At 59.8% G+C, this 57,671-nt stretch carries 45 protein-coding genes, 3 tRNA genes and 1 rRNA gene (2 of these 49 cut by a window edge); 23 read left to right on the forward strand and 26 right to left on the reverse strand.

Going from position 1 to position 57,671, the window contains the following annotated elements:
- From SH664x_RS03645 to SH664x_RS03665, 5 genes are all read right to left on the reverse strand, one after another.
- A 23S ribosomal RNA gene (locus SH664x_RS03645) occupies positions 1–43 on the reverse strand (it extends 2,736 nt beyond the left edge of the window).
- A gap of 482 nt (positions 44–525) precedes the next feature.
- Positions 526–598, reverse strand: a tRNA-Ala gene (locus SH664x_RS03650).
- A gap of 79 nt (positions 599–677) precedes the next feature.
- Positions 678–751 (reverse strand) — tRNA-Ile (locus SH664x_RS03655).
- Positions 752–1,201: 450 nt separating this feature from the next.
- Positions 1,202–2,536, reverse strand: coding sequence for an acetylxylan esterase (locus tag SH664x_RS03660; RefSeq protein WP_437205137.1), 1,335 nt, complete (start codon positions 2,534–2,536; stop codon positions 1,202–1,204).
- A gap of 262 nt (positions 2,537–2,798) precedes the next feature.
- Entirely contained in the window at positions 2,799–3,302 is a 504-nt protein-coding gene (locus SH664x_RS03665) for a DinB family protein (protein ID WP_437205138.1), read from the reverse strand.
- 872 nt (positions 3,303–4,174) lie between these two features.
- On the opposite strand from SH664x_RS03665, the gene SH664x_RS03670 reads away from it, so the two are divergent.
- A complete protein-coding gene (locus SH664x_RS03670; RefSeq protein ID WP_437205140.1) occupies positions 4,175–6,409 on the forward strand; it encodes a serine/threonine protein kinase in 2,235 nt (744 codons plus the stop codon).
- Between the two features lie 143 nt (positions 6,410–6,552).
- Here the strand turns inward: SH664x_RS03670 and SH664x_RS03675 are convergent, their stop codons facing one another.
- Both SH664x_RS03675 and SH664x_RS03680 read right to left on the reverse strand, forming a co-directional pair.
- Positions 6,553–6,789 (reverse strand): putative signal transducing protein, encoded by a 237-nt coding sequence (locus SH664x_RS03675; protein WP_437205142.1) that lies wholly within the window; start codon positions 6,787–6,789, stop codon positions 6,553–6,555.
- Between the two features lie 17 nt (positions 6,790–6,806).
- Entirely contained in the window at positions 6,807–8,423 is a 1,617-nt protein-coding gene (locus SH664x_RS03680; RefSeq protein ID WP_437205144.1) for a hypothetical protein, read from the reverse strand.
- A gap of 303 nt (positions 8,424–8,726) precedes the next feature.
- On the opposite strand from SH664x_RS03680, the gene SH664x_RS03685 reads away from it, so the two are divergent.
- The 4 genes from SH664x_RS03685 to SH664x_RS03700 all read left to right on the forward strand — a co-directional run bounded on the left by SH664x_RS03685 (position 8,727) and on the right by SH664x_RS03700 (position 11,929).
- Entirely contained in the window at positions 8,727–9,725 is a 999-nt protein-coding gene (locus SH664x_RS03685; protein WP_437205146.1) for a phosphatidylserine decarboxylase, read from the forward strand.
- Positions 9,698–10,627 (forward strand): CDP-diacylglycerol--serine O-phosphatidyltransferase, encoded by a 930-nt coding sequence (gene pssA / locus SH664x_RS03690; protein ID WP_437205147.1) that lies wholly within the window; start codon positions 9,698–9,700, stop codon positions 10,625–10,627. The genes SH664x_RS03685 and pssA overlap by 28 nt, the downstream gene beginning before the upstream one ends.
- A gap of 48 nt (positions 10,628–10,675) precedes the next feature.
- Positions 10,676–11,326, forward strand: a complete 651-nt coding sequence (locus SH664x_RS03695) for an HAD-IA family hydrolase (protein ID WP_437205149.1) — start codon at positions 10,676–10,678, stop codon at positions 11,324–11,326.
- Between the two features lie 90 nt (positions 11,327–11,416).
- A complete protein-coding gene (locus tag SH664x_RS03700; protein WP_437205151.1) occupies positions 11,417–11,929 on the forward strand; it encodes a GNAT family N-acetyltransferase in 513 nt (170 codons plus the stop codon).
- A gap of 69 nt (positions 11,930–11,998) precedes the next feature.
- Here SH664x_RS03700 and SH664x_RS03705 read toward each other — a convergent pair whose 3' ends face one another.
- On the reverse strand, positions 11,999–12,928 hold the full coding sequence (locus SH664x_RS03705) for a dihydrodipicolinate synthase family protein (RefSeq protein ID WP_437205153.1): 930 nt from the start codon (positions 12,926–12,928) through the stop codon (positions 11,999–12,001).
- Between the two features lie 272 nt (positions 12,929–13,200).
- On the opposite strand from SH664x_RS03705, the gene SH664x_RS03710 reads away from it, so the two are divergent.
- The 3 genes from SH664x_RS03710 (at position 13,201) to SH664x_RS03720 (ending at position 17,978) form a co-directional block, all read left to right on the forward strand.
- Positions 13,201–16,023 (forward strand): 2-oxoglutarate dehydrogenase E1 component, encoded by a 2,823-nt coding sequence (locus tag SH664x_RS03710; RefSeq protein ID WP_437205154.1) that lies wholly within the window; start codon positions 13,201–13,203, stop codon positions 16,021–16,023.
- Between the two features lie 151 nt (positions 16,024–16,174).
- Positions 16,175–17,068, forward strand: a complete 894-nt coding sequence (locus tag SH664x_RS03715) for an ATP-grasp domain-containing protein (RefSeq protein ID WP_437205156.1) — start codon at positions 16,175–16,177, stop codon at positions 17,066–17,068.
- A complete protein-coding gene (locus SH664x_RS03720) occupies positions 17,049–17,978 on the forward strand; it encodes an inositol monophosphatase family protein (protein WP_437205158.1) in 930 nt (309 codons plus the stop codon). The genes SH664x_RS03715 and SH664x_RS03720 overlap by 20 nt, the downstream gene beginning before the upstream one ends.
- Positions 17,979–18,100: 122 nt before the next feature.
- Here the strand turns inward: SH664x_RS03720 and SH664x_RS03725 are convergent, their stop codons facing one another.
- Positions 18,101–19,639 carry a hypothetical protein gene (locus SH664x_RS03725; RefSeq protein WP_437205159.1) on the reverse strand — a complete coding sequence of 513 codons (1,539 nt, stop codon included), beginning with the start codon at positions 19,637–19,639 and terminating at the stop codon, positions 18,101–18,103.
- Positions 19,636–20,901 (reverse strand): hypothetical protein, encoded by a 1,266-nt coding sequence (locus SH664x_RS03730; RefSeq protein ID WP_437205161.1) that lies wholly within the window; start codon positions 20,899–20,901, stop codon positions 19,636–19,638. The genes SH664x_RS03725 and SH664x_RS03730 overlap by 4 nt, the downstream gene beginning before the upstream one ends.
- Before the next feature lie 281 nt (positions 20,902–21,182).
- On the opposite strand from SH664x_RS03730, the gene SH664x_RS03735 reads away from it, so the two are divergent.
- The 8 genes from SH664x_RS03735 (at position 21,183) to SH664x_RS03770 (ending at position 30,941) form a co-directional block, all read left to right on the forward strand.
- Positions 21,183–21,255: transfer RNA gene (locus SH664x_RS03735), tRNA-Phe, on the forward strand.
- A gap of 843 nt (positions 21,256–22,098) precedes the next feature.
- Complete coding sequence (locus SH664x_RS03740) at positions 22,099–22,620, forward strand: sigma-70 family RNA polymerase sigma factor (RefSeq protein ID WP_437205163.1); 522 nt, start codon at positions 22,099–22,101, stop codon at positions 22,618–22,620.
- Positions 22,617–24,155 (forward strand): FecR domain-containing protein, encoded by a 1,539-nt coding sequence (locus tag SH664x_RS03745; protein ID WP_437205164.1) that lies wholly within the window; start codon positions 22,617–22,619, stop codon positions 24,153–24,155. The genes SH664x_RS03740 and SH664x_RS03745 overlap by 4 nt, the downstream gene beginning before the upstream one ends.
- Positions 24,156–24,252: 97 nt before the next feature.
- Positions 24,253–25,257, forward strand: coding sequence for a DUF1559 family PulG-like putative transporter (locus SH664x_RS03750; protein ID WP_437205166.1), 1,005 nt, complete (start codon positions 24,253–24,255; stop codon positions 25,255–25,257).
- 162 nt (positions 25,258–25,419) lie between these two features.
- Positions 25,420–25,872: a carboxypeptidase-like regulatory domain-containing protein gene (locus SH664x_RS03755; RefSeq protein ID WP_437205167.1), complete on the forward strand. Its 453-nt coding sequence runs from the start codon at positions 25,420–25,422 to the stop codon at positions 25,870–25,872.
- Between the two features lie 65 nt (positions 25,873–25,937).
- A complete protein-coding gene (locus SH664x_RS03760; RefSeq protein WP_437205169.1) occupies positions 25,938–28,181 on the forward strand; it encodes a glucuronyl esterase domain-containing protein in 2,244 nt (747 codons plus the stop codon).
- Between the two features lie 282 nt (positions 28,182–28,463).
- The gene (mntR, locus tag SH664x_RS03765) at positions 28,464–28,898 is read left to right on the forward strand and encodes a manganese-binding transcriptional regulator MntR (protein ID WP_437205170.1); all 435 of its coding nucleotides are present in this window, start codon (positions 28,464–28,466) and stop codon (positions 28,896–28,898) included.
- Between the two features lie 174 nt (positions 28,899–29,072).
- Complete coding sequence (locus SH664x_RS03770) at positions 29,073–30,941, forward strand: ABC transporter ATP-binding protein (RefSeq protein ID WP_437205171.1); 1,869 nt, start codon at positions 29,073–29,075, stop codon at positions 30,939–30,941.
- Between the two features lie 28 nt (positions 30,942–30,969).
- Here the strand turns inward: SH664x_RS03770 and SH664x_RS03775 are convergent, their stop codons facing one another.
- From SH664x_RS03775 to dnaX, 5 genes are all read right to left on the reverse strand, one after another.
- Complete coding sequence (locus SH664x_RS03775) at positions 30,970–32,640, reverse strand: ABC1 kinase family protein (RefSeq protein ID WP_437205173.1); 1,671 nt, start codon at positions 32,638–32,640, stop codon at positions 30,970–30,972.
- A gap of 125 nt (positions 32,641–32,765) precedes the next feature.
- On the reverse strand, positions 32,766–34,238 hold the full coding sequence (rpoN, locus tag SH664x_RS03780) for an RNA polymerase factor sigma-54 (RefSeq protein WP_437205174.1): 1,473 nt from the start codon (positions 34,236–34,238) through the stop codon (positions 32,766–32,768).
- A gap of 82 nt (positions 34,239–34,320) precedes the next feature.
- Complete coding sequence (gene recR, locus SH664x_RS03785) at positions 34,321–34,947, reverse strand: recombination mediator RecR (RefSeq protein WP_437205175.1); 627 nt, start codon at positions 34,945–34,947, stop codon at positions 34,321–34,323.
- Between the two features lie 41 nt (positions 34,948–34,988).
- Positions 34,989–35,336 carry a YbaB/EbfC family nucleoid-associated protein gene (locus SH664x_RS03790; protein WP_437205177.1) on the reverse strand — a complete coding sequence of 116 codons (348 nt, stop codon included), beginning with the start codon at positions 35,334–35,336 and terminating at the stop codon, positions 34,989–34,991.
- Positions 35,337–35,342: 6 nt separating this feature from the next.
- Positions 35,343–37,094, reverse strand: a complete 1,752-nt coding sequence (gene dnaX / locus SH664x_RS03795) for a DNA polymerase III subunit gamma/tau (protein WP_437205178.1) — start codon at positions 37,092–37,094, stop codon at positions 35,343–35,345.
- Positions 37,095–37,245: 151 nt separating this feature from the next.
- On the opposite strand from dnaX, the gene SH664x_RS03800 reads away from it, so the two are divergent.
- Entirely contained in the window at positions 37,246–37,629 is a 384-nt protein-coding gene (locus tag SH664x_RS03800; RefSeq protein ID WP_437205180.1) for a DUF2237 family protein, read from the forward strand.
- Between the two features lie 203 nt (positions 37,630–37,832).
- Positions 37,833–38,369 (forward strand): GNAT family N-acetyltransferase, encoded by a 537-nt coding sequence (locus SH664x_RS03805; RefSeq protein ID WP_437205182.1) that lies wholly within the window; start codon positions 37,833–37,835, stop codon positions 38,367–38,369.
- Positions 38,370–38,411: 42 nt separating this feature from the next.
- Here the strand turns inward: SH664x_RS03805 and SH664x_RS03810 are convergent, their stop codons facing one another.
- Together SH664x_RS03810 and rfbB are read right to left on the reverse strand one after the other, a co-directional pair.
- A complete protein-coding gene (locus SH664x_RS03810; protein ID WP_437205183.1) occupies positions 38,412–39,698 on the reverse strand; it encodes a glycosyltransferase family 4 protein in 1,287 nt (428 codons plus the stop codon).
- A 75-nt stretch (positions 39,699–39,773) separates the two neighbouring features.
- Positions 39,774–40,811 carry a dTDP-glucose 4,6-dehydratase gene (gene rfbB, locus SH664x_RS03815; protein WP_437205185.1) on the reverse strand — a complete coding sequence of 346 codons (1,038 nt, stop codon included), beginning with the start codon at positions 40,809–40,811 and terminating at the stop codon, positions 39,774–39,776.
- A gap of 234 nt (positions 40,812–41,045) precedes the next feature.
- Here rfbB and SH664x_RS03820 point away from each other — a divergent pair, with 234 nt between their 5' ends.
- Positions 41,046–42,344 carry a glycosyltransferase family 4 protein gene (locus SH664x_RS03820; RefSeq protein WP_437205186.1) on the forward strand — a complete coding sequence of 433 codons (1,299 nt, stop codon included), beginning with the start codon at positions 41,046–41,048 and terminating at the stop codon, positions 42,342–42,344.
- A gap of 147 nt (positions 42,345–42,491) precedes the next feature.
- Here the strand turns inward: SH664x_RS03820 and SH664x_RS03825 are convergent, their stop codons facing one another.
- The 3 genes from SH664x_RS03825 to rfbC form a co-directional block, all read right to left on the reverse strand.
- Positions 42,492–43,706 (reverse strand): protein-L-isoaspartate(D-aspartate) O-methyltransferase, encoded by a 1,215-nt coding sequence (locus SH664x_RS03825; RefSeq protein ID WP_437205187.1) that lies wholly within the window; start codon positions 43,704–43,706, stop codon positions 42,492–42,494.
- 226 nt (positions 43,707–43,932) lie between these two features.
- The gene (gene pdxA, locus SH664x_RS03830) at positions 43,933–44,979 is read right to left on the reverse strand and encodes a 4-hydroxythreonine-4-phosphate dehydrogenase PdxA (protein WP_437205189.1); all 1,047 of its coding nucleotides are present in this window, start codon (positions 44,977–44,979) and stop codon (positions 43,933–43,935) included.
- Positions 44,976–45,521 (reverse strand): dTDP-4-dehydrorhamnose 3,5-epimerase, encoded by a 546-nt coding sequence (gene rfbC / locus SH664x_RS03835; protein WP_437205191.1) that lies wholly within the window; start codon positions 45,519–45,521, stop codon positions 44,976–44,978. The genes pdxA and rfbC overlap by 4 nt, the downstream gene beginning before the upstream one ends.
- 216 nt (positions 45,522–45,737) lie before the next feature.
- Here rfbC and hemE point away from each other — a divergent pair, with 216 nt between their 5' ends.
- Entirely contained in the window at positions 45,738–46,790 is a 1,053-nt protein-coding gene (gene hemE, locus SH664x_RS03840) for a uroporphyrinogen decarboxylase (protein WP_437205193.1), read from the forward strand.
- A 47-nt stretch (positions 46,791–46,837) separates the two neighbouring features.
- On the opposite strand, the gene SH664x_RS03845 is transcribed toward hemE, so the two are convergent.
- The 5 genes from SH664x_RS03845 to SH664x_RS03865 all read right to left on the reverse strand — a co-directional run bounded on the left by SH664x_RS03845 (position 46,838) and on the right by SH664x_RS03865 (position 53,679).
- On the reverse strand, positions 46,838–47,812 hold the full coding sequence (locus SH664x_RS03845; RefSeq protein ID WP_437205195.1) for a hypothetical protein: 975 nt from the start codon (positions 47,810–47,812) through the stop codon (positions 46,838–46,840).
- Between the two features lie 53 nt (positions 47,813–47,865).
- A complete protein-coding gene (locus SH664x_RS03850) occupies positions 47,866–48,342 on the reverse strand; it encodes a hypothetical protein (protein WP_437205197.1) in 477 nt (158 codons plus the stop codon).
- Between the two features lie 49 nt (positions 48,343–48,391).
- A complete protein-coding gene (locus SH664x_RS03855) occupies positions 48,392–49,444 on the reverse strand; it encodes a hypothetical protein (protein WP_437205199.1) in 1,053 nt (350 codons plus the stop codon).
- Positions 49,441–51,462, reverse strand: coding sequence for a hypothetical protein (locus SH664x_RS03860; RefSeq protein WP_437205200.1), 2,022 nt, complete (start codon positions 51,460–51,462; stop codon positions 49,441–49,443). Before SH664x_RS03860 ends, SH664x_RS03855 begins: the two co-directional genes overlap by 4 nt.
- Before the next feature lie 678 nt (positions 51,463–52,140).
- Positions 52,141–53,679, reverse strand: a complete 1,539-nt coding sequence (locus tag SH664x_RS03865) for a HEAT repeat domain-containing protein (protein ID WP_437205202.1) — start codon at positions 53,677–53,679, stop codon at positions 52,141–52,143.
- 612 nt (positions 53,680–54,291) lie between these two features.
- Between SH664x_RS03865 and SH664x_RS03870 the strand changes: the two genes are divergently transcribed.
- The gene (locus SH664x_RS03870) at positions 54,292–54,594 is read left to right on the forward strand and encodes a hypothetical protein (protein ID WP_437205204.1); all 303 of its coding nucleotides are present in this window, start codon (positions 54,292–54,294) and stop codon (positions 54,592–54,594) included.
- A gap of 227 nt (positions 54,595–54,821) precedes the next feature.
- Positions 54,822–56,093: an ATP-dependent Clp protease ATP-binding subunit ClpX gene (clpX, locus tag SH664x_RS03875; protein ID WP_437205205.1), complete on the forward strand. Its 1,272-nt coding sequence runs from the start codon at positions 54,822–54,824 to the stop codon at positions 56,091–56,093.
- Positions 56,094–56,424: 331 nt separating this feature from the next.
- Here the strand turns inward: clpX and SH664x_RS03880 are convergent, their stop codons facing one another.
- A complete protein-coding gene (locus SH664x_RS03880; RefSeq protein WP_437205206.1) occupies positions 56,425–57,297 on the reverse strand; it encodes a menaquinone biosynthetic enzyme MqnA/MqnD family protein in 873 nt (290 codons plus the stop codon).
- Positions 57,298–57,624: 327 nt separating this feature from the next.
- Here SH664x_RS03880 and SH664x_RS03885 point away from each other — a divergent pair, with 327 nt between their 5' ends.
- Positions 57,625–57,671, forward strand: partial view of a hypothetical protein gene (locus SH664x_RS03885; protein ID WP_437205208.1) — the beginning only. It continues 442 nt past the right edge of the window; the window shows 47 of its 489 coding nt (coding positions 1–47); its start codon is at positions 57,625–57,627; its stop codon lies beyond the right edge, outside the window.

Below are 57,671 nucleotides of genomic sequence, written 5' to 3' on the forward strand. Positions count from 1 at the left end.
ACCGACGCCAAGACATCCCCCATGTGCCCTTAATAGCTTGACCACTTTAGTTTCAACCACGCCAGTAAACTGGTGTGGACTTCTCTAGAGTGGAAAGCTATTCTGGAAATTTCATCCAGAATAACGATCATATTCAACTCGTTTTTTACAAGAGTTTTCACCCTTGCTTGAACGCGTCTTTCAGATATTGCAACTTTCGTCGCAACGCCGCACGCCAGGCGTGCATTTTTCCTCAAGAGCTCGGCCATTGCAAAATTGCAAAGCCAGATGCCACGCGTCTAATCCACCAGATTTTCAAAGATCATAGTGCACTTCTGTGGTGCACATCGCTCGGCGATTTTTGTCGCCTTAACTTCGCGAGAGTAAAGCACTTGTGAGTGTTTTGCTCTCGGGAAGTTTTGTCTCTCGCACTCGGGTCCGCCATGTTAGGCGACCCGAGGTCTCGGGTCAAGTCAGTGGGAAATCTTTTTTTGATTTTCACCGACTTTTAAAAACCACTCTTTGTCGTCGCGAATGGTCTTTAAATGGAGACGATCGGGCTCGAACCGACAACCCCCTGCTTGCAAAGCAGGTGCTCTCCCAATTGAGCTACGTCCCCTGAAAGAGGAGTCAGGAACCAGGAGAGAGGATGTAGGCTGGCTAGATCCTCTCTCCTGATTCCTGACCCTGCTTCGAGGTGGGGGTACCAAGATTCGAACTTGGGACCTCAGCTTTATCAGAGCTGCGCTCTAACCAACTGAGCTATACCCCCTTTGGGTCCGTTCGCGGTCATCAGGGCCACGAACGAGCGAGGAATGATAGTCGCCGCTGCAGGTGCTCGCAAGTGGTCGGGCTGATTTGCTGGGGATCTGGCTGGCTGGAGCGGATGCTAGTCGCTGCAACTGGCGTAATTGTCACGGGTTGACACCGGGAGGGCCTTGGAAAACGAAAAGAGGAGGCCGTTTGGCCCCCTCTGTGGTTGGACACCTGGAATCGGCTGCCCAGATTCGATGTTTTAGTGATCCCATCTGGTCATTGCGGTGAATTCTGTCGGTTACTGCTGCGAAATTCACCGCTGTCTGGCGGTATGTTGGCTTGGGAAGGAGTACGGGGGCCGTTGCTTGAGCAGGGTGCTCTTTCCCGTCTCCGTGTCGCAAGCGTTTCGTCTGGAGAATACGGATATCCGCTCGGCAAGGAGGGGGGCTTCCGAACTGGCTGCTCTCTAGTTGGCTGTCCCTTCCGCTTTCTTGCGCTGTACGTGGGCACGTGCGGCCGCTTCCATGAATTTCATTGCGGCCGGCGTATTGGTATGCCCTGCATCCACGTCAAAGTGAATCTGCTTGGGGATTTTTAGCGCGTTGTAAGCGGCGTAAACGCTGGTGGGAGGGCAGGTGCGATCGATGTAGCCGACGGTTACGGCGGCTTCCTCGCATTTAGCTTTGGCGGCGAAGTTGACGCAGTCAAAGTAGCGAGCCGTTTTGAGCTGGGCTTCGTCCGGTTTGCCGTTCTCACCGCGTGCCAGCAGCTTTGGCCAGCCGCTCACCCGGTTGACGAGGTTGCCGCTGTGGTCGCACCCTGCGGGAACGCCTGCGCAGATCATGGTGACGCGGGGATCAATTCCTGCCGCGGCGAATGCCTGGAATCCCCCTTGGCTGCTCCCGAAGACAATGAGTGTTTTGCCATCCCACTCGGGCTGGGCTGTCAGGAAATCGATCGCCCGCAGCATGCGGAGGAACATCCCTTTGAAGTAGAACTTCTCCGGATCGTTGGCCCCCTCGCGGCGGTAGTCCCTGAGTTCTCCGTCAGCGAGCTTCTGGTAATAGTCGGCCGGCTGGCCGTTGGGGATGCCGTGGGCGTTGATATCCAATGCCAGCATGCCCCCTTCTTCCGCAGCCCAGGCGGTTTTGGCAAGAATGCTGCTGCGGACGCCAGCTCCGTGGACAAACAAAATCGCGGGAAGCGATTTGGGTTTGGCATTCTGAGGGCGTCCGAAATATCCGGAAACGGGTGCTCCGAGGCAGCTGATCTGGACGTCAAACGCATCGATTTCTTTTTCGGGGGCCTTTTTCGGGGTCAGCTTCACTTCCATGGGAACTTTGGCCAATTCCTCCTGCTGTCTGGCCCAGAATCGTTCAAAGTCGTCTGGGACCGGGAGGCTGGGTTGAATCTGCAGCGGGTCGAACGCGGCGGTTGCAATCGCTGAGGCTTTGCCGATGTTGGCATTCACCGACAGAAATCCCGGTTCGTCGATCTTCCCGGAAAACGTCCCCCGCCCCTGGCGAATCTCAACCGTTTGCGGGGGCTGAGGTGCCCAGCTATCGTTCGATGCGACGCATTTCACCTGTCCGTTTTCCAGTGGTTTGCCATCCTGTGTCGCCACAATTGAAAATGTCGCGGTTTCGCCGATGTGATATTGCGCATGGGGGCGATCGGCAGTGATGGTCAGTTTCACGGTCGGTTCGGCCGCCGTTTTGACCTGTGCCTGCAGCAGACTGGGCGTGATCGCCAGCAGCAGGGCCATCTGGGTGAGAAGAGGAACCGTCCGGGGGATTGGCATACCAGGGGTCTCGCGTTGCGGAGGAGGGGGAAGGACACGCTGTCAGGGAGCGTGGACCAACGCCTCCACTTCCCGTGGAAGTGCGGATCCCCATTGCAGACAACGTCAATGCCCGGAGATGCCGCCGCCGAGCAGAGAAGGCGTCGGAATTCTCTGTATCTTAGAGGACACCGACACCTTGCCAATATCGGTGAGGTTTGATTTGTGGTGGGCGACTGAAAGTTGTGTTGTCCGCGCAGTCGACCACCCGCGGATTTTGCTCTCAGCCTTCATCGCCGGAAGGACCGTACATCCCGGGAACCGGAATCTCGTTGAGCCGCAGATAAACACAGAGATGTGCCCGGTGGTGAATTGTGTGATTCAGCACGAATTGTCGAATCACGTTGAGGCGGGGCATCGTGAAAATGGTTCGACCCTGATACAGGAGCGACCACGGAACCGGGAAAAGATCATCGGAAGCCCCAGTCAGGGCAGCGCGGGCTTCGGCGACGTTCTGGTCGAACATTTCCAGAATCTGCTGCCGGTTGAGGTCTGAAGAGGTGCGATACGGTTCTTCTCCCGGCGGGGAGACATCCCACTCCGTTTTCTGAAGGGTTCCCGCGACCCAGCCGGGGATCTCCGCCAGATGGCCACCGACCCAGCCGATCGTGTTCGACTTGGGGTGGGCTTTCCAGTCGAGCTTGTCGTCCGGAATGCGTTCCAGGCATTTCCGGGTGTTGGCCATTTCCTCGTCAAATTCGGGCAGGAGTGTGGCGGCGATTGTCATGACTGGCCTCGCGGGAGAGTGGCGTGTACGGATGTGCTATATTTCCCCGGGAAGGTCTCGACAATGCCCCACGGTGGTCGAAAAGCAAATTTCAATTCGCTCCCCTCACTCAGATTCCGGGAATTCGCCAGACCGGAGTGGACTGGCTGAGATCGCCGGGGATTTTCCGTCCGGAATCCTCCTCGCTTTCCGCTGAATAGGGTGGAGACCAACCGCATTTGCTTTCACCCGAGTGAGGAGAAGACCCATGCCAGACGGATCACGCAAACGACGTTTTTCTGACAATCCCGCCCGTCGCCAATGGTATGCCCAGCATCGTGCTGCCCGATTTGCCCGCCGGTTCTTTGGTTGATCGTCCCCGGTGGCCCGCCGGTTTCGCGGCAACGGTTTGGGCTCGCCTGATGCGAACAGGTTGACCCTGGGTTCGCCCGCGCTCGCCACACAAAGTTGGGCGGATGCGACAAAAAAGCATCGAAGCCCCCTTGGTTGAGCATCTCCCACTGATGGAATCCCGAGAAAACCGTCGCTGACGCGTCGTGCTCTGATCCCCGGAATGGACCGTGGCGCATTCGGGCGATTTCTGAGGGACTTCCCCCTACTCCGCAGTCCGAACGCCGGACCCAATTCGATTCGTTCTGAAATGAATCGCTGGTGATCTCTGCTGCGGTGGCGTGCTGCAATCGCTACGACTCCGATTGGCGGATCAGTCTGCCTGGAGTTTCCCGCTTCGCATCCGGGATTTGCTTCTCGGTGCTGGCCGCGGCCTAAGTTGGTACCAGTGGCCGTTCTGCGTTCTCTATTTCCGGGATTCTGTGTTCTCGCAGGGCGCTTGGCTGCAACGTTATTGGCTGAAAGCAGTTGAGTTCATTGGTATGGCGATCAATCTGCTCAAGATATTCCGCAACAGCGGTTCTTCCCGTAAATCGGGTGCCGCTGCGCACATGACCTGGGGGCATACCAGTCTGGGAAGAACGGTCTCCCGAACGGGAGTTTTCCTCAGAAAGCAGATCTGGATCTGGCCGATCATCGCCACCGTGATGCTGGCGGTACTGGCGGTATCGGTGCAGTACGCCATCGAATCGACCATGAAGTCGAATCTGCAATCGCAGGTGCAGACGCTGCTGAACGTTGAAACCGCGATGCTCGAGAACTGGTGCCGGACACAGGAGGCCAATGCTTCCTCCCTGGCCCACGATGCCGAAGTTCGGGAGGAGGCTTATGCGCTCGTCAAAATGCAGGAAGAGCCGTCTCCCAACGCCGCAGCGGAGCGAGTGGAAATCCTCAAGCGACTGCGACGACAAACTTCGCCGATGCTCTCCGCGAACAACTACATCGGTTATCTGATCACCGACAAATCCAAACGGATTCTGGCCGCCTCGAATCCGGATCTGGTGGGGAAGCAGAATGTCATCGATTACGGTGATTTTCTGGATCGAGCCCTGAAGGGAACGGCGAGCGTCAGTACTCCGATGGTCAGTACCATCCCGTTCGATCCCGAGGCGGGCCAGGAACAGATTGGTCAGCCGATCATGTTTGTCGCTGCACCGATCCGGAATACCAGTTTTGAAATCGTGGGGGCGTTAGCCTTGGGCATCCGGCCCGATGCCGAGTTCACACGTATCATGCAGTTGGGACGGTTCGGCGAAACCGGTGAGACCTATGCCATCGACAAAAAAGGGACGATGGTTTCCAACAGCCGCTTTGATGAGTCGTTGATTCTGCTCGGAATTCTTCCCGACCGCCGTGACAGCCGGTCCATTCTGAATGTGGAAATTCGCGATCCTCAGCACGATATGACGTTGGGTTTTCGTCCCAAGGTTCGTCGATCGGAACTTCCCCTCACGCTGGCGGCTGAAGAAATGGTCGCGGGGCGAAGTGGGGTCAATGTGGAAGGCTACAACGATTACCGGGGAGTGCCGGTCGTGGGAGCCTGGGCGTGGCTCCCCAAGGAAGAACTGGGGGTCGCCTCCGAAATTGATCTCGCAGAGGCGTTTCGTCCGCTCATGATTTTGAAACGGACGTTCTGGGCACTCTATACCCTGTTGGGGTTGAGCTCGCTGGCCATCTTTATCTTCACGATCATTGTGGCCCGGCTGAGACGGGAGGCGCAGAAAGCCGAGATCGAAGCCAAGCAGCTCGGCCAGTACAAGCTGGCAGAGAAACTCGGCTCCGGCGGGATGGGGGTGGTCTACAAGGGGCATCACGCAATGCTCCGTCGGCCCACAGCCATCAAGATGCTGGATCTCGACAAGGTCAACGACGCTTCCGTGCAGCGGTTCGAGAGAGAAGTGCAGATCACCTGCCAGCTGAACCATCCGAATACCATTGCCATCTATGACTACGGGCGGACTCCCGAAGGAGTCTTCTATTACGCGATGGAATACCTGGATGGCATCAGCCTGCAGTCGCTGGTCGAGAAGTTTGGGCCGCAACCCGAATCGCGTGTGATCCACATTCTGATGCAGGCTTGTGGCTCGTTGTACGAGGCCCACAGCCTGGGACTGGTGCACCGCGACATCAAGCCGGCCAACATGATGTTGAATCGTCGTGGGGGTGAGGCCGATGTTCTCAAGGTGCTGGACTTTGGACTGGTTAAAGCGCTCAACGAGGAAAAGCAGGCGGGACAGAGTGCGGCCAACACGCTGACCGGGACACCGTTATATATGGCCCCGGAGGCGATTCAGGCTCCCGCATCGGTCGATGGCCGGAGCGATCTTTATGCCCTGGGAGCCGTGGGTTACTTCCTGCTGACCGGAAAATCGGTATTCGAAGCCTCGAATATCGTGGAATTGTGCCGCCAGCATGTCGACGTGGTGCCGATTCCTCCCTCGCAGCGATCTGGGCGACCGGTCTCGGCCGAGCTGGAAGATGCGATCATGTCCTGTCTGGAAAAGTCGCGGGGCAAGCGCCCGAACTCGGCGCGGGATCTCTCCCTGATGTTGGGGCGGTCTCCCTTTGCCCACCAGTGGACCCTCGAAGAGGCGGACGCGTGGTGGGGCCGGTACGAGCGTGGACAGCACCCGCAGTCAGCCGGACCCAATGTCTCACGCGGAACTCCAACCACCGCCTTCCAGCGGACGATTGTCGGCGGAAAAGGTGACGACTAGAGCAGGTTGCTCTTTCCGGTACCCGCGCAGCAAGCGTTCCGATTGGTGAATTGCGGACATCCTCGTGGCGAGGACGGGGCCATCAAAAGTCGAATTGCTCGACTGCGGGGTAGCTGTGCGGATTGGAAGAAGGGTGAACTGCGTCAGTCCTCGACGTCGCTGCGGTGAATTCCGCTCTCCAGTTCGGCAATGTAAGCGGAGGCGACTTTTTCATCCGCAGCCCGGACCATGACGTGCACCTGCAGGACGCCGCTCAGGCCGGCCTGGCTTTCGTTGTCGACGAAGGCCGAGATCCCTTCGCCATCCAGCGAAGCACGAATCAGCTCCGCCCGCATCACGTCCGTCGTTTCGTACACTGCAACAAGTTCATCAGCGTCCATGACTCCGCTCCTGCTCTTCAGGTTGCCGTCTCTGCAGCCACGGGCTGAACCTGTTCAGCCTGCTCTGCCTCATCCAGATCGATGCATAAATCCCGGTTGACGTCGAGACGCTCAAAGATCTCGCGTGGTCCGGGAAATTCCCGCCAGGACAGTTCGCCGTCCTGATTGTCATCCATTTTTCGAAACCAGAGGGGGCCCCGCAGCGGTTCTCTGAGAATCGCCTGCCCCGAGTTGCTGTTCGCCATCATGCCCGGATCGGGCTGTGTTTCGAGAAGTTCCGGCTGGCTGAACGTGATTCGTAACTGGGTCGACAGTTCGGTCGGGGTGAGGGCTCCATCCCGGTTGCGGTCGGCTTCCAGAATCCGCTGCCGACTGGTGCGGATTTCCCGGGGAGTCAGACGCTGATCCTGATCGGCATCCAGAATCTCGAAGAGTGTCCGGGTGACGTCCGAGACGGTGATCAGCAGCTGGCACTGCTCGGCAAGAGCGTCGAGGGTGAAAAACTGTTCGACTTCGGCAACGGTCACCTCGCCATTTCCATCGAGGTCAACCGACGCAAACTGAACCTCCCCCGCCTGCAGACGCCCGAATTCCGATTCGTCGAGATAGCCGTTCTTGTCTACGTCAGCCTGGCGGAAGCGAATTTTCTGCAGCTGAATCGACGCCCGCGCCTGCCAGCTGTTGCTGCGGGCCAGGCATTCCACTGGAACGCCCCCCAGTTCCAGCAGCGGACGATTGCCCGGTTTCAGGCTTTCCATGCCGATGGCAGTCACTCCCGCGGGAGCCAGGGTCGCCGCCAGTCGAAGATCACGAGGGGACTTTTTCAGAAACAGCAGCAGTTCCGAACGGTTCCAGCTGCCGCTGCGATCCCGGTCGAACACCTGAAATCGTCGCGGTGCCAGGCCCGGCACACGTTCAGCGGGGATCTCTCCTTTTGTTCCATACAGATTCAGGCAACGATCCGCCGCGACATCAAAACTCTCATCATCCGTCAGCATCAGCAGCGGCAGGGGTTCCTCGCGGGCCTGCTCCTGACGAAGTGCCTGTCGGACCGATTGCGGGAACGGCTGCAGCTCGGCGACGCTGAGTGTTTCGTCATCGTCGAAGTCAAACGCGTACAGCCGGCGAAGCCCCTGTTCGACCTCATCCGCTTCCAGTCGGCCATCTCGATTCAGATCAAGTTCGACACTCAGACGAACCGTCTGCGCCAGGCGGGGAGGCTGTTTGCGGATCACGACCGTCGGTCCGATCACCCGGTCCAGATGGTCTTGCAGTTCGTTCAAGGAGATCGAATCGTCGGCCGGATTGACGTCGAGCGATTTCCACTCGTCTGCGAGCGTGGGGAGATTGGGACGGATGCGACTTCCCTGCGGGATCAGGGCAGCTTCTTCAGGAGAGAGTTTGCCATCCTGATCGGTATCCAGTCGCTGAAACAGCCCCTCAACGTATTTGCGGCGGTTCTCGGCCAGACTGAATGGGCCGGTTTCGATACTGACATCCAGAATGAGCGGGGCCGTCGTTCCCAGAAACAGCAATCGCCGCTGCTCTCCCTCCGCTCGGGCCCATGCGGGAAGCAGTATCAGCTGGGCGATGGCGATCTGGCAGAGCGATTTGCACAGGGAGCAGGATTTCATGCTTATCACACTTCAGCCACGGGAAACCACCAGGCACTGGCCCAGCTGCGTCATCTATGGAAGAGGATCGGGGCGATCGGGGGACAGCTTCGATACGTCATGCTCCCGCTTTCTGTTGGGGCAACTTCGACACTAACATGCCTGGTGCAGGTCGGCAACCTGCGAATCCGCTTCGCTCCGATTCCCGGACTTTGGCTGCCCGTGCCGATCAATAGCCACCCGCAGGGGATTGGCCTATGATTTTGCCCCCGGCGATCGCGTGAGGTCGCAAGCTGATTTTTCTCGGAAGTGCTTCGCTGACTTATGGCCGATCCCGCATCCCGTCGACTCCCGCTTGAGCCCATGGATCCCCAGCTGACAAGCATTCAGCCGGGGGGCGGGATCATCATTTCGCTGGAAAAAATGTGGGGGACGTGGCGCCGCTGGTGGCTGAAAACATTCCGCTCCGGATATGTCGCCCGGATGCGTGCCTGTCGACAGGGGGAAGTGAACGGGTGCCCGCATGAAGTGCTCGATCCGCGCGATCTGAAGTATTACCGCAATCAGCCGAACTACTGGTGGAAGCCGGAAGATGACCCGTTTGCGTGGCGCGATCGTCTGCCCTTTGCCCGGGTCGGTCTGGCCGAACTGATTGTGATGGTGACGCTGTTGTTCGGAGGGGCGATTGCTGTCGCGGTTTTGCTGAATCTCATGTCGCTGACCTTCTGGCCCAAGGTGATCGGCTGGATCGTCGTCCTGGCGCTGGTGCTCCTGGGAACCGAAATTCTCTGGTTCTTCCGCAATCCCTATCGGCCGGTTCCGATGGAACCGGGGCAGGTGATTTCCCCGGCGGACGGCAAAGTCGTCACGATCGAAGACCTGGAGCACGACGAATTTATCGGAGGTCCGGCGGTTCGGATCGGGATTTTCCTCTCAATCTTCAATGTGCACATCAACCGGAGCCCAGTGGCGGCACGGGTGATCGGCCTGAGTTATCAGCCCGGATTGTGTTTGAACGCCCTGCGGCCGGAATCGGCCCGGTTGAATGAGCGGCTGGTGGTGAAACTGGAAGAATCGGCCTATCCCCACCGCCGCATGACGGTTGCCCAGATTACCGGAGCGATCGCCCGCAGAATTGTCTGCTGGTTGAAACCGGGAGATGAGTTGGCTCGGGGCGAGCAGTTTGGCATGATAAAGCTCGGATCACGGACCGAACTGGTGCTGCCAGTCGAAGATGGTCTCGAAATTCTTTCACGTGTCGGTGACACGGTCCAGGCGGGGAGCTCGGTGCTGGCATGCTATCGCGGAACAAACTCAAGGTGATACCCGGTCAGCCTGCGGATGCACCCGCACCGATTCGCAAGGGTCTCGGAACGCGCAGCCGCGAACGGGCGTTCGCCGTGCTGCCGACCATGATGACGCTGGGGAATGCGTTCTGCGGTTTCGCAGCCATTACCTATGCCGCCAAAGTCGGCCCGGAAACCGCTGGTTCCACAGGAGGCCATCTCTTCTGGGCGGCCATCTACATCTTTCTGGCGATGTTTTTCGATATGCTCGATGGCCAGGTGGCCCGCTGGACCCACCAGACGAGTGACTTCGGGGCGCAGCTGGACAGTCTGTGCGATGCCGTCAGTTTCGGTGTCGCCCCGGCCTTTCTGATGCTGCAGTTCTCACACGAATATCATCCCCGCATTTTGTGGATCATCGGCGTGCTCTATGCCGTGTGTGCCATTTTGCGTCTAGCCCGCTTCAATGTGGAGTCCGAGGAAGATCAGTCGCACGATTACTTCAGCGGTCTGCCGACGCCGGCTGCGGCCGGTGTGGTCGCCTCCTTTCCGATTGCAGTCTGGGGACTGGATCGCCTTCATGATCCGGAAAATCCGGTGGTCTCCCGCATCGTGGAGTTTCTCGGCGACACGGTGAAGCTGGCAGGGCACCTCCTTCCGCCGATTGTGCTCGCGCTGGCCTGCCTGATGGTCTCCCGCGTCCGCTATCCCCACTTCTTCAACCAGCTGTTCAAGGGGCGACGCAGCCGGATTCAGCTGATCCGCATCGTGTTTGCGATCGCCGCCGTTTTGCTGATCCGCGAGTTGGCGCTGCTGCTCCTGTTCGCATTTTTCGCGTTCGGGGCTCCGCTGCGAGCGACGTTCATGAAGTGGATTTACCCGCACTTCAAAGCAACGCCGCCGGCCCCCCCGACGACTCCCGCCGGTGGAGAAGCGTGAACGACGACGATTCGCTCGACAAAATCCATTCCGCTCTACAATTCCGGTATGGAACTGACATGCGCGGCGATTCTGTTTGATCTGGATGGAGTTCTGGTCGACTCCAATACCATTGTGGAGCGGCATTGGCGGCTCTGGGCGGAACGTCGCGGGCTGCCGATTGATGAAATTCTTGCAGTCCATCATGGACGGCCGACCGTGGAGACCGTGCGACAGTTTGCCCCGGAGATCGATGCGGTCGCCGAGGCGCGGGCGAAGGAACGGGTCGAGGCAGACGACACCGACGGCCTCACCATTTATGCCGGAGCGTTTCGCCTGCTGACGAGCCTTCCTCGCGAATGCTGGGCGATTGCGACCAGTGGCACTCGCCGAACGGCGACGATTCGACTGCAGCACGTCGGTCTGCCGATCCCTGATATCTTTGTGACGGCCGATGACATCCAGCGGGGGAAGCCGGCTCCTGATCCCTACCTGCTCGCGGCCCGAGGGTTGGGGGTTCCGCCCGGGCAGTGTATTGTGATTGAAGACGCCCCAGCCGGGATCGAGTCCGGAAAAGCGGCCGGGGCCCGCGTGGTGGCTGTGGCCTCAACGAGTTCGCGGCAGGCGCTCGCGGGGGCCGACGCCGTCGTCGCCCGGCTGGACGACCTGCAACTGGCGGTCAAGGATGGGAAACTCGTCCTCACCTTCCCGGCGATTTAAATCGGTTCCTCAGCTCGCCAAGACAGTTTAAAACTGAAACCGATCCGGAGCGTGCAGGTCCGAGGGGGTCATCATGAAGGGAATTTGCCGATGCGCACATCGCTCCTTATTCGACCTGAAAGCGCCGGGGATGTGGCCGCCATTACGGCCGTCACTCGTCAGGCCTTCGAGAATCACCCTCACAGCCAGCAGACCGAGCATCTGATCATCGACGAGCTGCGACGGACCGGGGCGCTCAAAATTTCGCTTGTTGCGGAACTGGATGCGGTCTTGGTTGGTCAGATCACGTTTTCGCCGGTTCAGATTTCGGACGGTGCCGAAGGCTGGTATGCACTGGGGCCACTGGCGGTCGACCCGAAGGTGCAGCGGCAGGGGATCGGCACGGCGTTGATGGAGGCAGGACTCAGCGCCCTGCAGCAACTGCAGCCAGCCGGTTGTGTGGTCGTCGGAGATCCCGCGTATTACGGGCGATTTGGGTTCACTACCGCTCCCCAGTTTGAGGTGGAGGGAATTCCCGCGGAATATGTGATGGCCCGTCTGTTTGGGGATCGGCCCGCTGCCGGAGCGGTGACCCATCATCCGGCGTTTCTGATCACACCGTGAACGGGGCCAAACGAAAGAAAGCGGGCAGCCGGCGGCGACCCGCTTTCCACATCGTCTGGGGACCCTCAATCAGTTTTGGGCAAACTGAATGTCGGGGAAGCGGACTTTAGCCACTTCGAGCATCTTCTTTTTGAGCTGCTGAAGATCGGCAGCCTGCTGGTCGGTCATCGGCTGGCGGGAGGGACCCATCTCGAAGCCCCGCAGCTGGGCACCGACGCGGAAGCCGTCCGGGAAATCGGCACCCCGGACGAGGTATTCGAAGATGTCAGCGACGTTGGCCTGGACGGCACGGGCTTCATCCCATTTCTGGGCCCGGGCCAGACTGTACAGGCGGGTCATGGCCTCCGGGAAAATGTTGGCGGTGGCGTTTGTGCCGCCGGTGCAACCGACCAGCAGCATCGCCATCAGCGATGGTTCCCAGCCAGCCAGGAACGAGAATTCCGGACGGTTCGGGCGGACCGCTTCGATCATCCGCAGCATGAGGGAGACGTCGCCCGAGGAATCTTTGATCCCCACAATCCGTTCGCATTCTTCGCTGAGGCGCTGAATCGTCGGGATGTCGATCGGGCTGACGAAGAGCGGAATGTTGTAGAGGGTGATGTCGATCGGCGAATTGCGTCCGATTTCGCGAAAATGGGCATAGACGCGATCGGGGCTGAGTTTGTAATAAATCGGGGGGAGCAGGGCGACAGCCCGGCAGCCCAGTTCGGCGTAATACTCACAGGCAGAAAGGATTTCACGCGGATTCGCCTCGACGGCCCCGGCCAGAATCGGGACCCGTCCCTGTACCTGATCGGCGATGATGCGAACAATCTCACGACGTTCTTCGGCCGTAAACCGGAGAAATTCGCCGGTGGAGCCGTTGGGATACATCCCCTGCACCCCCTGCTGAATCAGCCATTCCACATGACGGCGTAATTCCGCCTCATTGATGTTCTGGTGTTCGTCCAGCGGGACAAGATTGGGAGTGAAAATTCCGCAGAGTGATTTCGGTTCCATAGATGCCTGATATAGCTGAAATGACAGAAACTCGCCATGATTGAGAGTGACGGATTTTGAGCAGGCTGATTTGTGTTTTTCAACCCGGAAAGCCTGGGGGGGCCTTGGCCTGCTGGAATCCTGATTGTTGGAATTTTCTGAGGAATCCGGGGCCGGAATGGCCCAGCAGATAAAAATAAAACATCACCCCTTTCTGGCCCTCATCGCCGGTCAGGGCCTTTTCCTACCGATTTCGGCGGTGTTCGCCGAGGATGAACCTGGAGCTTCTTTCCGTGTCCGCTGAGCCCACCTTCGTTTCGAGTCAAAACCTTCCCTTCATTGAAGATCTCTACGCCCAGTACCTCAGCGATCCGGAGAGCGTCCCGGAGCACTGGCGGAAGTACTTCTCGCAGCAGAAGAATGGCGATCAGCGATTCCATCACGGCTGGACCGCGACCAGCCCGTTTCCTCCCCGCAGTGTCTTTGACCCGCCGGGATTGATCGAGGCTCCCCGCTCTCACCGGCAGGGGGAACTGGATGCCGCAGCCACGCAGGAACGGCTCGATCAGCTGATCCGGAATTATCGAGTGCGGGGACACATTCTGGCGAACATCGACCCGCTGGGAAAACAGCGTCCGAGCCCGCCGGAACTCGATCCCGTTTTCTACGGCTTCGAAGAAGCCGATTTCGACAAAGAACTCTCGACCTCGTTCGTCGGTGGTCCCGAAACCCGCACGCTGCGGGGAATCATTAACTGGCTGAAGCAGACTTACTGCCGGTCGATCGGCGTGCAGTTCATGCACATCGACAGTCTGCAGGTGCGGCTGTGGCTGGCCCAGCGGATGGAAGAAACCGGCAATCGCCTGCGGCTGGAGCGGCAGGAGCAGATCCGGATTCTCAAGCGTCTAGCCGATGCAGTGGTGTTCGAAGAGTTTCTGGCCCGGAAATTTGTGGGGGCCAAGAGCTTTTCGCTGGAAGGGGCGGAAAGCCTCATTCCCCTGCTCGACATGACCATCGAACGCCTGGGGAACGAGGGAACCCGTGAAATCGTGATCGGCATGGCCCACCGGGGCCGGCTGAACGTGCTGGCGAACATCATGGGGAAGAACCCGCGGGCCATCTTCCGTGAGTTCGACGATGCCGACTCGGGCATGTTTCCGGGGGGCGGAGATGTGAAGTATCACCTCGGGTACAGCTGGGACTGGCTGACCTCGAAGGGGAACGGCGTTCACCTGTCACTCTGCTTCAATCCGTCGCATCTCGAGTTCGTCAACACCGTGGCAATGGGACGCATGCGGGCGAAGATGGACCGGTTCAAGGATTTCCGCCATGAACGCGGGGCGGTCGTGCTGATCCACGGCGACGCTGCGTTCGCCGGGGAAGGCATGGTTCAGGAAACCCTGAACCTGAGCGAACTCGAAGGCTACTCGGTCGGCGGGACGATTCACATCATCGTGAACAATCAGGTCGGCTTCACGACTTCGCCCGAAGAGGGACGCTCGACCGCGTACGCCACCGACATCGCCAAAATGCTGCAGAGCCCGATCTTCCACGTGAATGGAGAAGATCCCGAAGCGGTCGCACAGGTGATGAGTCTGGCGGTCGACTTCCGCAAGCGGTTCCAGAAAGATGTCGTCATCGACATGTACTGCTACCGTCGACGTGGACACAACGAAGGGGATGAACCGGCATTCACCCAGCCCGTCATGTACAAGGAAATCCGTCAGCGGCCGAGCGTCTTCAATTCTTACCTCGAGCACCTGCTGAACCAGCGGGGTGTGACCCGGGAAGAAGCCGAGAAGATCGGTGAAGAACGTCGGCAGCGGCTGGAAACGGAACTGGCTGAAGCCCGTCGTGATGACTACATCCGCTGTAACGATCGGTGGGGAGGGGTCTGGGCCGGCTATCAGGGTGGACCACATACCGAAGCTGATCATCCGCAGACGGGATTGCCGGTCGCACAGCTCCGGGAGACGCTGCTGAAGTTGACACAGATTCCGCCCGATTTTGAACCGCATCCGAAGGCGCTGCGCATTCTCGAACAGCGCCGGGCGATGGCGGAAGGGCAGGAGCCCCTCGACTGGGGAGCGGCGGAATCACTGGCGTATGCCACGATTCTGCAGGAAGGGCGGACGCTGCGAATCAGCGGGCAGGATGTGCGCCGCGGCACATTCAGCCATCGGCATGCCTTCCTGTACGACACCAACACCGGCGAGCCCTTCAATACGTTTGAGAACATCGCCGCCGAGCCGGGGAAGCTGAGCATTTACAACAGCCCGCTTTCCGAAGCGGGAGTGCTGGGCTTTGAATACGGGTTCAGTCTCGACTGCCCGGATGGACTGGTGATCTGGGAAGCCCAGTTCGGCGACTTCAGCAACTGTGCACAGGTCATCATCGACCAGTTCATCTCCAGTGCGGAAGACAAATGGGGCCGGTTGAGCGGCATCGTCATGCTGTTGCCGCACGGCTTCGAAGGGCAGGGGCCGGAACACTCCAGCGCCCGGCTCGAGCGGTTCCTCATGATTGCCGCCGAAGACAACATTCAGGTCTGTCAGCCGACCACTCCGGCTCAGACCTTCCACCTGCTTCGCCGGCAGGTGCAGCGGAAATGGAAAAAACCGCTGGTAGTCATGACCCCCAAGAGCCTGTTGCGGCTCAAGGACTGTTCCTCCACGCTGGAAGAATGTGCCACCGGGAAATTTCAGCCGTTCATTCCGGACGCCGAGTTCCCGGATGTCCGGGCCGCCAAGCAGGTTCTCCTCTGCTCCGGCAAGATCTATTACGATCTGATCGAACGCCGGAAGGCGGGGGGCTACAAGAACGTCATGATCGTGCGGATCGAAGAACTGTATCCGTTCCCCTCGACCAAGCTGAAGAAGCTGTTTGCCGATCTGCCCGACAGCACTCCCTTCGCCTGGGTGCAGGACGAACCTTCCAACATGGGAGCCTGGCCGTACCTGCGGCAGCGGTTCGGGGACAAGTTCCTGAAACGCTTTGCATTGGAACGGATCAGCCGTCCGCGGTCCGCAAGCCCGGCGACCGGTTCCTCCAAGCAGCACAAGCGGGAACAGGAAGAGCTGCTGTCGGCCGCCTTCAGCAAAGCCGAGAAAAGCTGATCGTGCGGTATCGCGGGGCCAAACGGCTCTGCGAAGAATCTGATTGAATCACAGGCCTGCCGGTGTTGCCCATCGTGCAGGCCTGCTTTCATCTTCAGGGACGACAGCCGGCCGGCAGCGGTGTTTCGAGTTTCAGCGGGATTGCATGCGCATGAACATTGGAGTCCTGGGGAACGCCGGGAGCTGGTACGTCAGCGAACTGGAGCAGGCAGGAGCGGCACGCGGCCACAGTGTGGTGATCGCGGATTTTTGTCGTCTCGCCAGCTCAGTCGTCTCCCGGCGGACGGAAGTGGTTTCCGCCGACGTGGAACTCAATCCACTGCATGCGTTGCTGGTGCGGACCATGCCCCCCGGCTCGCTGGAGCAGGTGATCTACCGGATGGATGTCCTGCAGCGGCTGGCTGCGCAGGGAGTTCGGGTTCTGAATTCTCCCAAAGCGATCGAATGCGCTGTCGACAAATTTCTGACCACGTCGCGTCTGGCGGCCGCCGGACTGCCGACCCCCCGTACCGTGGTTTGTGAAAGCTGGGAGCAGGCGGAAAGTGCATTCACGCAGTTGGGGGGAGATGTGGTGGTCAAGCCGCTCTTCGGTTCGGAAGGACGGGGGATTGTGCGGGTTTCCGATCCGGATCTCGCTCACCGAGTCTTCAAGGCGATCGTGCGGACACAGGGGATCCTGTATCTGCAGGAATTCATTCCACATGCCGGGTTCGATGTGCGGGTGCTGGTGCTGGGCGATGAGGTGCTGGGGGGAATCGTCCGCCGCCACCCGACGGACTTTCGCACCAATGTTTCGCGGCAGGGAATCGCGCAGCCGCATCCGCCGACTCCGCTCGAACAGGATCTCGCCCTGAAGGGGGCGCGGGCGGTCGAAGCCTGTTTCGCGGGGGTCGACTTGTTGTACGATCCGCAGGGACGGTGCCACGTGATTGAAGTGAATGCCGTCCCCGGCTGGCGGGCGTTTCAGCGCGCGACCGGCCTTCACGTAGCCGAACGATTGATGATCTATCTGGAGAACGAGACCCGTGAGCGCATCCGCTGCTGATATTGTCGAAGCCCTGCGGCAGGTCACCCCCGATCTGCTGCGTTGGTCCGGAGCCATTGCCCGGCGGATGAGGACATTCGATATCGGATTGACCGGCAAATCGTCGGGGAACGCCAACACCGACGCACTGACGCTCGCCGATCTCACCGTGCAGGAGCTGATTGTCGCGGGCCTGCGGGACCGCGCACCGCTGTTGCGGCAATGCCGTATCGAAGCGGAAGAAGAGAACGGGGATCTGGGGGCATTTGCCGCCGATGCTCCGCTGACGATTGCGATCGATCCGATCGACGGAACAAAGTGCTTCAAGGATCACACCGGCAACGGCTATGCCGTGATGATTCACCTCCGCGACGGTCATGATCTGCTGTACTCGCTGGTTTACGCTCCAGAAGATGGGCCGACCGGATCGTGGACCCAGGCCTACGGCCAGACAATCAAGACGGGGCCAGACGATCTGTCAGTCAGCGCGTTCGACTGTCTGGAGAAGATGCCCGCCGTGCAGGCCCAGAGCCGTCCCGACTCCCGCAAAATCTATCTGATCGGATTTCAGAAGAACGACGTCGCGAACGCCCAGCGCGTCACCGCCGCCGGCCTGGAAGGCTATGCACCGGATGACATGCCGGGGAGTATCTATCCGCTGTTGGCGAGCGGCGCCTTTGGCGGCTCGTTGATTCACAGCCCGAATCTGTACGACTTCCCTGTCTCGCTGCAACTGGCGCGGATGCTGGGGGGCAACTCGGTCTGGGTGGACAGCGGGGAACCGGTTCACTTCAAGGAGACGTGGCTCGATGACCGGGCCAACATGTTGCGGCTCCCCGGAATCGTGGCCACTGCCGATGATCCTGCCAAACTGGAGATTCTCGTCGACTTGGCGCGTGACTGGAATCCGGTCCGCTATCCTCCCGAGTAATTCGACATCCGACCGGGACGAGCATTCCCCGCGCTCGCGTGGAGTTCGCTCTCAATCTCGCAGATGGACCGTCTCTCTAGGCCGAATCTGTCCCCGCAGTCAGGAGCAGGCGGCTCCCGTCGTCAGGGGGATGAGTTTCGCGAAAGGCTTTCGACCGAGCTGACACGGCTCGGTTCCGCCCGCGTCCGACGATTGAGATGCACGAGGATCCCCTGCCGTTCATAGATCCAGAATTCGGTCACCTTTCCGAGACTGACAATCCGGGTGAGTGTTGTGGGCTCATCCCCCAGCGCGGCGCGGACCTGTGCGTCGGTCATGCCGATTTCCACGCGTCCTTCCTGAATCGCGAGATCAATCGGTGAGACAGGTTTGGGGGGGACCTGCGATTCCGGCAGCCACTCTCCTTTGAAGAGCCGATACCCGTTGTCATTCAGCCATTTCACGGCCGGTTGATAGTCGGGTGACACTTTGGTGGCGGCGATAAAAAAACGGGCGGCCGATTCACGATCGTTCAACAGCGCGAGCCACTGTTCGGCCAGTTCCGACAGGCCGCGGGCACCGTCGCCACGCATGGCTGGTTCGCGTGCAATCAGCCACTTCTCTTTGATTTCACGGACCGCCTCTGTTCGCCCCATCTTGTCGAGGCGTTCGGCCAGTTCGAGCATCTGTCCGCGCGGCATCACATCCAGCCGGGCCAGCTGGTAACCGATCGCCAGATTCTGGTACTGCTCGATCAGGTCTTTCCGCTCCGGGAGATCGGCCGCGATCGCTGCTGCAATGTCGAAACCATTGCTGCCGTCTGCCCGGGCTCCGTGCAGGATCCGTTCTGCAGCCACCTCCACATACAGCAGGCGATTCAGTTCGCGTCGCTGAGCTTCCTCGGCGCCTCGATAGACTTCATGTCGCTGGGCACGGTAGTGGTCTGCCAGCACGCTCACATCCCGTTGCAGGGGCTGCAGTGATCCGGGCAGGTCGCGACTGATGGCGACCAGAATGGCTGCGTACTTCGCATCATCAAAGGCTGCGGAGCGTGCTTCGGCCAGTCGGGCCAGCACTCCATCGTGGACAATCGCTTCGATGAGCTGCGGGTCGGAGTTGAGGGTGCGAGCCTTCTGCACCAGGTTGGCGAGGGCTTGTGCATCCCGGGTCCCGATATTTCGGAACTCGGTCTGGATGCCGTTGTTGTCCAGATCCTGAGCTTCTTTCCGCAGCGCATCGTCTTCGTAAAATTCTGCCCGGTTCCGGACCCAGGCGGCGAGGCGATACCATTTCTCCGGATCCTGACTGTCCAGTTCACCCCGTTTGAGCCGGGTCGTTTCCAGATCGTTGCTCCGGTTCCGCATGGAGTCGACCTGAAAGACGAACTGATCGCCCTCTTGGATCAGCCTTCCCGTCACTTCGATCACCGAACCGGTCGTGCGTGGCTTGGTGACGTCAGGGCCCAGGACGAACTTCATCGAACATTTTGCAAACCGTATTTCAGTCTTGGTAATCAGGCCGTAACGCCCTTCCAGTGTCCACGAGGTGTTCACCAGACGGGGCCAGTTGGACTTGGTTGCCAGAAAATCCTGGATCGATGTCGCTTCGGCCCGCGCGACACCGGGTGCCGACGAGAGGAGCAGAACACAGAGAAAGGCCGTGGAGCGAAGGAAGGAGGTCATCGGCCACTCTCCAGCAGTTCCTGTTGGCGTTTCAATTGCATCTGGACAGAACTTTCGGGCTCCCCGGCGGCCGTCTCGAACCCGAGACTCTCGTAGGTTTCGGGATGTGTCCACAGAAAGCCTGTCTCCGGTTTAAGCCTGACGACCCATTCCCGGGTCTCCGGGTTCAGTTGGCAGCTATCGAGTTCGCCGGCGAAGATGGCCCGAGCGGCTGGTTTGTCACCGATCAGCTCCGCGAAGATGGGAAAGTCCGCCCGCACCACAACTCCCCCCGCCGAGGGGACAGGGCTCCACGGGAATTTCATCGCGAACGCTTTCGCTGCAGGTTCCCCCCGCTGGGGTTTTGTCTTCTGCACGGTGCCGTCGATGATCAACCAGGTCCCTTCAAAGCGGGCCTGGAAGTTTTTGTTCCAGTCTTTCAGATTCTGCTCGTCGAGGCTGGGTGGCGTGGCGGTGATGATCTCGAACAAGGAGGCACTGCTGAGCTGGTTTAGGGCCCGGGTTTCATAAAAATACTGACGGGCAGACAGCGCTTCCACATCCTGTCGGCTCAGTTTGTCGTATGCGACAGCGGCCTTCTCAAAGTGATCGCGGGCGCTGATCCAGGACTTCTTCTCGATTTCGATCAGACCGGCGGCTGCTTCCCGCTTGGCGGTCTCGCGCGCCTGAGCCAGCTGCACCTGATGAATCATCCAGACCCCTGTCCCTGCCATGACGAGACAGGCTGCGAAGCCAATCGATCGCAGAGGGGTCCAGAATCCGATAAAGCCGAGCCACATGCGCTCCGCGGCTCGATTGAAACTGGCAGCGAGGACCTCGCTCAACGGAGGACCGACCGGTGGACTGACGGCGACCGGCTGTTGCTTTTCTTTTTCTGCCTGCAGTTTGCGAAGTTTCTGACGGCGGGTCAGCTGGGGAGCAGGGAGATCGCGACGAGGGGGGGACTTGTGCTCCAGTGCATCGTCGTCCGCGAGCAAGGTCTCCGGCAGCAGAGTAACGTCCGGGACACTTTCCGCCTCGTCGACGCGGGTCGTCAGAACGGCCTTCGAAGCAGCCCTCAACGGCGTATGGGGGGGAGGATAAATGTCGCGGGGGAGCACAAACAGGGAGGCGCCGCACGACTTGCACATCAGGTGTTGATGCCGTGCCCGCCGCAGCCCGCTGTGTTTCTGCCCGCATTCGCAGGGAATCTCAAAGGGCTGGGGAGCCTCGGGGACATCCCGCCGGAAGACATTGACAGCTTTTGAGATCCAACCGCCCATGCGCTGCCCGATTCCTCCAGAGACAAAGGCCACTGAGGCCATTTTATGCGGTTATTACGCCAGATCGCCGGCGCCCGAGAAAATTTTATGGAAAATGCCCTCGCGGATGCGAACTCAAAATCCCGCCATCCCTCATATTCCTGCAAGCCGATGCCAAGTCGACGGGCGGGAAAAGAGACCGGCCAGACAGCCGCCATCGCGTTGACACTGAGACCTGCGGTTGCGATAGTGTGTCTCCTCTTGCCGTCGGCCGGTTCAGTCCGCTGTCGGCGATATTTTCTGGTCAGGTAGCTCAGTAGGTAGAGCACAGGACTGAAAATCCTGGTGTCGCCGGTTCGATCCCGGCCCTGACCACTTTTCGAAAGCCTCGTTGCAATTACAAGTTGCAGCGAGGCTTTTGTTTTTCGTGCCGGACACTCGCTCGCTCCCCAGCGGCTGGCCTCGAGTGATCAAAAGTCAAAATGCTCTCATTCGACTTGTCCGCTTTCTTCTTGGCCTTCTCAGCGAATTTGGGATTCAAGCCGGGCGCGTGATTGATCGGGCCGCGCCGCGGAACCGGCCCGCAAACGTTTGCCTTCGTGAGCCCATCCTTCTCTGTGGAGTGGCCATGTCGATGAACGTCTGGTCGGTCCAGTCAAAGTCGTCGGAGAGGTGACCCCCTCTTTTGCCGCCACGCCATCCGGGGAGGAGACGTCTTGCCGGTCATCAAGCCCCCTGCCCAGGTTGTGCCATCACACATTGAGGCGATGGCGGTTGGTGCGAGCCCTGTCTCATCGGACAGGACGGTCCCAGCGGTCTCTCCCGTCTGGAGTGACTGACCTTGATGGCGTTTGCGATGAGGTAGCCCATCTGGCGGGGGATGCAGGCTCGAATTGTCCGATCAAAACGTACCGATCGGACGGGCGTTTAGAAATGCAGTGGTGGAAAAGTGAGCGTGCGGGGTTTTTCGCCTTCCTGATTTCGCCACACGGACTTGCGCCGTTGAGTCATCGCCACGGGAATGTGCGAATGCTTCACGGGAGCCTGTCATGGCTGTGTGCAGGCCCCTCTTAACATGTCAGATCCGTGGCTGGAACTCGGTCTCATCCGAGAATCTTTCTCATTTTCCTGTAACCTTTCTGCCCCTCGCGGAAGAAAGAGGGGACTCAGGGAGTTGTTCCCTGAGCGATGTCGTGATTGCTTCGAGTGAAATCCCTCATGGACGACAGGTTCAAGGAACTTGCGAAGCTCTGGACCCGCCACCTCCCTGTGGTTGAGGCCTATTTCGTGTCGCTTTGGGTCAGCAGTCACGACATGGAAGAGCTGTTGCAGGAAACCGTGACGCAGCTGTTTCAGAAAGCGGAGACTTACGATTTTGAGCGACCGTTCGTCCCCTGGCTGCTGGGGATCGCCCGCAATGTCGTGCTGCGGCATCGTCGTGATTTCGCAAGAAATCGTTACGTCTTCAGTCAGGAAGCGGTGGAAAATCTCAGTCGGGCCTTTGAGGAAGTCTCGGAGTCGCAGGACTCTCTGCGAAGGTTTCTCGGGCACTGCCTCTCTCGTCTCTCGGACGCGTACCGGCGGCTTTGCCAGTTACGGTACGAGGAGAATCTGGGGCGTGATGAGATCGCCCGTCTGCAGGGGACTTCGGCCTCTGCCGTCAAGATGGGGCTGCACCGATTGCGAAGTCAGCTGCGTGAATGCATTACCCGCAAGCTGCAGAGTGAGGTGCGGACATGAAGCCGTGGGAAGAAATTTTTCAGGACTGGATTGATCAAACGGACGGCGTGCCGGACTTTGCAGCGCTCGATGCGTGGCTGGCGGCCGATCCTGCAAATGCAAAGCTCTATGCCGAGCAGGTGCTGCTGCACTGCGAACTCTCCCGTCGCCACTGGAATGCGGATCGCAACGTTCCATTCGCTCCCCGACCCGGAATGATTCTGTCAGAAGCGGGGGCGCCTTCTACTGACGATTGCTGTCTTGAGGATTGCGTTTCCTCAGCTTCGGCAGCGCTCTCCACCCGTCGGGTGGGGACGATGATGAACTGGCAGTTCGCGTCCCGATACCGAAGTGGATTTGTCGGAGTCGTCTGTCTGGCGGTGCTGTTGATCACTGCCTGGGCGATGCTGTGGAACTCTTCCGGTTCAGAAGAGTCGGCAATCGGGCAGCCCAAAGTGATCGCCGAGACGAGGACTTCTTCGGGGCGGGTCACGCAATCGTTCAACACGCACTGGTCGCACCAGGCGCAGCGCTGGTCCGTGGGTGACGTTGTCCGGGAAGGGGATGTCATCCAGCTGGAAGCTGGTCAGATCGGACTCAGTTTTGAGTCGGGAACTTCGATGACGCTGGTCGGTCCCGCCGAGCTTGAGATTCATTCCGTGTCGCGGGTGTCGCTCCGTCATGGCATCGCGGCGACACGGGTGGAAACGGAAGAGGGCCGGGGCTTCCGGGTGCTGACGCCGACCACCGATGTCGTTGACCTTGGTACGGAGTTTGGAATCCGGGTCGATCCCTCCGGGGAAACCGATCTCGTCGTTGTTGAAGGGGCTGTCGATTTCACACCCACATCACAACGAGGGGAGTCTCCCTCGGCTCCACAGCGACTCTTCATTGGGGAAGGGGCCCGCATTCTCAAGTCGGGCCAATGGGAGCGGATTTCATCGATCCAGAGTGGCGTCTATCCCTTCGGGAATGTGATCACTTCTCCCCGGTCGTCACGTCCGCCGGTCATTGTGGGAGTCACCGACGACGTGCGCAGTCCCAAGTCCGCCAAGTTTTACCATATCTGTCATGAGGGACTGGATGAAGATGCCCAGGCCTTTGTTGACCGAAAATTCCAATGGAATGGTGTGACGAAAGAAGGGCTGCCGTACTTCCTGCGGGGGGCGGACTACATCAAGACCTTCAACAGCGACAAGCTTCGCAATCGCACCATCACGGTCGATTTGGCCGGCCCGGCGATGCTGTACGTCTTTCTCGATGACCGGGTGCCCGTACCGGGGTGGTTGTCTCAGTCGTTCGAAAACACCGGTTACCAGATCGGGATCGATGAGAACGTCATACCGGAGATGAGCTATCTGGAAGTTCAAACCGGTGTCATCGAATTGCTGGGGATCGGTCCGGGAGTGAGCGTGGACAGAACCTGCTCAGTCTGGCGGCGACGGGTCGACCAGGGTGGAAAAGTCATTCTAAAAGCGCTCCCTCGCGAGCGAGTCAACGTCAACATCCCGACGGAGTGGCGGACGATGTACGGCATCGCCGCCCAGCCGCTCTGAGTGTTCCATTTCGAAAAAAATTTCCTGATTCCGTCACGTCTGCAGGCCCTTTGAAGTCTGTCCTTTCATTTTCTGTTTCCTGTTCCGGAGAGTTCTCATGTCCGCAACACGTCCGCTCCCTTCCGTTCCGTATCCTTTCAGAAGAGGGTTCACGCTGATTGAGCTGCTGGTGGTGATCGCGATTATCGCCGTGCTGATCTCGCTGTTGCTGCCTGCGGTCCAGCAGGCCCGCGAGGCGGCCCGTCGTTCGCAGTGCAAGAACAATCTGAAGCAGATTGGTCTGGGGCTTCATAACTATCACGATGTCCACAACAGCTTTCCCCCCGGCTGGATTCAGATGAAGGGGGATCCGATGTATTCCGCAGCCACCGTCTCCAACGGCGGGCATATGATGGCTGACAGCAACTACAAGCTGAAGTGCTGGGGTTGGCCGGCGTTTATTCTGCCGTATCTGGATCAGTCGGCGATTTATAATTCGACAATCGGAGCCGGCCGCTGGCTTGACCTGGAGGTTGGTGCCGACGGAATGGCGCTGAAGCCCCTCTCGGTCTATCGTTGCCCCTCCGATTCGGCGCCCGAAGTCCGAGCGGGAGCGAACATCTTCCTGGCGGCGGCCACCTCCAACTATGCCGGCAACTCCTCTCACCGGACATTCAACCAGGCGGAGATTCTGGACGGAAGCGCGAACAACGTTACCGGGCTCTTCTGGTGCTCGAGTAATGTCCGCCTTCGGGATATCACTGACGGTGCGAGCAATACCATCGCCGTCGGGGAAGCGGCCTTTGAACACAACAATGAGACCTGGGCCGCCAAAGTCTGGGCCGGTTGTGAACGAGGAACGGGTATCCAGTGTACGGACGACATCCTCGCCACGGGGCGGGCCGGCATCAACACCGCATTGACCGGAGTCGATGAACGACGCGAGTGCTACAACAGCAAGCACATCGGCGGAGCCCAGTTTCTGTTCGCCGATGGCTCGGTGCACTTCGTCAGTGAGAACATCGAGCTCAAGTTCTCCGGGGCGAGAAATTCGAGCGCGGCGGACAGCACGTACGAATATCTGCTGAACCGTCATGATGGCCGTCCTACCGGCCAGTGGTAACTCGCTGTGATAATCGAGCAATGTGGATGAGCGTCCGGCAAACCGACGTTCAGCGCGACTTTGCTCGTCGCCGAAATCTGTCGGGAGCGCGTGCCGGGGCAATCACGCTGGCACGCGCTCCATTCTGCTGTTCCTGAAATTGTTTTTCCGGAGTCGTCATTCATGGAGTTTCGAATTCAGTCTTGCGCGGCAGGTCGACAGTCCGGGCCGTTTCGCCGCGGCATGGCCTGCTGGTCTATTGTGATGCTGGCCAGTCTTTATGGCTGCGGTGGTGCGGCTCCCGATCGAGGGACCGTCTCCGGCACCGTAACCTTGAACGGCACACCGGCTCCACGGGTCACCGTGATCTTTCATCCGGAAAATGGCCGTCCTTCCCAGGGGCTCACCGATGCGGAAGGGAAATACACCTTGAGCTACACGATTTACGAAAAAGGTGCCATGATCGGAAAGCATACGGTTTCGATCGCGAACGCCAGTCCGGATGATGGTGACACCGGTCCTGCTTCCCAGCCTGCCGTGCGCATTCCTGCGAAGTATGATCAGGCATCGACCCTGACCGCTGAGGTCAAAGCGGGGCACAATGTCATTGACTTTCAGCTGGATGATAAGAAGTAGTCGGTTCCCTCCCCGGATCATGCCGTTTCTCTCCTCACTCCCCGATTGCCAGAAAGCGATTGCTCATGATTTCACCGCGACAGGCTCTCTCTTGGATCACTCTGCTGGCCGTCACGGGAGTGGGGACGGGGAGTGGCTCTCCGATTCGCGTATGCGCCGCCGACAAAGTGGATCTGAAGATTGTGTCGCCGGGAGAGACGCTGCAGGATGTCCGGCAGCAACCCTTGAAGCATCGGCGGGGTTATCATCCATTTCAGGCTCCCAAGACGGCAGGTGGCTGGGAGAAACGGGCGGAGAGTCTTCGTCAGCGGGTGCTCGTGGCGAATGATCTCTGGCCGATGCCACCCCGGACGCCGTTGAATGCGGTCATCCACTCCCGGAACGAACGGGAAGGGTTCACCGTTGAGAAGGTCTACTTCGAGGCGGTTCCGGGGTTCTACGTGACCGGCATGCTCTTTCGGCCGACCAGCGGTACCGGACCTTTCCCCGGAGTGTTGTGTCCGCATGGCCACGGTGGACGGCTGCAGGATTCCGGAATCGCGAAGGTTCGTCAGCAGATCGTGAAAGGTCAGGAGCGATTCGAAGGTTCGGGCCGATTTCCGAAACTCGCGCTCTGCGTTCAGCTGGCGAGAATGGGCTGTGTATCTTTCATGTACGACATGATCGGCTATGGAGACAGCCGGCAGCTGAACTCGGCGCTGGCGCACGGCTCGCCCGCGTATCGTCCGGAAATGGAATCTGCCGAATCCTGGGGCTATCAAACGACGCAGGCGGAGCTACGTCTGCAATCGATCATGGGGTTGCAGACCTGGAGTTCGATCCGGGCGCTCGATTTTCTCGAAAGCCTGCCGGATGTCGATTCGACCCGCATCGGTGTCACCGGCGGGAGCGGCGGGGGAACACAGACGATTATTCTCGGAGCCATTGATCCGCGAGTGGATGTCGCGTTTCCGCAGGGAATGGTCTCGACCGGGATGCAGGGGGGCTGCGTCTGTGAGAATACAACGCTCCTCCGCATCGGCAGCTCCAACGTCGAACTGGCGGCGCTCTTCGCTCCCCGGCCGCAGGCGATGACAACCGCCGACGACTGGACGAAGGAGATGATGACCGACGGGTTCCCCGAGCTGAAGCGGGTGTACAAGATGCTGGGAGCGGCCGACCAGGTTGAGTGCACGCCGATGCCACAGTTCCCGCACAACTTCAACTACGTCAGCCGGGCGGTGATGTATTCGTGGATGAACAAGCATCTCGGTTTGAACTTGCCCGAGCCGATTGTTGAAGAAGACTACGAGCTGCTGGGGCAGAAAGCTTCTGACCCGGCGCTGCATGTCTGGGATGACGAGAAACATCCAGCACCTGCCGAGCGAGGTCCGGAATTTGAACGGAAACTGATCGCACAGCTGACAGCCCGCTCGAACGCCCTCATTGAGGCGCTGGAACCTCACGATGCGGATTCGTTGGCGACGTGGCGCACCACCATCGGTGGAGCGCTGCATTCGATTCTGGGCCGGTCAATCAAGGACGTCGGAAAAGTTCACACCACCGAGGTGCGCACCGTCAACGGCGGCAACTTTACGGCCCAATTCAAACTGCTGACGGTTGAGAAGCATCAGGAGCAGTTGCCCGTGATCACGCTGCTCCCCGCCCACCGGGAATGGAACGGCGGGGTCGTGCTCTGGCTGACGGGAGAAGGGAAAGCGGGCCTGTTCAACGCAGAGGGAGCACTGTTGCCGGCGATTGAACAGCTGCTGGAACAGGGGAATTCTGTGGTGTCGGCCGACCTCTTCGCTCAGGGAGAATTCGTTCACGATCAACTCCCTTCGCACCTCAATCGGCTTGTCGGCCCCTCGACCGAGTATGCCGGGTTCACCTACACGTACAACTACCCGTTATTTGCTCAGCGGACGCATGATGTGCTGTCGCTGGTGCAGTCGATCCGTAGCGGGGACGCGGGCTGCAAGCATCTGACACTCGTCGGGACAGGCGGAATCGGCCCGGTGGTTGCCGCGGCCGGCGCCATCAGCGGCAAAGGGGGCGATGCGGTCGCTGTCGAAACGAACGGCTTCCGCTTCGTGACCCTGACCAGTGCTCAGGATGCGAACTTCCTTCCGGGCGTCGTGAAATATGGCGACCTGCCCGCTCTGCTGGCGCTGAATGCTCCGAAGCGGCTGCTGGTGCTCGGTGAGGAATCACAATCTGCCCCCATCGCGTCGAAGGTCTATCAGCTGTCCGGCAATCGGGTGGAATGGGCTCCGGCTTCTGATCGGGCGGGCGAGGTGATCGCAGCCTGGATCAATCAGCAGAAGTAATGGATCCAGCCGAGGTGAAGCAGTCAGACGGACGGGCCCTCACAAAATGGGGGCCCTTTTTTTGCAGCCGGTAGTCAGTCCCCCTGGCCGGTCGTCTGAATGATTTCCCGCAAGGGAGTGAATCCGTGAGCGGACAGCTCTTTTTTCTGGTCTCATGCTTCCAGACGTTGCCGACAGGCGCTGGTTTTCATTTCGTCCACGAGGATGCGGGACTGGACATGCAGGGGCTCTGCTGACGAAAATCGGGCTGACCGACTTTCTCGTGCTCGCTGCTGAAGTTTCATGAAAAACACCCGACGGATCGCCGATCGTCATCGCCGTACGCGAAAAGACCATGCCATGGAGACGGCGGAAGACTACGCCGAAGCCATTCGTGAAATCATTGAGCAGACGGGAACCTGTCGCGTCGTCGATCTGACCCGTCGGTTTGACGTCACTCATGTGACCGTCACCCGGATTGTCAGCCGACTCAAAAAAGAAGGCTTCGTGGAAACGGAACCCTATCGCCCGATCGAGCTGACTGCCCGAGGGCATGAGCTGGCCGATGAATCCCGTGTCCGGCACGAGATTGTTTATCAGTTTCTGCTGGCGATTGGTGTTCCCGAACGAGTCGCCGCCATCGACACCGAGGGGATTGAACATCATGTCAGTCCCGAGACTCTGGAGCGTTTTCGTGTGCTCGCAGCGAAAATGAAGCCGGTCAAACGCCGGTCGTAAGATTTTTGCGGCGACGCGGTCTCTGCCGAACCGGCCTGATTCCGCCCTATTGCAGGGAAATCAAATTGACGGAATCTCGCGACTGCGTGACACTTCCACTGAAGGAGCCGGCTGCGGCCGGACCCCTCCTCGTGTCGCCAACTGCCTGCTGGTCCCTGAGAGCTGATCGAACACATGGCTCAAGTCGCACCGCTGCTGAAGATTGACCATCTCAAAACATACTTCAACTCCGACGGCGAACCGGTTCGTGCGGTCGATGACCTCTCGCTGCAGATCCTTCCGGGCGAAACACTCGGACTCGTCGGGGAATCGGGTTCCGGGAAATCGGTCACCTCTCTGACCGTCATGCGACTCCTGCCGGAAGCCGCTGCCCGAATCGCCGGAGGAGAAATCGTCTGCCTGGGACAGGATCTCGTTCGGCTCCCCGAACGTCAGATGCGGGAAATCCGAGGCCGCGACATCAGCATGATTTTTCAGGAACCGGGCACCAGCCTCAATCCGATTTTTCGGGTCGGCAAACAGGTGACCGAGGCGATTCAGCTGCATCAGAAAGTCTCCTTCACTGAAGCCAAATCCCGGACGATCCAGTTGTTTCGCGAGGTCGGAATTCCTGAACCGGAACGCCGGTTCGACAGCTTCCCGCACGAGATGTCGGGAGGGCAAAAGCAGCGGGTCATGATCGCGCTGGCGCTCTCCTGCAATCCCAAGCTCCTCATCGCCGATGAACCGACCACCGCGCTCGACGTGACGATTCAGAATCAGATTCTCGACCTGCTCCGGCAGCTGCGCGACCAGCGGGGCATGTCGATCCTCTTCATCACTCACGATCTCGGCGTGATTGCGGAAATCGCGGATCACGTGGCGGTGATGTACCGGGGCAAGCTGGTGGAGCAGGGACCGGTCGAACAGATCTTCGCAGCTCCGCAGCATCCCTACACGAAAGGGCTGATGGCCTGTCGACCTCAACTCGACACCCGCTACCGCCGCCTGCCGACGGTCAGTGATTTTATGGAGACCTCGCGGTCGGAAAGTGGTGAACTGGTCATTCGCGAAAAACGGATGGACGCTGCCCGGATCGCGGTGCTGGAAGGGACCGGCCGTGGTCGTCTGCTGCATCCCCAGTCTGAACTGGCTGCGATTGGTCATCCCGTCGAAGAGACGGGCGGCGACGAAGAGCAGTTCGTCGCCGAGGGAACAGGTCCGCTCCTCTCGATCCAGAATCTGAAAGTTTACTACCCGATCCGCAAAGGGGTGCTGCGGCGAGTCACCGACCATGTGAAAGCGGTCGACGACATCAGCTTCAATGTCTATCCGGGGCAGACGCTGGGCCTCGTGGGTGAGTCGGGCTGCGGCAAGACGACAACGGGTCGCGCTGTGGTTCGGCTGACGCCGGTCCACGCTGGAGAGATTCTGTACCGCGGCCGGGATGTGCAGCAGCTCGCGGGAGGCGACCTGCAGGAGTACCGGGGCGAAGTCCAGATCATCTTTCAGGATCCTTACAGCTCGCTGAATCCGCGACTGACCGTGGAAAGCATGCTCACGGAAGCGATGCAGATTCATCACCTCGGAACCTCGCGCGCCGACCGACGCGAGCGGGCCGCGAGCCTGCTGCAGGAAGTCGGCCTGGAGCCGACCCATCTGCTGCGTTATCCCCACGAGTTTTCCGGGGGACAGCGGCAACGATTGTCAATCGCCCGCGCCCTCGCGGTGGAGCCGAAGCTGTTGATCTGCGATGAGTCGGTTTCTGCACTCGATGTCTCGGTGCAGGCACAGGTGCTCAACCTGCTGAAGAATCTGCAGGAACAGCGGAACCTGACCTACCTGTTCATCAGCCATGACCTGAGCGTGGTCAAGTTCATGTCGGACATGATGGCGGTGATGAACCAGGGGAAGATCGTGGAATTCGGTCCGTCGGAAGCCATCTATGCTCACCCGCGAGAAGCCTACACCCGCCGCTTAATTGCCTCGATTCCGGATGCTTCCCTCGACAAGCTTCGGGTACGGGTGCGTGAGCGGAAGAATCAGTCTGCGGCTACGAAGTGATCGGTCAGCCCGCCGCAGCGCCCCGCGTTTACAGGCGGCCACTGCGGAGAATGCCCCAGATCAGCCAGATTCCCAGCAGGCCGGAGAGCAGAAAGATCGGCAGTGCGAACCACATCGATTGAGTTGTCGCGCTGCGGATGATCAGGGCAGTCGCCACAACCAGTGCCGACGTCACCATACCGATCACGATGCGGTTACTGGACCGGTCAAATTCCTGAATCAGCTTGTCCAGCCCTCGATGTTCCAGCTTGACCTTGAGGTCATCCTGGCTCACTTTCTGCAAAGTTCGCCCGAGATGCAGCGGCAGATCGTGGGCCGCCTTAAACAGCGTTCGCAGGTCGGCGAAGGCCCGTTCAGCGATCCGTTTGGGTTCGTAACGTTGCCGGATCAGCTTCTCCACAAAGGGGGAGAGGACTGTGGCGAGATTAAAATGGGGGTCGAGTTGCCGTCCCACCCCTTCCAGTGTGACGATCGCTCGCACCAGCACCATCAAGTCGCCGGGGCAGCGCAGGCCGTGGTTTGAAAGAATACCGATGAAGTCCTGCAACATCGGGCCGACATTCAGGTGCTCCAGCGGGACACCGTAGTAGGCTTCCATGAAGTCGCGGACATCGGCCTGCAGCAGAGTGCGGTCGACCGGTGTTGTGGGGCGTCCCAGGGTCAGGACCACATCGACCGCAGAGTCGACATCGGCCCGGGCGATGGCGACCACCAGTTCCAGAAGTTGCTCACGTTTCAGGTCGTCGAGGAAGCCGACCATGCCGTAATCGAGGAGGGCGATCGATCCGTCGCGCCGGACCCGAATGTTGCCCGGGTGAGGGTCGCCATGAAAAACCCCCATTTCAAAGGCCTGCCGCAGAAAGATATTGGCGCCGTTGAGGGCGATCTGCCGGGGATCGAGTCCCCACTCGCGGAGTCTGGCGGGATCATCGACTTTGGTGCCGTCGACAAACTCCATGACGACGACCGCTTCGCTCAGCAGGTCGGGATCGACCCGGGGAACGTACAGCAGCGGGCTGTTTTCGAAGTGCTTCGCGAACTCCTGCATTGTGCGGGCTTCGCGACGGAAATTCATTTCCCGCCGAATGGTCCGGGCAAAATGATTCACGAGGCCGACCGGATCGAACGGTCGCATTTCGGGAATGTGTTTCTCCATCAGCTGGGCCAGTTCCAGCATGAGCGCCAGGTCGCGCTCGACAGAAGAAACCACATCCGGGCGGCGGATCTTGATCGCCAGCCTGCGGCCATCGTGTCCGACGGCGGTGTGCACCTGCCCGAGCGACCCGGCTGCGACCGGAGCATCGTCGAACGACTTGAAGAGCTGTTCAACCGGCTTCGCAAACTCCTCCTCGAGAGTCGCCCGCGCCTGATCCGAAGGGAACGGGGGGACCCGCTCCTGCAACAGCATCAATTCCTGAATCAACTCGCGCGGGATGAGATCGGGACGGGTGCTGAGGACCTGTCCGAATTTCACGAAGGTCGGTCCCAGATCTTCGAGTGCCAGCCGGATGCGCTGGGACGTGGTCAGCTCGCGCGTGACGACCCGCTGCTTGCGCGAGATGAGTCGACGGCCCCAGTCGAGATACGGCCGGAGCCCGAGCCGCTCCAACAGATCGCCGAATCCATAGTTCAGCAGCACCGTGGCGATTTCCCGCCCGCGATTGAGATTCTTCAGAAATCGCAACGGGTAGGGTTGCACGGAAATGAGGAGCCGGGGGTGAGAGAGGCATTCGCCCGGCTGCGGAACTCAATTCCCGAAGCTGATACCGGGGCGCTGGCAAACAGGCCGATCAAGGAAACACGAGGTCGGGGCGCGACTGCTCCTCAGTATTCGCGCCGTTGTCGTGACGAGGGAATATTCATCGCCTTGCGGTACTTGGTCACGGTGCGGCGGGCCAGTTGCACGCCGGCCTTGGCCAGTTCCGCCACCAGAGCGTCGTCGCTCAAGGGGTCTGACTTGTCTTCACCATCAACAATCTCTTTGAGCTTGAGTCGAATGTTTTCCCAGGCAACGTCTTCGCCGTCCGCCGTTTTGGTGCCGCCGCCGAAGAATCGCTTGAGCGGAAAGATCCCGCGGGGCGTGGCGATGTATTTGTCGTCGACCGCCCGGGAGACCGTGGTGACGTGCACGCCGACGACATCGGCGATGTCCTGCATCTTCAGAGGACGGATATGTTCTGGACCATTGTCCAGAAACTCGGTCTGCTGATAAACGATCGCCTGCGCCACTTTTTTCAGGGTGTTGTAGCGCTGTTCGATGGAATCGATCAGCCATTTGGCCGATTCGATTTTGCGTTTGATGAACTCTTTTGTCGAAGCGTCCGGGTTCGCTTCGAGCATGCGGATGTAGCTGCGCTTGATGCGTAACTGGGGAATGTATTCATCGATCAGTTCGACGACGTACACGCCGCTGTCGTTCTTTTCCACCTTGAGGTCGGGGGTGATGTTCTGGCCGCGCGGGGCATCGAACTTCTTTCCCGGGTAGGGATCGAGCGTCCGCATCTGCTCGATCGCGGCGTTGATGGCATCCATGCTGTAGCCGGTCTTGCGCTCGATCAGCGGCAACCGGTTCTGCAGCAGGTCATCGAGGTGATTGGAGATCAGCGTGGTCATCATGTCGCCGAGCGGTGTCTCGGGCGTGATTTGCAGCAGCAGGCACTCCCGGATGTCCCGTGCTCCGACACCCGGGGGATCGAGCCGCTGGACGAGCTTGAGTGCCTGTTCGGCGTCCTGATGGGTGATGTCGGAACCGAAGACCTGCACCAGTTCCGCCAGAGAACTCTGCAGCCGGCCATTGGCATCAAGATTGTGAATCAGATAGTCGCCGAAATCCCGCAGGTGTTCCGGGGCGTCGCAGTGAAACTGCTCCAGCAAATGTTCGTGCAGGGTTTGTGGAGGATTCTCCGCGTTGGCCATCACGTCGTGCTGGCGGTCGGAATCCTCGTCGATACGGTTGCTGCTGGGACGGGAGCCGGAAGTGTAATTGTCGTCGGGAACTTCCTTGGCGAATTCGAGGAGCCGCTCGAAATCGCTGGCGTTGTTGTCTTCGTTGGTGACGAGTTCGCGTCGATCGATTTCTTTGGCGGGGACGGGGGCCAGGTCTTCGGGGGGAGCTTCCTTAATCTCGCTTTTACGGCTTTCGACCTGTTCCAGAACGATGTTTTCGACCAGTTCCTGATTGATGCGCTCCTGCAACGCCGCGAGCGGCAACTGCAGAATCTCCATCGACTGGATCATCCGCGGTGCCAGCTTCATCTGCTGGCTCATCCGCATCTGCTGTGAGACGTGTAGGTGCATGATCGTTCGAGTCGTTATTCAGATTTGCAGTCGGCGACGTCTGTCGCCATGGTGTCAACCGCTCGCGTCTGTGAACGGCACGTTAAAAGTTCTGTCGCCCGCGCATGGCATCTGCCAGCATTTCCTTGTTCGCAAACTCTAACACACTCCCCGTGGCAATCCCGCGGGCAAGTCTCGTAATTTGAACGGGAAGGTCTTCCAGCAGGTTGGAGATGAACAGCGCTGTCCCGTCACCTTCCAGTGTCGGATTAGTCGCCATGATCAGTTCCTTGACTCCATCCCGTTTAACCCGTTCCACGAGACGCCGGATTGTCAGATCTTCAGGCCCAATTCCTTCCAGCGGTGCGATCCGTCCTCCAAGGACGTGATACGTCCCATGAAAGGCAGCAGCAGCCTCCAGTGCGGAGACATCTTTGGGCTGCTCGACCACGCAGACCACCGTCCGGTCACGCCGACTGTCGCGGCAGATCGGACAGAGTTCCTGTTCGGTCAGATTGAAGCAGACCGTGCAGCGACGAATCGACTTCTTCACTTCCCGAATGGCGTCTGCGAGCGCAAAAGCATCCGACTCCCGGCAACTGAGGATATGGTTGGCCAGTCGTTCCGCCGATTTTCGACCGATCCCGGGGAGGGCGGCGAATTGCTCGACCAACCGTCCCACCGTCGGTCCGAAAGGATGTTGTTCTGTATCAAAACTGCGAACTGGCATAGCGGTGTCTTCTGAACTCCCTGGAGACCTTCGGCCTGGCGTTATTTCCCGAAGCCGAATCGGGAGAGAGCGTCTTCGATCCCCGGAATTCCGAGACCTTCGGCCAGCTTCGACATTTCGGTCGCGGCAGCCTCCCGGGCCTGTTCGAGCGCCTGATTCACACCGGACAGCAGCAGGTCTTCGAGCATTTCGCGATCGTCGAGCAGCGAAGGGTCGACGTGAATCGAGGTGATTTTCTGATCGCCGGTCGCCTCCACGCGGACCATCCCGCCGCCGACACTGGCACTCACCTGCACTTCGCCCAGTCGCTGCTTCAGCTCCTGCGCGCGGGCCTGCATCTGCTGGGCGTTTTTCATCAGTCCAGCAAGATTGGAAAGTCCTTGAAACATCAGCAGTTACCCTTCCATTTCGCTCTCAGGAGCGATTTCCGTCGCGATGACTTCGAGTGGCATGGGGCGGACATCAATGATCTGCCCTCCAAAGATCCCCACCGCCTGCTGCACGAAAGGATCTTTTTCGACAGCAGATGGTTTACGCCGCTCCATCCTGGGGGCTTCCCCGGCATCCGGCTTGCGGATCGGGGTCGCCACTGTTTCATCGAGCAGCAACCGGATTTCGATCGGCTGTCCGGCAATCTGCTGGGCCAGCCCGCCAAGCTTTTTCAGAATCTCCGGTCGCTCACAATAGCTCTTACTGAAAAGGTAGCTCCTCAGGAACCAGACTTCCAGACGATTTGGCCCAGAAATTGCTTGTCGAGCCGCCTTTTGCAGGTGATTCCCCACCAGCTCGGGGGAACCGGCCAGCAGCAGCTCCCAGAACTTGCTCAGGTTTTCTGCCGTAAAGGGAATCGTTGCAACGGGTAGTGGCTTTGACTCCGCTGTCGGAACCGCAGGCACAGTGGGGGGAGGAGCCGGGCTCACCTCAGAGTTTTTTTTTAGGAACTGTGCGGCAAATCCTGCCGGTGGCCGTCCAGCGGGAGGGCTCGCAGGGGTCGGAGCCCCGGCGGAGAGCTGTTCCACGAGCGTGGCGATTTGATCCAGTCCCTCAAGGGTGGCGGCGCGGACAATCGCCAGTTCGAGGAGCGCCCGGGCGTAATTCACCCGCTGCATTTTGAACTTGGCGTCTGCCAGAATCTGCATGCCGGCGCAGATCCGGTTCAGGCCCCAGCGCTTCGCCTGCGCTGCCAGTCTTTCCCGGCTTGAGTCAGTCACTGCGGAGAAAGGGACCTCCGTCGCGCCCGAGGCCGCGAGCAGGAGATCCCGGAAATAGGCGAGCAGCTGATCACTGAAGCTGCCGATCTGAACCCCTTCCTGAAGGGCGGTTTCCACCTTCTGCAGGGCCGCTGCCGGCTGGGAGTCGATGAGGGCTTCGAACAGTTCAATCAGGCGGTCGTCGGAGGCGGTTCCCAGCAGACTATGAACATCGCTGGCGGTAATCTGCTCCCCCCCGAACGCCAGCAGCTGATCGAACAGGGACTGGCTGTCACGCATCGAACCGGCTGCCCGACGGGCGATGAGTTCGATGGCGGCGTCGTCGACAACTTTCCCTTCCGCTTCGGCAATCTGTTTCAGCCGCAGCGCGATACTCGACTGGGCGATCGTGCCGAAGTCGAATCTCTGGCAGCGGGAGAGAATGGTGTCGGGAACCTTGTTCGGTTCTGTCGTGCAGAAGACGAACTTCACATTGGGAGGGGGTTCTTCCAGCGTTTTCAGCAACGCATTGAAAGCCTCCTTGGTGAGCATGTGCACTTCGTCGATGATGTACACTTTGTAAGGCGACCGCATGGAGCGCACGTTGACGTTCGCCCGCAGCTGCCGGATATCATCGATCCCGCGATTGGAGGCACCGTCGATCTCGAGGACATCGACATCGTTGCCCGCCGCGATTCCTGCGCAGATCTCGCACTCGTTGCAGGGGACACCTTCCTGCACATCGGGACAATTCAACGCCTTCGCGAAGATCCGGGCGGTGGATGTCTTGCCGACTCCGCGAGCCCCCGTAAACAGGTAAGCATGAGCGACCCGGCCGGCCCGGATTGCGTTTTTGATCGACTGACCGACATGCTCCTGACCGACGACTTCATCAAATGACTGCGGGCGAAAACGCCGCGCCAGAACTGTGTATTGAGTCCCTGTTTCGCTGTTCATCCCCCCATTCTAACAGACGGATTCCGGCCAGCGAGAGACGTTCGCGGAAACCGGGGATTCAGGCTGTGGGGGCGTCGCTGTCGCTATGAAGCGCCACACGATAAACTGGCTTTTGACGAATTCGCCGGATATTTGGGTGATTGAGGCTTGTATGGCTGGTGCGAAAAATGTTTTGGGAAAGCCGCTGCAATCCTGTTCGTTCAACCCGATGACCGGGTGGTTCCGCAACGGCTGCTGCGAGACCGGACCGGGCGACTTCGGGATTCATGTCGTTTGCTGTCAGGTGACCGAAGAGTTTCTGGCGTTCTCCAAGAAAGCGGGGAACGATCTGACGACTCCGATTCCCGAGTACGAATTCCCCGGTCTGAAACCGGGTGATCGCTGGTGCCTGTGCGCGGAACGCTATAAAGAGGCGTACGATGCCGGCGTCGCTCCCGGAGTGGTACTGGCGGCCACGCACATGTCCGCGATCGAATTTGCGACACTCGAAGAATTGCGGGAACACGCAGTCGATCTCGACGAAGTCGAAGGGTGAATTCACCCCCGACCGTGTCGCTCTGAAATTCAAAACTCGGGAGCGAACCTCTGCGGACGAAGCGCCCTCTGCACCACCCGAGTTGCCGCAGCGTCGCGTTGTCGGAATCGACGTCCGATTCGGCGCGTCGGCTCCCGAAGCTTCGAACGCCGTCAGGTCGGAAAGCTCCCCTGATGGTGCCGTCTCATTGAAAGTCCTGAAGAATGATTCCCGTTGAACTGCAGACACCTCGACTCAGGCTGCGTGAATTGACATGGGACGACCTCGATTTTCTGGCGGAAATGCGAGCCGATAAGGAAGTGACCCGGTTTTTTCCGCAGTCATATACCCGGGAGGAAACCGCTGCCTGGCTGGAGTCGAAGCTCAACCCGGCGACAGATCGTCCCTGCTGGATCTGGCTGGTCTGCGATCGTGAGACGGGGGATGCACGGGGCTGGATTGCGGTTGTGGAGCAGTCGCCGGAGGGACGCAGGATGTTCGAGATCGGCTATATGTTCCATCAGCCTTTCTGGCGCCAGGGATTTGCCTCGGAAGCGGCGATTGCCTGCCGGGACTGGGCATTTCGGAACCTGCCGATCGATGCCATCCATTCGCTGATTCTGCCGATCAATGTTCCGTCGCAGGGGGTGGCCCGGCGGAACGGCATGCAGCTGGAAGGGACCAATCTCCAGCACCACGGGTTGGGGCACGATGTCTGGAAGATCACTCGCGCGGAGTGGGAAGCTTTGCATCCGGCGTAGAGGCGAGGCCTGTGCCGTCTCCTGACCGAGCGCCGATCGCTCTCAGGAATTGACGATCGGGTGAGCCTGATATTCGTCAGCAATCTTCCGCAGTTGCGCCGCCAGTTGACGGACCTGCCCTTGCAGCGAGTAATACTCTTCCACAAAGGCGCGTGCCTGCTCTGATTGTGCGGCGGGGCGCCCCGGAGTCCAGAATTGCCTCACCTGTTCAGCGAGCAACTGCAGGTCTCCACCGGCGAATGTTCCCGCACCTGATTGTCTGAGGAATTCTTCTTCGACCTGCAGCGAAGCGACGGGCACACCTGTTGCCGCCGCCTGCAGATACGTATTCGGGAATCCTTCCAGCGAAGAGGTATTCACCAGCACCGCAGCCTGCTGCATGACCGCCGGCATTCGTGCGAACGGGATACTTTCCACGATTCGCACGTTGCCCGGAGCGCGGCGACGGACCTCGGCATCCACAACGTCATCCCTCCGGTTCATGACCATCAGGAAGGGAATCTCCGGGCAGCGTTCGGCGACGTCCAGCAGCAGCTGTGGCCGCTTGTGGACAGCATCGGCCCGGCCGATCCACAAAGCGTAGCGTGTGAGTCCGGCGGTCTCTTCCGGCGACGGTAGCAACGCCCGCAGCCGATCCCACTCCTGGAGGTCGATCGGGTTGCGAACGATGGTCGCCTGCCGGTGAAACAGGTCCCGCAGTCGCGACTGTTGCGCGGGAGTCTGGCACAGAATACTGTCGGCCTGCTGAAGGACCCACAGGCAGACGTCTCCCCGATCGCGGTACACACTTACGAAGTCGCCGCGCTGCAGATAGCGTTCATCGAGATCCCCATCTGACCCCAGAAACAAGACTGCGGGTCGACCGGCTGCGCGGGCGGAGGCGATGACGGTGGCGGAGTGACTTTGCACGCCGAACGTGACAAGGACATCAGCATTCAGCTGCTGCAGGAACGGATCGGGAGTCAGCGGACTGGGACGAGGAACCAGCAGCTTCCTGGCAGCGATCCAGGGGAGATAGAACAAGTCGCTGAGTCGCGGTTGCTGCAGTTTCAGCCACGGGAAGGTGGGCGTTCTCTTCAGACGGGACAACAGGGAGTCGCGGACGGCGTACAGCGGATCCTTCAGCAGGAGGAGGCGCACGCCGTCGAACTCCTCTTTCCGCAATGCTTTCCCATGACGAACGAGGAACGAGACCTCCACATCGGGGAGTTGAGCCAGTCCGCGCGCGAAGAGCCACGAGCGGGTTTCGATGCCGCCAAACCCACCCGGCTCCTGCGGGTCGATCGCAGGATAGGCGTTCAATGCAACAAAGCAGACACGGAGCGGCATGTCGCCCGGATTCAATCAAAGGGAAATGAATTCATCGTGCAGAAACGCAATGCGAGAGGCAGCCGCGAGCGCGCTTCACTGTCCGGAGCCGGCTCCCTGCAGACGATCTCCGTACTGGGAAGCATAGTACTTCAGATAGTCCCCGGAACGAATCCGACTGACCCAGTCAGGATGCTGCAGATACCAGTCGATCGTCTCCTGCAATCCCTGTTCGAACGGGATCTGCGGCTGCCAGCCGAGTTCCCGCTCTGCTTTTGTGCAATCAATCGCGTAACGCAGATCGTGTCCCGGCCGGTCGGCAACATAGCGAATCAGGGATTCCGGTTTGTCGAGCAGTTTCAGCAACAGTCGGGTCAGAGCGATGTTCGTGAGCTCGGTACGACCACCAAAGTTATAGACTTCGCCGATCTGCCCCTTACGCAGCGCGAGCTCAATGCCGCGGCAGTGGTCGAGGACATGAATCCAGTCGCGAACGTTCGTTCCCTGTCCGTAAACGGGCAACGATTCGCCGCGCAAGGCATTCGAGATGAACAGCGGGATCAGCTTCTCGGGAAACTGATATGGGCCGTAATTATTGGAACAGCGAGTGATGATCGCGGGAAACTGAAACGTGTGGACGTACGAACGAACCAGCAGGTCGGCCGCGGCTTTGGAACTGGAATACGGGCTGTTGGGGGCCAGTGGTGTCTCTTCGGTGAAGAACCCTTCCGCTCCCAGTGAGCCGTAAACTTCGTCGGTGGAGACCTGCAGATAGCGGGAGACTTTCTGCTGCCGACAGGCATCCATCAGCACCTGCGTACCGACGATATTCGTGCTGACGAACGGGCCGGAATCGATAATGCTCCTGTCGACGTGACTTTCTGCGGCGAAGTTGACGACGGCGTCCGCCCGCGATTCCTGCAGGAGTCCCGTGACGAACTCGCGGTCACCGATATCCCCCCGGCGGAAGTGATACCGGGAGTCGCTCTCGATGTCGGCCAGGTTCTCGGGGTTGCCGGCGTAAGTCAGCTTGTCGAGGTTGTAAATGGTCAATTGCGGATCGGTCGCCAGCAGATGGCGAATGAAATTCGATCCGATGAAGCCACAACCCCCGGTGACGACGATTGTTTGCATACAGACTCCGCAATTCTGCCATTCGCTGGAAAGGGAATTCGGGACCCCCACATTCCCGGTCGCGGGAAAACCTGCACTTCGGGATGCCCCAGGCCGGAGGAGTCTGATCAATTGGTACGTGATCTCCAAGTCCAGTCAACGGCTGAAAGAGTGACTGGAGCGGGGATGGCCGGAAAAAGAGGCTCGGGACTGTGAGATCCGGATGAATCCTCTCCTCAACTGAATCCGACCGCGATGCACATTGCCATTCTGACGGCTGGCAGGGCAGGGACGTTTTGTGGATCGTGTCTTCACGATCACAGCTGGTCGCGGGCGTTACGGGCCGAGGGGCTGCGGGTCACGCTCGTTCCCACCTTTGCCCCGCTGCAGCTGGATGAACCGGACGGGAGTGAGCGGCGTGTTTTCCTCGGGGGTGTCAATGTTGCGCTGGCGAGTCGCTGGGCAGCCTGGAACCGGCTCCCTCGCGCAGTTACCGCGCCGTTGGACTCCCGGAGTGTGATCCGCTGGTTTGCTCCGGACCTGCTGCAGGCCCGCACCCCGCAGGCTGCCCAGCGGGCAATCGATCTGCTGGAGGGAGAGGGGGGGACGCATCGAGAGGCGATCCGGGTACTGGCGGAGTTCGTTTCGCAACAGCTCCGTCCGGATGTCGTCATCTCGACCCACCTGCTACTCGGGGGAGTGATGAGGGCCATCCAGAGTCGCTGGTCGGCACCGCAACTCTGCCTGCTGCAAGGGGGCGAGCAGTTTCTCGACGAGATGAGTGAGCCGCTGCGCAGCCGTGCGCTTTCACTGGTGCGGGACCAGGTGAGTACCTTGGCAGGTAATCTCGTTCACAGTGATTTTTATCGGCAGCAGGTCTCCCGGACGCTTTCGATTTCAGCGGACCGTATTTCGCTGATTGCGCCGGGAGTCGACATGGAACGCCATACCGGACGTCCCAGTGTCACCCGCAATGAGCGGTTGACCATCGGGTATTTTGGACAAATCTGCCCGCACAAGGGATTCGTACAACTGGTGGATGCGCTAGTGTTACTGAAGCCTCAACAACCGGACTTTCTGTTTCGCTTCGGTGGTGTCCGGACGAAAGAACATCGCCAGGCGATCGACGCAGCAGTGCAGAAGCTGCGGGCTGCGAACATTGATTTCGAGGACATCGGCAGTCCGTCGACTGTGGCGGAGAAGTCAGCCTTGCTACAGAGCCTGGATCTCGTTTCCCTGCTTACGGAGATTCCGGAAGTGAAAGGGCTCCCCGTGCTGGAGTCGCTGGCGAATGGAACGCCCGTCGTTTTGCCTGACCACGGAATTTTTCCGGAAATGATCGCGAAGACGGGAGGTGGATTGCTGGTGCCGTCGGGCGATGTCGTTGCACTGGCCGCTGCGTTTCAGCAGCTGGCCGATCCGATTGTGCGCCTGCGTTCTGCGGAGCAGGGTTGGCGCGGAGTCCGGCAACATCATTCGCTCCGGCAAATTGCCCGGACAACGTTGGAGGTCATACGCGATCTGTTGCCGATCTCCTGCGCTCCATCAGGGTGACGCCCAGCGACGGCGAGGTCGGGGTCACCAAACGTCAACTCACTCTAGAGCAGGTTGCTCTTTCGAGTGCCCGCGCAGCCAGCGTTTCGTGTGCTGAAATGCTCAGTTCCGCGTGGCAAGAACTGCTAGATCAAAAAACAAAATTCCCTAGTTCGCAGTGATGGCGACGTCGTCGAGCCAGAGGGTGCCGGTGGCCCCATTCAGGCCGACTCGCAAAATGAGTTCTCTCGCATGTTCCGGGACATCCACGGTGGTGCTGCAACGCTTCCACGCATCTTCATCGGCCAGCCACGGACCCAGTGGGACTCTGCCGATCGGCAGTCGATGGACATCGAAGAAGTAAATCAGCATTCCCGGCTCCTGGCCGAAGCCTTCCCCCGGACGAATATGCTCCGATCGATAGGCCCAACTGATGTTGATTTGCCTGACCCGTGTCCCATCCACAGCCAGCCCCTGCAGCACATGGGACTCACGTCCCGGCTCAGCGTTCGTAAACTGCAGGCATTTGTTGCCGGAAAGGGCCTCGTCGCTCAGTCGGGTCCTTCGCTGATAGTGCCAGTTGTCCGCCAGATTGTCCTCGTTGCCATCAATCTCGAAGCCGCCATTGATGATGCGGGGATGGAGTCCATCGGGAAGACTGCGGCGAAGTTCTTCCATTTGTCCGGTCATCGGGACAAACAGCGTGGGAATCAGCTTTGTCCGGACCAGTTCCCCGTTCTTCTTTTCGAGCAGATGAAAGACCTGCTGGTAACGTTCCCCCAGCGGAATGATCATCTTGCCCCCTTCCTTGAGCTGGTCCACCAGCGGCTGGGGAACATCTTCCGGAGAGCAGGTGACGATGATCTTGTCGAAGGGGGCATGCTCCGCCCAGCCCTGATAGCCGTCGCCGACCTTGCAATGCACGTTTTTGTAGCCCAACCGCGACACCAGCGATGCGGCTCGTTTGCCGAGCGGTTCCACGATCTCAATCGTATAGACCTCCTGCACCAGGCCGGACAGCACCGCAGCCTGATACCCGCTGCCGGTGCCGATCTCCAGCACACGGTCGGTGCGTTGCGGGTCCAGCTCCTGTGTCATGTAGGCGACGATGAACGGAGGGGAGATTGTCTGCTTGTGGCCGATGTCGAGCGCCTGATCCAGATAGGCCATGGAGCGGAGATCGGGCCGGACGAAGAGATGCCGGGGAACGGTCCGCATGGCTTCGAGGACCTGAGGGTTCGTGACCCCTTCGGACGCGATATGTTCTTCCACCATCCGCAATCGGGCGGCTGTGGCCTGATCGATCGGCTGTGCCTGCAGGCTGGTAGTAAACATGGCTGCCAGCAGCCCTGCTACGAGAAGAGTACAGACTTGATTACGCATTGGGTCGTCTCCCACTCATCATTGAGCCTGAGGCTCTCTTCTGCCTTGGGGCGCCACTGGTTCAGACCGCAGCGGACTGTCGCGTGGCCTTTTCTTCCGGTGTGGACGGAAAGGCTCAGGCGGAACAATCAGGCTCATGGATTTCGAGCAGGAGTGTCAAGACATGAGCGGCATTATTACTTTCCCGTCAGGTCGTGCTCAGCACTGGCTTCGCGGACAGGAGCAGTCAGGCACTCCGGCGTCGATGCAGTTCGACTGCGATCCGCAGGGCTTCACGCATGCCGTGGTCATCGGCCATGCCCCGCCAGGAGATGTCGAAACCGGTCCCGTGGCTGGGACTCGTTCGCACGATCGGCAGTCCCAGCGTGACGTTCACCGCTTTCTGGAATGCAATCAGTTTGAGAGCAATGTGCCCCTGATCGTGGTACATCGCCACCACGCCGTCGTAGGCACCATGGACCGCCCGTTGCAGCAACGTGTCGGCGGGATAGGGACCATCCGCAGCGATGGCGGACTGCCGAGCTCGCTCGACCGCGGGAGCGATCAGCCGGGACTCTTCATCACCGAACAATCCCGATTCCCCCGCATGCGGATTCAGCGCGCAGACGGCGATGCGCGGCGCCGGACAGCCGATCCGCCGCAGGAAATGATGCATCAGTCCGATCTTTTCTTCGATTCCCGCCTGTGTCAGCAGCCCAGGGACGCTGGCAATCGAAGTGTGCAGCGTGACATGCACCACTCCCATACCGTACGGACCTTTGACGACCGAACAGCGCGGCAGATAGAGCATCATGGCGAAGTCCTGCACTCCACACTGTTCCGCCAGGATCTCGGTGTGCCCCGGGTAATGGTGCCCCCCGGCATGCAACGCCGCCTTGCTGAGAGGGGCTGTGACGATGGCATCGACATCACCGCTCAACGCGGACTGGGTTGCCGCCACGAGCCAGTCATACGCCGCTCGTCCCGCGCGGGGATCGATCCGTCCGGGAGGGACATCGCTGACGTCGGTGTCGCTGGGATTCCAGCACGCGATCGTCTCCGCATCGAAGGCGTGAGTGACTGCCGCGGGATGTTCGACCTCGACGATTCGTCGTCTGTAATGCAGCAACTCACAGGCCCGTTCCAGCACGTCGGGATCTCCCACGACAATCGGTCGGCACTGGGCTGCGGTCTCCGGATGCGCGAGCGCCCGGACGACCACTTCCGGGCCGATTCCCGCCACATCTCCCATCGTGATTGCCAACCGGGGCAGATCGTGTGTGCTGGCTGTCATGATTCAAAATGCTCCGCAGCGGTGAGCGGCTTGCCGTTCTGGTCTTTTTCGGAAAGGACCGGATCTCCTGCCAGCGGCCAGACGATTCCGACCTGCGGATCATTCCAGAGCAACGTCCGTTCCTGTTCTGGATGATAGAAGTCCGTGCACTTGTAGAAGACGTCGGCAGTCTCGGAGAGGACGTAGAATCCGTGTGCGAATCCGGGAGGAACATACAGCGATTCATGATTCTCGGAGGACAGCCGGACTCCCGTCCATTTTCCAAAGTGTTCTGACTTTTTCCGCAGGTCGACAGCCACGTCGAAGATCTCGCCCGACAGGCAGGTCACCAGTTTCCCCTGGGAATGCTGCAGCTGGTAATGCAGGCCGCGTAACACCCCTTTCTGCGAACGGGAAAGGTTATCCTGGACGAACGGCAAGGTGATTCCAGCCTCGACAAATCGGCGGCGGTGATAGACCTCGCGGAAAAAACCGCGGTGGTCCCCGTGCAGTTTCGGTGTGACGCGAATCACGCCTGGCAAATCCGTGTTCAGAAACTCCATGACCCCGGTTCCCCTGCTGCGACCGTCAACTGCGTTCCATTTCCTGATTGTTTCCGCCGCGCTGCGGGAGTTCAATCGACATTCCGGCCCGTTGAGGTGAATTCCGGCCCCCTCTCTGCGGGAGAATTCGGCCTTTCTCTGGAATGCTGACAATTCGGGCCAGCCGCTGTTAACATGCGGTTCTCACTGAAATCTCCCTGAACGATTGCAGCTGTGATGTCACTTACGCCGGCGCTCGAACAATCCCGCTTCATGAAGGCTGCCCGCTGCGAGCCGACCGACTGCACTCCGGTCTGGATCATGCGACAGGCCGGCCGTTATCTGCCGGAGTACATGGCGGTCCGCAGCCAGGTCTCGTTTATCGAGCTGTGCAAGCGCCCGGAACTGGCTGCCGAGGTGACGGTCACCGCCCGTGAAGTTCTTGGTGTCGATGCTGCCATTCTGTTTGCGGATCTGCTTCCCATTCTGGAGCCGATGGGATTCGACCTGGAATATCAGAAGGGGGAAGGACCGGTCATTCACAATCCGCTGCTGGAAGCAGCGGAAGTGGACCGGGTGCAGGCGATTGAGGATGTCTCTGCGCTCGACTACGTCTTCGCGGCGGTCCGGCTGATTCGGGCTGCGCTGCCGGCGAATATCCCCTTGCTGGGATTTGCGGGAGCCCCCTTTACGCTCGCCTCGTATGCCATCGAAGGGGGTGGCTCGAAGAACTATGTCCGCACCAAGTCGCTGATGTTCAACGATCCGGCCGCCTGGTCGGTACTGATGAACAAACTGGTCGACAGTCTGTCGCGGTATCTCATCGCCCAGATTGATGCCGGGTGTCAGGCAGTACAGATTTTCGACAGCTGGGCGGGGTGTCTGTCCCCCGCGGACTATCGGGAATTCGTCCAGCCGTACACGAAGCGGTTGATCGACTCGCTTCCGGCGAATGTGCCGGTCATTAACTTCCTGACCGGAAATCCCGCGCTGCTGGCCGATCAGGTGGCCGCCGGCGGGAATGTGATCGGCATCGACTGGCGAGTTGATCTCGCCGAGGCCCGCAGACTGGCCGGCCCCCGTCGCGCGGTGCAAGGCAATCTCGATCCGGTGTCGCTCTATACGAACCGGGAGACGCTGGCTGCACGGGTGCGGCAGGTGTTGGCGGCCGCCGGTGAACAGCCCGGGCACATCTTCAACCTGGGGCACGGCGTTCATCCTGACATGGATCCGGCGAATGTGAAAGCCCTGGTGCAGATGGTGCACGACTTCAGTGCCCGGTCTCGGTGAGTCACCGGGAAGGCGGATCGACGCCGTCGATCGCTCTCTGAACAGCGCTACGCCGCCCGGGGATTCTTCAGCAGGCCGAGTTCTTCATCCTCAACAATCTGCTGCGCGCCATAGCCTTTGCGGACCGCCTGCACGCGGCGCTTCACAGACTTCCGCATCGCGTTGTGATAGCCAACGGTCGTCGTGAACAGCGTGAGCAGATCCATGAACTCACGGTTGCGGGCGAGTTCTGCCTCGTAGAGATAAATGTGCGCGTTGTACCCGAATCCAAACAGCGCCCCGTCGATCTCCGCGATGCGGCGGCCCTCCGCCTCCACCACGAAGTCGGCACCAATTGAGATCCATTTGCGGCGAATGTTCACGTACCAGAGTTTGTTCTTCTGGTGCTGCAAAAAGCAGAACGTGAAGATCGCCGGAATGCGGAACGTGCGGTGGTTCTCCTGCACATCGCAATTGTACTTGGAGGCAGCGAGATTGGCTGTCATCCACAACAGAGGGCGTTTGGAGCCGAGCGAGTTGTGAACTTCCCGCGTGGTAACCTCTTCCAGTGAACCGACCCAGCTCACTTTTTCTTCATTGGACCGGAACAGCTTCATCACCAGTCGACGGCTTTCGAACTGGCTGGGGCTGAGCCGCATCACCGGATCGCTCAGGAGCTGCTTGTGCAGTCGTTGCGTCTGTGCTTCGTTGAGTGGGCCCGAGGCCTTGATCTGTCGACGAAGAACTTCCTGACGTTCGAGCTGAACCGCTTCCAGGCGGCGCTGCTGCTGCACCTGATTCGGAGTCCAGACGTCGGTGCGGAGTGCTGCGAGGTGCGACTCGTACCAGCGTCCGGAATCGAGGTCCCGTTCCTGCACGGTGCCGCAGACATCCATGTTGGTGTTGAACTGATGCGTGTCGGCCGACTTCAGCCGCTTCATGAGGTCGACGTTGGTCGGATGCGCTCCCATGAAGGCCCACATGTCGACATAGCGATGCGCCAGAATCGGCAGTGCGGATTTTGCTCCGGCCTTGGGTGCCATCTGTGCGGTTCCTGTTGTTTCCAGTTCAAGCCTTGGCAAGTCTGCCGAAGAATTTACGACAGCACGAATTTTTCATCCGCCAGCGAGTGCCCTTCCAGCGCCGACTTCCTGGACCAGAATTCGTCAATCGAGTTCAGTTTGCACGACAGGTAGCAATCGGGGGCCAGTGAAACCGGCTTGTTGATGTGGCGGGACACGGCGGCTTCGATTCCGCGCCGATCGAGTTCATGGCGTGGGAGTACCATTCCGACTGCCGGAGGCTGCATCGTCGACGGCTCGCAGGGGACTTCCGGTTCCGGGGGGAGATAGATGGCCCCCGTTCCAAAGTCGATCGCAAAAGCAATCAGGCCGGGAACCACGAGCAGGAGAGTTGTCAGGCCGTCGAGCGTGACGACCTTCCAGTCGATCCTCCCGGCGGGTTGTCCGCGACGTTCGGGGTGCATAAACGTGCCGCAGCCGGACAGCACGGAGAGCGTGCTGCCAGTCAGGACGACCTGGAGAAAATGACGACGCGTGTTGACGACAGACATTGATCACCTTGAAACAGACATTGATCACCTTGAAAAGGTTGGGGTCAGGTCAGCCAGCCGCAGCCATGGAGTTGTGGAGGACAGGCTCTTCGCCCGCGATCAAGGTCGCCTTGATCAGTAGCCCTCGGGCGACGGAGTAAGGATCAAACGTGGCCGTCCGCAGATCGTGAATCTGCAGCGGCAGCCCAATGAGGCGGATCGCTTCCGCGACCAGCTCGAGGAAGCCGGTCAGTCGACAGGCTCCGCCGGAGATGACCATGGGCAGCGGTTCCCGGCAGATCGGGTGAGAGCACCCGGCGATCTTGCGCTTCATGCTGGTGAATGCCGCCAGCAGCATCTCTTCATACGAATTGGCCAGCCACACTTCATCGGGCTGGGTCGGTGATGACAGCGAGATTTCACCGCTGCGCAGCCAGCTTTGCAGGCCGGCGAAATCGACATAAGCATTACCGGTTTGATCCCAGAGGTACTTTCTGCGGATGTGGGCAAACCGTTCCAGAACATCATGCGAGCCTCGGACATTCCGGCACTCAAGAATCGGCTGCGACAGGTGTGCGACGGCCAGCGTGACTGATTCGGCTCCGATCGTCAGGCCGATGCCGGTAAACTCCTGCTCTTCCAGTTCCGCCAGTGTCAGCGCCGTGGCGGGATGCTGAATCTCGGTCTGGTAACCGCGCAGCTCTACGATGTGCTGCAGGAACCGTCCTGTGGCCGAGAGACTTCCCGATTTCGGTGTTTCTCCTTTGGGGAGGACCAGGCAGCAGGGGGCCCCTGCACTGCTCGTCGACGGGAGCAGCGAGTCGATCATCCACGCGCAGACCTGTCGTGTGACCGGATCCTGCGTCGGGAGTTCCCCGTTCGGGAGCACGGGGATGATGGGACGTGACAGCAGTCGGGAGATTTCGTGCGCCGCTTCCCCCATCACGACCAGGGAACCATTCGTCACCGAGTAGTTGATGTGCGACTGTTCCAGCAATCGACGTTGTGCCGGGTTGTCATCGACGATGGTGTACACAGCCGGGATGCGGCGGGCGATCAGGCGGTGATCCTGCCGTCGTAACGAACGAAATTCACTACTCCCCAGATCGAGGCCAGCGGTCATCCACGTTTCTCCGTTGCAAGTGATTGCAGCGCCCGCTCCAGTGGGCTGCGGGTCGACCCCTGTGGCTGCTGTGGGTCGGGCTGCACGATGTCATAGATGTCTGCTTCCACTGCGACCTCCAGCGGAGGAGCCGCTGCTGCCGCAGAGAACTTTGGATTCGGGGCGACCGGGATTCCCGCTGTCTGCTGTCGCAAGAGACGTTCGGCGATCGGCGCGACGTTCTGTGGGACGACCGGAACAGGCGCGTCGGACACAGATGCGTCAGGCTGTGAGGCAACAGGCTGTGAGGCAACAGGCTGCGGTGCTGGGACGGCGGCCTCTGATCCAAGTCCGCTGCGACACGCTTCCCGAAGTGCCTGTCGGAGCGCCCGTTCGTCTCCGGTCGGATGTTTCAACTGGGGAGAGGTCTGCCGTGCAACCCGTTGTGGGGCAGCAAAATGAGGGGCAGGGATGGAATCGTGTGTCGTATCCAGTCTCAGGCGGCGATGGCCGATGGGCGTCCCGTGCATCGACAGTTGAGGGGGGAGCAGCGGTGGTTCCTCGATGACCGGCAGTTTGCGGCTCAGCAGGCTTTGAATGCCAGAGGAAACGGGCTCGTTGACGACAGCTGGCTGAGGAACGGGAAGCGGTCTGTGAACTTCTCGTTCGAGCTGGGGCTCGGCTGTCGAGCTGGAACTCGTTCCACTGCTGAGATAAAGCCGGGCGATGACACCGATGACGGTGAGACCACTGACGGTCAGCAGAAAGCCGATGACCATCGGCCACGGGGATTCCTTGACGGACGGTTCCGCCGCGGTCGCTTCCTCTGCTTCGGCCTCCGCCAGCAGACTGTCCACATCGACCCTGGAGGCAGGTGCCACCGCGGGGAAATCGACCTGTGCCACCCGATAAGGTTCCGGAACGTACGGTGGTCGGTTGGAAATCTCGGGGGAGGGGAACGTCACCTCAGCCTGAGCCGGTGCGTGAGCCGTTTGCGAGATGCTCCTCGGCCGGGGATCCAGCCGGATCACATCGGGACGATGTCCTGCCGGCTCGTAGGGGGCCGGGTCGTGGACGGCGGAGACCTGCGATGCCATTTCGACCGGAGCAACGGGCTGCGGCCGTTCCAGCTCGATTGTCGGGGCAGGCGCTGCCGCGATCGACGGTTCCGGCAACACGGGAGCGAGAAGCGGTGCCGGTGTCATCTCGAGGTCGAGATCCACGCTTGCGGCACGGACAGGTTCCGGCTGAGCAGGCATGGCTCCGGCCGCCGTCGTGATGGTCACGGCAGCCGGCTCCATTGGTGGCAAACTTGCTGCCGCAGGAACAGGCTGATCAAGATTCACCGGTGGATGATCGAGGTCGACCACCGGCGGAAAGCTCTGCAGTGCGAGCACGGAACGGTCAACGTACTTCGATTCAAAAACGAGGACGCTTCCGGGGACGAGATCCTGAGTGGCAGCTCGACCTGTCGGATCGATGACCTTGATATAGGTTTTGAGGTTGGGGTGTTGAGGCAGTCGCGGAAGCAGGTCATTGACCGTGCGGATGGCAGGCGAGAGGGGCAGCACCAAAGGACGATCAATCAGCCCCAAACAGGCAATGGCTGTAAAGTCGTCCGCTGCCGGAGGAGCTCCATCGAGTGTGGGGCGGGCACTGACGACCAGCAGATCTCCAGCGAGGACCTGATCGTCCGGTCGAGACTGTCCGGGTGTGTACAGAATCTGAAGTTTGGAAGATCCATTCCTCAGGATGCGGACGGTGGGAAGTGCGTTGGGCTGCAAACCGCCCGCGGCAGTCATTAAGGTTTCTAATGGGAGTTTGCGGGCCTCTGACTGAAACACTCCCGGAGCGCGCACCGCTCCCACCACGGTGTAATAGGGGGAGGGAGCTGCCGCATTGTTCTCCAGAACGCGAATGCTGGTCGTCGCGGGAGCGCGAGTCTTTCCCGCGTAATTCTGCGCGTGCGCGTGGGCAGCGGCTGTCAGACTGGCCACGAGCGACAGGGCGAGCCGGAGTTTCCAGGAATTTGGCGACATGCTGCTGTTCGTCCGTGAGCTCAGCGAAAAATGAAGCACAACTGATCAACTCATTGTCATCGGCAAAGTCGGAAGGGGAGATGACAAGAAATCGCGTCAGTGCAGACTTCTGGCTGAAGTTTCAGTAACGGCGATCAATCGGCCTGCTTCCGCTCGTCACACGCAACAGTCGGGGTCGGCATGATTTGCCGGTGCCTGTGGAAGTCTGATGAGTTGAAACGCTGCCGAAGATCAGGGAGGTGAACGAATGGGGGACTGCAGCCCGCAGGAAATGGTTCCGGAGAGATCCGGGAGGTAGGTTCTGTTTTGTCTCGCCGCGATCGTGCTGATGTGAAACAAAGCATCGGCTGGGTGTCTGTCAGAGCAGGGCCTGGCCGAAGCATTAGACGAACACGAGACTGCGGATATATGGCTCCCCCGCAGACGACGTCAACCCGGATTTGAGCGGATGATCCGGCCAGCGCCGGTGAGAAAGACCCGGGTTGAGTGTTCGTGAGTGGAGCAAAGAAGTCGCGAGAACTCGTCGGGTCACTGCATGAGCCCAATAGAAAAACAGGCGGAGAGTGATCTCTCCGCCTGTTGCGAGTTTCCGTGAGATATTGCGGCCGAATCCGACCGACTGCAGAAGCTTCCCGTGTCGTAGCAGGAGGCTCGATTGTCGCTTCTGCCGACGAGCGACTATTCCCGCAGGCAGGCCAGCGCCGTCGAGGCGGCATCTCGCACTTCGAGAGTATCGTGAGCGGCACAGCGCTCCAGATCCTGAAGGGCGAGTTCCCCATTCTTGCCGAGACCCCCGAGGCTGAGTGCTGCGGCAGCACGCACATCGGCCTTCTCGTCGTGGAGAGCCTTCACCAGAGCCTTGGCGGCATCGGCCTGCCAGACACCGGTGACGGTTCCCAGTGACACCGCGGCGAACCAGCGGGTGTCTTCACTCTTGTCCTGGAGTGCCCCGGTCAAAACAGCGACCGATTCCGGATCATCCGGCGTAATGCGGATGAGTGCCTCGGCGGCATGCAGACTGGTAATTCCCTGGCCACCGTTTCGCAGGGTCACCAGTTCATCGGAGGCTTCCATCGCTTCGGGGCCCATGCGACCGAGCAGGTAAGCGGAGAGCCGCACGACTTCGTCGTCCTTGTTCCCCAGCTGGGCTGCCAGTGTTTTCACCGACTCCCACGCGTCTCCGGAAATATCCCGCAACACGCCGGCGGCGTTCACCGCCACGAGCGGATTTTCATCGGTCATCAAAGCGTGAACAGCGAGTGAGGCCCCCCGGGCAGCTTCCCCCTGATCGCCCAGTTCCAGGAGTCCGGCGATCCGTTCCTGAGGGTCAGTGCTTTCCAGCTTGGCAACGGCGGCCTGCAGGTGGGGCGGAATTTCTTCGCAGAGATTGGACAGCCGCGTCGGCGTCCAGTTGTCTTCGATCACCGTCGGATCTTCACGCAGCACTGTCCCCTTGGCGGCCACGCTGGGTGTCTGGGCGGAAGCGGGTGTGATGGTGGTCTTCCAGACGTCATCCGTCTGGACGGCATCCCCCTTCACAGGCAGATCAGCAGCCGCTGCCACCGACTTGTCCGAGGTCGCAGATTTCCATTCGGCCTGGTCGTGATCGGCCTGAGCCACAGCCGGCTGTGCAGGGCGAGCTGCGGGCGTTTCCGGAGCCGCTTTTGCCGGAGTGGCGGTCGGTTTCTCGGACTTGGCAAGAGTCTCGACTGCCGGTGTTGTCGTTGTTTCTGCGGGGACAGCGGGCTTCTGGGTGGCTGCCGGCTTCGCAGATTTCCCCGCTTTGGCCAAAGCCTGTTGCGGCTGTTCTGCGCCCCTCTTTTCCGGCATCGCGGGAGGAGTGCGGGTCTTCGCAAGTGCTGCCGGGCTGCCAATGGCAGGTGCATCGCTGGGGAGCGCGCTGCCAGGCTGCAGATTGGGCCGCCCCTTGGCAGGCACCCCTTCGATTCCGCGCTGGGCGAGCATGTCGAGCCGATGACGTGCCTCCTGGTCCTGAGGATTCTGAGCGAGAACCCGCTCATAAATCACATAGGCCATCTGCGGCTGACCATCCCGTTCATACTGCTCGGCCACCGACCGGAGTCGTCGGGCCCGCGCTTCGGCTGAGGTAAAGTTCTTGTCGGGACGGCTCATCCACGAGAGTGGACTGGCACAGCCCGCCGCAGTACCCAGCAGCAAAGGCGCCAACAGTAACGAGACCTTTGAGAACTTTCGCATCCCTGTCCCCCCAAGGGAATGCTCCCCCGAGCATTCCAGACACGGTGGTTCTCATCGCCCCCCACCGTAAAACAACGCGCATCTGTCCGTGATGCGGTCTGCGAAGTGTGTATCGGTTGAGGCTTTCAGCCCTTTGAATTGAAACGCAGGAATTCCGCAGGGGCTGCTGGCAAATCCGATCGGGCTGCCCGTAGAGTCAACGGGTCTTAACAGCGGCCCGGAAATTTGGCGGAAACGGCGATTGCCGCAATGTTTGGTCAAGAAGCTGATTTCGCCCGCAAAGGTGGCCGGCCGAGTGCTTCAAATGACTCCCCGATTCTCAGGAGCGCTGAGGCGGTCGCAGTAGCGCCATTATTATGGTGTCCGCATTCCATCGTGATCTCGGCTGCGGCGATGCAGGGCAGCAAGCGCAGGACAGGGGAACTTCGATGGTGATCAGGTCGCCCTGCAGGGCAAATGTCATTTCGTCCGTGGGACTTTGAAAAACCTGCAAGAGGCGTCGAAATCCTGTCGAAAACGGTTCCGGCAAATGCGACCGCTTTCATGGAGGTCAGGTCTTGTCCTGCCCCAAAAAACGGCGGATAATGCCGAAAGGTTCACAGGCAGGTGTCTATGCTCGCAGCTCAAGCCTCCGCAAAGCTCCAGGAAGTCCTGAATCAGTCCACTCTGGTCTGGATTGGCCTCGGAGTTGCTTTCATCGTCATGGCAGTGGTGGTGCATAGGATTCGTGCGTGGTGTCAGGGTAGTAATGATCTTGCCGACACGTCCGATCAAATCGTGGAGCAAATGGAAGAATTGAACCGGCGGGGTGACTTGTCGGACGAGGAATTCCGATCCATCAAGGGTCAAACTTTGGCGCGACGGCAACAGAACATTGCTGCCGTAATTCGAGAACAGTCCAAACGTCCCACCTGATCTGTTCGCGGAAGCGTCAACGGCATTGTTGGCCCATCGAATTCCCCGCCCATCACTTCCGCGGGATAGCGTTTCATCCTGATCGCTCACCTGTAGTTGTACTGTTCCCTGTTTCCGTTCATGATGACGATCCAGATATTAATCGCTCGCGGCCGAAACATGGAGGTGGCGGCGAGTATGGCAGACGTGGCGGTCCCGTCGCGCACGACAGCTTTAAAGGGTTCTACATGACCTCCAAGGATTCCAATTTCGGTCGCAAGAGTTCTGGCAAGAAGAACGCGAACTGTTCCTTCTGCGGCAAGAGCTATCGTGATGTCGGCCCCCTGGTCGAAGGCCCCGGAGATGTCTACATCTGCGGCGAGTGCATCGACCTGTGCCAGTCGATCCTGGATCAGGATCGCCGACGCCGTGGTGAAAGCAAGAAGCTGTTCCAGAAGGTGCCGACTCCTCGCGAAATCGTGGCCCATCTGGACCAGTACATCATCGGCCAGACGCACGCCAAGAAGACGATGGCGGTCGCCGTGCACAACCACTACAAGCGGTTGATGCTCGCCGAAGATGTCGACAACGAAGTCGAAATCGAAAAGTCGAACATCCTGTTCATCGGCCCGACCGGTTCCGGCAAGACGATGCTGGCCCGTACGATCGCCAAGTTCCTGCAGGTCCCGTTCGCCATCGGAGATGCCACGACGCTGACTGAAGCGGGCTATGTGGGTGAAGACGTTGAGAACCTGCTGCTGAAGCTGCTGCACGCAGCCGACTTCGAAATCGAAGCCGCTCAGCGGGGGATCATCTTCATTGACGAACTGGACAAGATCGGCAAGACCAGCCAGAACGTCTCGATCACCCGCGACGTTTCCGGCGAAGGGGTGCAGCAGTCGCTGCTGAAAATGCTGGAAGGGACCGTCTCCAACGTCCCGCCGCAAGGGGGACGCAAGCACCCCGAACAGCAGTACATTCAGGTCGACACCAGCAACATCCTCTTCATCTGCGGCGGAACGTTTGTCGGACTGGAGAACATCATCGCCAAGCGGCTCGGCCGCAAGATGATCGGCTTCAGCCAGGATGCCCGCAGCGAAGAAGAACAGCGTCGGGAACTGCTGCGGCATGTGACCGTGGAAGACGTGCTCGAGTTCGGCCTGATTCCCGAACTGCTCGGTCGTCTCCCGGTGCTCAGCACTCTCCGGACATTGACCGAAGACGAACTGATGGCTGTGCTGACCGAGCCGAAGAACTCGCTGGTCAATCAGTACCGCAAGCTGTTCGAAATGGAAGGGGCCGAGCTGGAATTCACGCAGCCGGCGCTGAAAGAAATCGCCCGCATCGCCCGTGCCAAAGAGACCGGGGCCCGTGGACTGCGCAGTGTTGTCGAGCAGGTCATGTTCGACATCATGTACGAACTGCCGGAACGTGAGAAGGGGCTGCGATACGTCATTACCCCCGAGATCGTTCGCGGCGAAGAAAAGCTGTTCAAGACTGACGGCTCCGCAGCTGCTTAAGTCGCGCGGAATTCAAGCTCTCTTCCGCAAGGTGGTCGAACCTGTTTCGGCCACCTTGTTTTCGTTGGGGCTCAGCGGGTTGGAGACGATTCCCGCCCAGTTGCGTCTTCAGAAGATATTCGCTTTTGATGTGCCTGTTCTCGTTACGCGGGCACAGGCAAGAGTCCCCTGCTCGAGCCCACAGTCACCCGGCGCAAAGTCACCCGCCTTGCTGATCGCCAGCAACGGCTTCGTTCGCCTGCCCCGAGCGAGTCATTCTCTGACCAGACGTTCCGCTGTGCATGGCGTGGACGGCCGATCAAACTGGACTTCCCGGATTGCCGGCCGCGACTCAGTGCACTGCAATCATCGAGCTCGTTGACTCGATCGCTTCATCCATGCCGCGGAAAGCCAACGGGCGATCTGCTGCGAATCCCCGCTGGGCAGCCAATTCCCGGAACAGACGCAAGCCGGTCCGTTCTGCAGGCCCGAGCGTGAAATGCAGGTTCCGCTTCAAATAATTGAGAGTCAGGTCATAGGGGAGTTGCAGCTGGTTCGCCCCTCGCTCTGCGACCGCTTCAATGTTCTCCACTCCGGCATTACGGGCGGCCGAGAGCTGTTGTTCCACATTCTGCAGTTCCGTCCCCTTACGGGTGACCCACATGGCGAAAACGAACGGCAAGCCGGTCCAGTGGACCCACTCTTCACCGAGGTCCCAGACCGTATGGAACTTTTCCGCCGGGGGAGACATCGCACGGTCGCCGATCAGCAGTACGGCATCGGCGTTAGTGTCCTGGAAGGACTGGCCGAGTGGCAGCTTCTGAAGCGATGGCCGTACGCCGTATCGCTCGTCGAGCATGATCTGCACCAGTGCAGCGCTGGTGCGTGAACCTTCATCCAGGGCGAGCGTCGTGATCTCACCCGGAGGGACCCGACTGAACAGCTTCACGCTCATCACGGGACCGTGCGTGGCGATGCACGCATCGGAGACGATCTCGTAGTCCGGATCGGAAAACGACTCGACCGAGGGGATCAGTGCGACATGCAGTTTCCCCTTGGCCAGATCGTCCGCCAGACGACTGGGGTAATCGAGAACGAGATCGGCATCAGGACAGAGGTCCGCCAGCCCCTCGATCAGAGGTTTGCTGTTCAGGTAGCTGACAGCACCAATCCGGATACGCGAGCCGGGCCAATCCCTTTGCGGTGCGCGATTTGTATCGATCATCTCTGCTGATTCCTATCTGCCGTTCGTCATTATAGGACCCATCCGCCGGCACGCAATCTCGGTCGAAATTCCCCCGGATTGCCGCAGTCGAATGTCGGGGATTCAACCGCGAATTGCGGAGCAGAATCACCGGAATCCTGCCACGTCTCGCAGAAAAACCGAATGCGGGATTTTCCCCGCGCGGGCCCGGTCGACCACTGCGGATTTCCGGTGGCAACGTTGCATTGCGGCAGCAACTTTGCCACGCTGCACGATGCGGGACTTTTCATCCCGTCGCCGTGACACAAACCGTGGCACGTGTGGACCAAACACGACACAGGAATGCTCATGTCGTCTCCCTCCTGGAATCGTCGCGACTTTCATCGCCTTACTCT

It is taken from the genome of Planctomicrobium aquicomposti (assembly GCF_051466325.1).
Taxonomy (GTDB): Bacteria; Planctomycetota; Planctomycetia; order Planctomycetales; family Planctomycetaceae; genus Planctomicrobium.

Excerpts from the sequence above, each read along its gene's own strand:
- SH664x_RS03660 (WP_437205137.1), bottom strand. The coding sequence starts at position 2,536 with ATGCCAATCCCCCGGACGGTTCCTCTTCTCACCCAGATGGCCCTGCTG.
- SH664x_RS03665 (WP_437205138.1), bottom strand. The coding sequence starts at position 3,302 with ATGACAATCGCCGCCACACTCCTGCCCGAATTTGACGAGGAAATGGCC.
- SH664x_RS03670 (WP_437205140.1), top strand. The coding sequence starts at position 4,175 with ATGGCGATCAATCTGCTCAAGATATTCCGCAACAGCGGTTCTTCCCGT.
- SH664x_RS03675 (WP_437205142.1), bottom strand. The coding sequence starts at position 6,789 with ATGGACGCTGATGAACTTGTTGCAGTGTACGAAACGACGGACGTGATG.
- SH664x_RS03680 (WP_437205144.1), bottom strand. The coding sequence starts at position 8,423 with ATGAAATCCTGCTCCCTGTGCAAATCGCTCTGCCAGATCGCCATCGCC.
- SH664x_RS03685 (WP_437205146.1), top strand. The coding sequence starts at position 8,727 with ATGGCCGATCCCGCATCCCGTCGACTCCCGCTTGAGCCCATGGATCCC.
- pssA (WP_437205147.1), top strand. The coding sequence starts at position 9,698 with ATGCTATCGCGGAACAAACTCAAGGTGATACCCGGTCAGCCTGCGGAT.
- SH664x_RS03695 (WP_437205149.1), top strand. The coding sequence starts at position 10,676 with ATGGAACTGACATGCGCGGCGATTCTGTTTGATCTGGATGGAGTTCTG.
- SH664x_RS03700 (WP_437205151.1), top strand. The coding sequence starts at position 11,417 with ATGCGCACATCGCTCCTTATTCGACCTGAAAGCGCCGGGGATGTGGCC.
- SH664x_RS03705 (WP_437205153.1), bottom strand. The coding sequence starts at position 12,928 with ATGGAACCGAAATCACTCTGCGGAATTTTCACTCCCAATCTTGTCCCG.
- SH664x_RS03715 (WP_437205156.1), top strand. The coding sequence starts at position 16,175 with ATGAACATTGGAGTCCTGGGGAACGCCGGGAGCTGGTACGTCAGCGAA.
- SH664x_RS03725 (WP_437205159.1), bottom strand. The coding sequence starts at position 19,639 with ATGACCTCCTTCCTTCGCTCCACGGCCTTTCTCTGTGTTCTGCTCCTC.
- SH664x_RS03730 (WP_437205161.1), bottom strand. The coding sequence starts at position 20,901 with ATGGGCGGTTGGATCTCAAAAGCTGTCAATGTCTTCCGGCGGGATGTC.
- SH664x_RS03740 (WP_437205163.1), top strand. The coding sequence starts at position 22,099 with ATGGACGACAGGTTCAAGGAACTTGCGAAGCTCTGGACCCGCCACCTC.
- SH664x_RS03745 (WP_437205164.1), top strand. The coding sequence starts at position 22,617 with ATGAAGCCGTGGGAAGAAATTTTTCAGGACTGGATTGATCAAACGGAC.
- SH664x_RS03750 (WP_437205166.1), top strand. The coding sequence starts at position 24,253 with ATGTCCGCAACACGTCCGCTCCCTTCCGTTCCGTATCCTTTCAGAAGA.
- SH664x_RS03755 (WP_437205167.1), top strand. The coding sequence starts at position 25,420 with ATGGAGTTTCGAATTCAGTCTTGCGCGGCAGGTCGACAGTCCGGGCCG.
- SH664x_RS03760 (WP_437205169.1), top strand. The coding sequence starts at position 25,938 with ATGATTTCACCGCGACAGGCTCTCTCTTGGATCACTCTGCTGGCCGTC.
- mntR (WP_437205170.1), top strand. The coding sequence starts at position 28,464 with ATGAAAAACACCCGACGGATCGCCGATCGTCATCGCCGTACGCGAAAA.
- SH664x_RS03770 (WP_437205171.1), top strand. The coding sequence starts at position 29,073 with ATGGCTCAAGTCGCACCGCTGCTGAAGATTGACCATCTCAAAACATAC.
- rpoN (WP_437205174.1), bottom strand. The coding sequence starts at position 34,238 with ATGCACCTACACGTCTCACAGCAGATGCGGATGAGCCAGCAGATGAAG.
- recR (WP_437205175.1), bottom strand. The coding sequence starts at position 34,947 with ATGCCAGTTCGCAGTTTTGATACAGAACAACATCCTTTCGGACCGACG.
- SH664x_RS03790 (WP_437205177.1), bottom strand. The coding sequence starts at position 35,336 with ATGTTTCAAGGACTTTCCAATCTTGCTGGACTGATGAAAAACGCCCAG.
- dnaX (WP_437205178.1), bottom strand. The coding sequence starts at position 37,094 with ATGAACAGCGAAACAGGGACTCAATACACAGTTCTGGCGCGGCGTTTT.
- SH664x_RS03800 (WP_437205180.1), top strand. The coding sequence starts at position 37,246 with ATGGCTGGTGCGAAAAATGTTTTGGGAAAGCCGCTGCAATCCTGTTCG.
- SH664x_RS03805 (WP_437205182.1), top strand. The coding sequence starts at position 37,833 with ATGATTCCCGTTGAACTGCAGACACCTCGACTCAGGCTGCGTGAATTG.
- SH664x_RS03810 (WP_437205183.1), bottom strand. The coding sequence starts at position 39,698 with ATGCCGCTCCGTGTCTGCTTTGTTGCATTGAACGCCTATCCTGCGATC.
- rfbB (WP_437205185.1), bottom strand. The coding sequence starts at position 40,811 with ATGCAAACAATCGTCGTCACCGGGGGTTGTGGCTTCATCGGATCGAAT.
- SH664x_RS03820 (WP_437205186.1), top strand. The coding sequence starts at position 41,046 with ATGCACATTGCCATTCTGACGGCTGGCAGGGCAGGGACGTTTTGTGGA.
- SH664x_RS03825 (WP_437205187.1), bottom strand. The coding sequence starts at position 43,706 with ATGCGTAATCAAGTCTGTACTCTTCTCGTAGCAGGGCTGCTGGCAGCC.
- pdxA (WP_437205189.1), bottom strand. The coding sequence starts at position 44,979 with ATGACAGCCAGCACACACGATCTGCCCCGGTTGGCAATCACGATGGGA.
- rfbC (WP_437205191.1), bottom strand. The coding sequence starts at position 45,521 with ATGGAGTTTCTGAACACGGATTTGCCAGGCGTGATTCGCGTCACACCG.
- hemE (WP_437205193.1), top strand. The coding sequence starts at position 45,738 with ATGTCACTTACGCCGGCGCTCGAACAATCCCGCTTCATGAAGGCTGCC.
- SH664x_RS03845 (WP_437205195.1), bottom strand. The coding sequence starts at position 47,812 with ATGGCACCCAAGGCCGGAGCAAAATCCGCACTGCCGATTCTGGCGCAT.
- SH664x_RS03850 (WP_437205197.1), bottom strand. The coding sequence starts at position 48,342 with ATGTCTGTCGTCAACACGCGTCGTCATTTTCTCCAGGTCGTCCTGACT.
- SH664x_RS03855 (WP_437205199.1), bottom strand. The coding sequence starts at position 49,444 with ATGACCGCTGGCCTCGATCTGGGGAGTAGTGAATTTCGTTCGTTACGA.
- SH664x_RS03860 (WP_437205200.1), bottom strand. The coding sequence starts at position 51,462 with ATGTCGCCAAATTCCTGGAAACTCCGGCTCGCCCTGTCGCTCGTGGCC.
- SH664x_RS03865 (WP_437205202.1), bottom strand. The coding sequence starts at position 53,679 with ATGCGAAAGTTCTCAAAGGTCTCGTTACTGTTGGCGCCTTTGCTGCTG.
- SH664x_RS03870 (WP_437205204.1), top strand. The coding sequence starts at position 54,292 with ATGCTCGCAGCTCAAGCCTCCGCAAAGCTCCAGGAAGTCCTGAATCAG.
- clpX (WP_437205205.1), top strand. The coding sequence starts at position 54,822 with ATGACCTCCAAGGATTCCAATTTCGGTCGCAAGAGTTCTGGCAAGAAG.
- SH664x_RS03880 (WP_437205206.1), bottom strand. The coding sequence starts at position 57,297 with ATGATCGATACAAATCGCGCACCGCAAAGGGATTGGCCCGGCTCGCGT.